The organism is Pleionea sp. CnH1-48, from assembly GCF_024124665.1.
Classification (GTDB): domain Bacteria; phylum Pseudomonadota; class Gammaproteobacteria; order Enterobacterales; family Kangiellaceae; genus JAMXSB01.
In genome coordinates this window covers 1-57,671 of the sequence record NZ_JAMXSB010000001.1, presented here as the reverse complement: position 1 = coordinate 57,671, position 57,671 = coordinate 1, and the positions used below count along the sequence as shown (strand labels likewise).

Genomic DNA, 57,671 nt, shown 5'->3' with positions numbered 1-57,671 from the left:
ATTACAACTGGCATCGTTACTATGATCCCAAACTAGGTCGCTATATTACAAGTGATCCCATCGGTCTGGCTGGCGGTATTAACACCTATGTGTATGCTCTGAATAATCCAGTTAAGCATGTCGACCCAACAGGACAAGCGGTTCCATTAATTTTATGGGGGCTTGGAAGTGCGGCTTTAAACTTCGGTATCCAAATGGCAAAAAATGACTTCAGAGTTGAATGTGTAAACTGGTGGGAAGTTGGTGTTTATGGTGTTGTTGGTGCTGGGGGCGGTATTATGAGTCAGAGCGCTAGATTTCACGGTGGCCTCTGGAATGCTATCAAAAGGTTCTTTTGGGATAACAGAAGGTTTAGAGCTGTTAGTAGTCGCTACTGGAGAGCTAGAGGTGGAGCAAATGGTAACTCCCTAGATCATTGGGCTATTGGCCATGCGAGGGCAAATTATAATACGAATGGTAACTTACCAGCGGGATTAGTTAATGCGGGTTGGAATCTTGTTCGAATGCCTTTTCGTATGAATTCTTATTTAGGCGGTTTTGGTGTAAGAAATACATTTATGGCGCAGCTAAGACTTCGAATAGCTAGGGTCGCGGCTACGGCCTTCGTCCCTATTAGTGCGGCTAGTGCTGGCGTTGGAGGGTATTATTTAGGTTCTAATGCTTTCAACTATAAAGCAAATTGTGAATGTAATTAAGGAGGGATAATGTTTGGACTTTTCAAGAAAATTGAGCCAGTTGAAATTGATGGTGTTGGAACGTTAGCATTTAAGGATTCTAGCTGGGATGCCAATTTTCAATTAGATGACAGAGAAATTGAAATTTCATTTGATGGTGACGAATCTGGACCTGATGAGTTTGCTATTAGCTATTACTTAAAGATGAAGCCAAAGTTGAGTGATAGTTGGAAGTTGGCGAAGGAATTTACTCTAGTTAAGCTGAATGAGATGAGTGCTCCTTGGGGAGTTAATGATAGTCAGTTTAGCTTGAAAGGCATTGTTTTCCATAGGGAGAACTCATTTGATAAAGGACATTTGTCATTTTGGTTTGATATTATTGAAGACTCAAATGGTTCTTATTATGTGTCTTTTGTTGATGAAAAGCCTAACTATTTGCATCGTGATAGTTGATTAAAGTTGGTGGTAATTAAGGGGGATTTTTCTCCCTTAATCCTTTCGTAACAGTAGAACGGGAAATTTGATCACGGAAATGTCGTAAGAAAGACAACTAAAACTAATGTTTCGCATTTTACTTTTGGTTGAGCTGATTTACTATATTCGAGATATGCTCTGTTGTGAATTATGTCGGAAACTCCATGACTATTATTGTCCAGAAACTTAAATTTAATATCAGCACAGCTAAGTCAATAATTAAGGTTATGGAATGTTCTTTGGCAAGAATTAATGCCACTAACAATATAAGAAGTGAACATGAGCTTTATAAAGTTTAGCAACATTACACCAAATGCAGCTGAAGTAGACCATGATTCAGTTATTTCATGCTGGTTGGAAGTTGAAGAGTATTTTCGATCAAATGATGTCCGGTTTAATAGGGAAACATCGGTTAGTTTACTGATAGATTCGATACAGGTTAGAGAAAAGCTAGATTGGCTTAAGCCTGAGAACTGCGAAGACTTCTTTAAAAGGTATTTTTCAAATAAAGAAGATCTAGACTTAGAAAAAGAACACCCGTTTAGTGCCTCTCTAAAAGTAAATATACTAAAAGAGCCAAATGATAGTTCATGGAATAAGTCAACCTTTTTGAGGTGTTTTATTGAGCAACTTTTTTTAGTTATGAATATATGTACTAGAGGTGGTTGCAACTATGGAAGATTCTCTATCGATATAGATAGCAAAGAGCATTCATTACACTGTGACACTATCGAATCTGGTTGGCATAGGGCAAGTATTGATAATTGGCCTAGTCTAAGAAGCATACCATTTGCAAATGCATGGGGATGGATGGAGAGAAACGGAGGGTTATCATACTTATTGGCTGAGACACCTATTAATAAAGCATTTGCTGTGCTTTTGCATATGTCATATAAATCCGAATTAGAGGCAACGGATGTAGTGCAGTTGTCTCAGGTTTTGGAGAGCTTTTATTTAAGTAAAAGGGAGCCGAAAGTTGGAGGCTTATCTAGGAAAATTCCTGCTGCGCTCGGTAGTTTTCCTGAAAATGAAGAAAGTTGGATAAAGGACTTCTATAAACTCCGTAGTGATATCGTACATGGTGACTTTCCAATATTCAGGCCTAGGTATGATGAAGAAGATTCGGGATTTAAATTTGTAGAGGATCGTTACTGGGAGGTTTCAAGAGAAATAGATAGGGGGGTGTCTATTGTTATTACAACATTGCAAGATTTAATAAATAAAAAGTCTGATTATTATCTTTTTAAAGAAGAGATTACAGTTGAAACTGATAGGTATAGTTAACTAAGCGTTATTGTTAGAAAGTAGATAATAAATCAGACCTATATTGTGAATAAAGTTAACCTCAGATAATTCGGAGGTTAACTTTATGAATTAGAGGGGAGTGGTATGGAGCTACAGAACCATGATAGATATATTCTTTCCATCGGCGATAGAGACCTGGAACTCGATAATTTAAAGGATGTTGAAGAAAAGCTAACTGAAGCACTCAAAAACAATAGCGGTAAGGTTACGTTAGTTGCTGATGCTGGGAGTCGTCCTTGGTGGCAAAGGTTTTTTCTCGGTGCAAAGGTATATGTCCGTATGTATTTTACCTGTGAGTGGTTCGATAATGCTTCTGGTGTTATTTTTTATGATGATGCCGCAAGTGAATATCGAGTTGTGTCTGAATTAAGTTCGATTGATGTGAGTCGAGACGTGCGCGAGAAGATCTCTTTTGATGAACTCCAGCCGCTTGACTTGAAATATTGCTTATCAAAGGAACAATGTATCGAAGCCATATCTAGGTTTTTCGAAGAAGGAGAAAAGCCTAAAGCACTTACTTATGATTTCGTTCGCTAGAGTGTTGACAATATATTGCGTTAACTTTCAAGACAGCTAAAGAAGCGAGGGTTGTTTAGAAATTCCGTAAGCGGTAGGTCTTATAAGAGCATTTTATTATTTGGAGTTAATAGGTATGAATTATATCATTGCCTTTAAAAGCAACAAGTTTGATGTTTCAAAAGAAAATAAAAACCCAATTAACCCTATTTATGGCGAATCGCTACTATCCTGGTTAAAAGTTCAAGTTAAAGACCGTTTTGATATGCCTGACCCTGAGCCTGAAGATTGGGGCTGGTACACATTTGTTGAATGTAATGGCCGAAGTTACTTGGTTGGTTCCTCGGCTACAAAAAACACTAGCGGGTATGAATGGGAGTTACAAATAGACAAGCAAAGAACTTTAAAAGAAAAGTTATTTGGACAACAGAAAATGACAAAAAGTGATGTGTGCTTAAACTATTTGTTAGAAGTAGTAAAAAGTGAAGGTGAATTTACAGATGTAATGTTGTTTTGATATTGAGGCAATTCGGACTGTATTTGATCACTGGATTGATGTAGGTATATCTTATGAAGAAGCTACATTGGACTCTTAAAAAGCTATTAGAAGAATATCCTGATGACGACTACATAGTGCATAAGTATCGTCGAAGTGTTCTACGACAACAAGCTGATAGACTTCTATCTCTAGGGTTTAGGGGGATGCTAGCTAAATCCTTCAAACTCAAACACATTAACGCTTTAGCTACATCTTGGCGAGAAGAGGGATATTCCGAAGCAGAAATATATAATGAGCTTCCTTCATTGAGGTGGTGGGTTATCCATATTCGGAAGAAAAATCTCCTAGCAGAGCTTTCTAAATTGGTCGAAGTCGATAAAATGCGATACCCAGAAAATACAAAATACCCTCAGATTGGAACATGTCTTCATTGTCGAATGGACTGCCGTTTAACTGATGGCTCAGAAGTGTATCCTCATAGACCTGATTTATCCGATTTGTTGTTGTGGGTATGTGATCCTTGTTTCGCTAAAGTCGGGACTCACAAGCCAACAACTAATCCGCTTGGATTTGCTGCCAATCAAGAAACAGCCACTGCTAGAAAGCAGCTGCATAGTGTTTTTGACCCTTTATGGGAAAATGAAGAAAAGAAGTTAATGATGAGAGACTTGGTATATCTTTATCTGGGAACGCACATGGGGCTTTATCCACATGAGAGTCATATTGCCAAGTTTAGCAAGAAACAGTGCGAAGAGGCCGCATTACTATTGAAAAACGAAACGCCTGGCTCTCTAATGAATTGGAAAAAGCAAGGCGCGAAAAAACAAGCAACTTCATAAGCCTGTCTGGTGGCTACACCTTGGATAAGATATAATTAAGCTGAGCCTAAAGAATAAAAAGTTCTACACGAAAATTACCCGATATCTGTTAGAGGCCGCAATATATAAGGCGGTTGGCGTCCGGCCCCGGGCACCATTTCTAGCAAAAGAACCTCTTTTAAATCAAAATCTTAGAAAATCCGATGTGCAAATAATGCGAACGAGTTAATCGTTTGTAGCTTTCGTTGATTATTTCTATCCACTTTCTAAATATCGTATATCTAGGAAGTTACGGTGTTTCTAAATTATCACTTCAATCTTCGCTCCGAATACTCATACAAAGTCTGGCTGACAACACGTGGGGTTTAAAGATAGGGCCTCAGGGAAAATAGCGTATTCACAATTTTTTCACTTTACTCATTCTTTAAGTATGTAAATTTCAAAAAACTCAACATTCAGGCTCGGCAGCTTCCTGCGAACCCATTATGACTTTGCTCAAACTCAAGCAAAGAAAGTGGTTTTGCAAAAAAGTATCCTTGAAAGCTAAAGCAACTCAAATTTTCCAACGTACTCTTTTCTTCAAGGGTTTCAACTCCTTCTGCAATCACATTTAGATCTAAACCTGAGGCTAAATTAACAATGGCTTCCACCAGCTTTTTATTGGTGCTGTTATTGTGCAAGTCTGTTACGAATGAGCGGTCTATTTTTAGTTTGTTTAATGGTAATGTGGCCAAGTATGACAAAGATGAGTATCCCGTACCAAAGTCATCTATCGCTATGGTGACGCCAATTCTTTTGAGTTCTTCCATCGCTTCTACGGCACTCTTTTTATGATCTAGCAGTAAGCTTTCGGTGATTTCTAATTCCAGGTTTCCTGGATTGAGGCTTCGAATTAAAAGTTGTCCTTTTATGTAAAGTGGCAGTTGCTTATTTTCAAATTGACTAGAGCTGACATTGATGGCGAGTTTAAAATTGGGGTTGTTGGCCAATAACGCTGTCCAGTTTTGCAAACTATCCAATGCTTCGCGAATCACCCAGTCACCTATTTCGTGGATCATGCCTGTTTCCTCAGCAATAGGGATAAACTCTACGGGCGAGACTTCGCCGAGCTCTGCACTTTTCCATCTTATCAATGCTTCTGTGCCAATCAGGTTTTGATTGCTATCAAACTGAGGTTGATACATTAAGTAGAATTCGTCTTGAGCGAGGGCATGTTGCAAGCAAGAATACAACTTATGTTGTCGATGAGCAGATATTCTCAGTTCTTCCGTGAAAAATTGATATTTGTTCTGCCCTCCGAGTTTGGCGCTGTACATGGCGAGGTCTGCTTCTGCAAAACTATCTTGTGAGGAGCGACTTGCTTCTAAAATGGTCGCAATACCTACACTCGCACCAATAGTAACTACATGGTTTTTTAGTTTTATTGGCTTGTTTAATGTATTAAGTACATCTTGGGCAATGCTTTCTAAAGAGTCTTCAATATTTGATGCCGTTTCAAAGGTTTTATAGATGCTAAATTCATCTCCACCTAACCTTGCTAATAATGCATTATGTTTATCTGCGACTTCTTGGAAGTTGCTAGCAATCAACTGTAATAGATTATCGCCGACGGAATGGCCCAAAGAATCATTAACTTGCTTAAATCGATCTAGGTCGATAAACAACAAGCCACCAAACTCACATTTACTCTCCAAGATTTGTGTTTGCAAGCAGCGTCTATTGGCTAAACCTGTTAATGGGTCGATCAATGCCTGACGCTCGATCAAATGTCGATATTCAACTTCTTCCGTAATATCTTGGTAGGTGCCTAATATCCCAATGACTTCTCCGCTTGGCGTTTTCATCGGAACTTTATTGGTGCGCAACCATTTGAGCTTTTTGCCTGGAATGGGGAGAGGTTCTTCTATATCAAGCTTTGGCTGGCCCGTGCGCATTACTTCTCTGTCATCATCTCGTTTGGGCTCTGCTTCTTCTGGAGTGTCATAAATGGCGTAGTCTGATTGTCCAATCAAATCATCAAGTTGTTTAAAACCGATATCATCGAGTAACTTTTGATTGGCACCCAGGTAGTTCAGATCGACATCTTTCCAGAAGACGCGCAAAGGAATTGCATCTAATACGATCCGAAGCAATTGCTCAGCAGGTATTTGATCATTTTTCCGTGACATTCTGTCAACTCAACGAGCTATTAAAGAGAATCTATCTTTAAGGGTAGAAAAATTATAGTCCCGATCTTTGTATTACGACAGCAACGGACTTGGACGCAGAATAGACATCATAAAATGGGATATGCCTTCGTATGCCGTGAATCATTTAATAGTGAGATTCGACCAAAGCCTTTAACCTAGATGTTTTCGTAGTTTTGGTAGGTAAGCGATAGAGTTAACAGAAGTCTATGTGGATTCAGCGATGTTTTTTATTAATGAGTTCATTGCATGAAAGTAGAACGAGTTAATCCTATCCGTGGGTTTTGAGAAGAAAGTAAAGGCTAAGTTAAGAAGGTGTTGACTCTGAGGGTATCACCAGTGTTTCGTTATTTGTTCGGGGATATATCGAGCCTTTTGGGATTCCAGTAGCAAGATATCATGAAATGTTCGGCTTATATCTGGTAGAATATTAGATATATATTGATGAATAAAAACAAAAGGTTAGTGCCTTCTCAGGAGGAAGCCGAAAGATTTCGGTTCACTAACTCCTTATACATGTAAAGCTATGAGTCCAATTGAAGAGATTAAAAGCAAACTCAAAAAATACCCTAACGTGAAGTTCGAGGAGAAGGAAAATTACATTTGTGTAATCCCTGATTCAGAAAATGGCTTTGATGTGTGGTTTCGAGAAGATGAGAGAGAATACACAATAGGGTTTAGTAGTTGGCATGAGCATTTTGATAAGAATGAACTCAAAGACGCATTAAACTGTTTCGTTTGGGGGCTATCTGATGCCTGTCGCCTGAAAGTCTACCTTCGGCGTGGCAAAGAGTACAAATGGCAGGTACAGTCACTTGAAGATGGAGTCTGGGTAACATTTTCAACTACTTCGCTTTTCAATTTTTCTTTTTGGAGAAGAAAGACGGTAAAGTATAAAACCAATGCTTTGATAGAGGCGTAATTTGTATAACAAATTAATTAAGCTGGCGTTTAGCGGCACGGCTCATTAAAGCGTTATGAATAAGGAAAATTAAGTGTGACTATTAGTGGTGAATGTTTTTGTGGTGAGATTAAATATGAAATTTCAGGTGCTCTCAAGGATGCTCGTTCATGTCATTGTTCGCGTTGTCGCAAAGCTTTTAGTTCACAGGCGTCAGCTTATGCCATTGTAGAGCGAGATGACTTTAAGTGGATTAAAGGCCAGGAGTTACTTACCTCGTATGTCGGTAAGCATGGTTTTGGTTTACAGTTTTGTAGCAAATGTGGGTCAACTTTGTGTGGCATTCATGATGGTCATGTTCATGGAATCACGTTGGGTTGCTTAAATGACGATCCACGAATAGAAATTGGAAGACACATATTTGTCGATTCCAAAGCTGCGTGGGAAGTTATTCCCGAAGGTGTCCCACAGTATCCAGAAGCAGGACCTGAACATGTATAATAAATGAATCAAGCTGAACCTCAGAGGCATTCTTTAAAGCGTTAGACCATTAGTGATTGTTAAATATATGGATAGAAATGAAATTCTTCTTGAGCACTTGGAGATAAAACCAAAAGAAGTTGATTGGTGCTTTATATCTGATTATTACGATGGCCCAATAGGAGGTTTAGTTTATTATAAAAATAAAATTCTGTTTTGTTGTTGTTTCCCAGAAGATGTTCCCGAACACTATACTTATGTGATACTAAAACTATCAAAAAAAGAAATAGATCAGCTACTCTCTGAGAAAGAGAGGTTTGAGAAAATGGTAGGGACGCAATGGTCATTCGACAAAGAAGGTAATCACCCTCCTAGTAGGGGGGCTACAGCTGAGAGTCTGGAACGTTATTACGCGGAAAAAATAGAACCGCAGAGTTTCTCACCTTGGAATAAGGAAGTAGTGGCTTGGTTTACCCTTGGGTGAGCGTATAATGACATTACATATTAATCATGCTGACCTCTGGCAGATCAGCTCACTAAGGCGTTAGGTAGAAAACATCATGCGGAAATCAGACAAAAAGTTAGAGAAGAGCATAGTTTCAGCTCTCACTGATGCATGTGAGGAAGATCTTAAGACGTATGAGGGCTTTCAATGGCTCACTCACATTGTTAATTTTCATTCGTTTCCGGATAGTTTATCGATAATCTGTGTGTTTGATACTCAAGAAAACTTGATAAAGATAACTGGAAATAACACTGTTAATGAGTTTAAGGCTGCTATTGAAAACAGACTTTTGTCCGGCAATATAAAAGTAAGAGACATAAAAAGGCGTATTGTATTTGATACTGAGGAAGCCTGTGAAAATGAGCACGACGGTAACTGGAATAAAAGGCTTGATGGACTACAAAATGCTCGTCATGCCTAACAAGTTAATCAAGTGGATGCTTAGCTGTGCCATTCTTTAATGGATTAAGTGTTAAGTTATGAATAAGAACTCGATTAGTCAGCTGGCAAAAGATTCAAATAGGATCATTGTAACTCAACAAAAAGCATTAAATATTAAGCGTAAGAAAGGTAATATTGTTATTGCTGATATTCAAGATAACGATGTGGTTAATCGTTTTGCAGAAACTATAGAAATAGATACATCAACTAAAGCTGCTCCCGGTTGGATGATGATGCCGGAAATTTATATCAACTTCATGAATAATAAAACTCTAATATTCAGCTTCGGAATTCTAATTGGCTACTGGATTAGAAGTAACCAATGGGAGGGTGACTATATTGTTCATAACCATAATTGGCTTCATGAATGGCTATTAGAGAATGGGGTATCAAGTTTCCAAAGACGTTCTTAGTATGTGCCAGTGTTTCACTCCTAACAAAAATAATCAGTTCGATGCCTGACAGCCTCCGTCATTTAAACGTTACATTTTCCCATTAAAAACAGCAACAAAAATCTATTTATACTACTCTTTCAATTCAGAAATAGAACGACCGCAGTGAGGACACTTGGTAGAAAGCTTTGATATCATTAGAGTATCATCACTTTTCTTTTTCTATTCTATAAAGTTCGCTACTGCAACAGGATGAGCCGTGATTTTCAAAACTCTATTAAGAATGCAAGCTGCTCCAAGCTGACTCAACTAGATAAGCAGTGTGAGCGACCTACAATCAATATCGCTTTGACGCAGATATAACGTATTTACTTTATCCCGCCGCTCTTTCTCGAAACAATTGCCAGAGCCTTTGACCAACTGGCCCTGCAGTCTCAGATTCTAGACGCGCTATACGAAACTCAACTTCAGACGGTTTGGGTTCTCCTTCTACACGCAGGGGAGCGAGCAGACCTTGATCGAGCTCTTCTTTAATGAGGTGCTCTGGCAAACTTCCCCAGCCCATTCCTTGAACGATCAATTCTTTTTTAGTGAGAAAGTCATTCACTCGCCATTGATCTCCGCCTTCGAGAACGCCGTAGGTGGTTTTTGATGATTTTCGTCCACTGATGACGACTTGCGGATGTCGACGAATCACCTCTTTGGGAACAACTTCGTACTTCGATAGCAAAGGAGATTGTGCCGAAATAACAGACATAAACCGCAAATTCATAAAGTGCATGGACTCCAACGACTCGATGTTTTTGAGCCAGGGAATGATCAACAAAGAGGCTCGGCCTTCTTCTAGGACGTCCAGCGGTCCCATTCCATTTTTAGACACAATCTCCAGTCGCGTGCCTGGGTACTCTGCTTTGCATTGGCGGATGGTTTGTAAGATGGGGGCAACAGGGATGGCGGAGGTAAAAGCGAGGCCTACCTCAAGCTCTTGTCCACTTTTTAGCTGTTTCGCCAGGTTTTCCATTGACAGTGCTTGCCCTAGCACTTGCTTGGCTTTTTCGTAAAGCGCTTTTCCCTGTGGGGTCAATGTATTCCGATATTGTTCCCTGTCGAACAGAGTGACCCCCAGTTCCTGCTCAAGGTTCTTGATGGCCACGCTAATGGTGGGCTGTGTTCGGTGGAGTTGCTGAGCCGCAGCTTTCAGCGAGCCTCCTTCAACGATGGCCTGCAAAGATTTGAGCTGATCCAGGGTCACAATATCACTCCTTAGTGAAAATCTAACTAGTAGATAGATAATTGCAAATTTAAATAGAAAATATCTAATGATATCGTGTTCTCAAGATTGATTGAAACCTATTTTTAGAATCCCACAGGAAACAAGCGACATGAATCATCGGCAGACAGAAGTGTTAATCATTGGCGGAGGCTTTGCAGGCGTGGCGGTAGCCCAGGGACTAGCGAAAGAGGGGGTTGAAGTCACCCTGGTTGATAAGAAAGAGTATTTCGAGGTGACTTTTGCCACCTTGCGTAACGTGACGGCTCCACGGCTGCATGGCAACACGCCTAGAAAGCTTTATAGAGATTTCCTTAAAGGCACTTTCATACAAGCTGGGGTAAGCTCGATGACTCATCATCGCGTTGAACTTGATACTGGAGAAAGCATCGAGTTTCAGCAAGCGATTATCGCAACGGGAAGCCGCTATCCCACATTGCCAGAGGCTAAAACACTCACCAGTTTAACTTATGCCGCGAGAAATCAAGAGATGCAAAATGCTCATCAATCTCTCACATCGGCAGCCTCTGTATTGATTATTGGCGGTGGGAGTGTCGGCGTAGAGTTGGCCGGAGAAATTGCCAGCGCCTTCCCTGATAAAAGCATCACGCTGGCTCATTCCGGTGACCGACTGTTAGAGAGCTCGCCGCCAAAAGCACAGCTAAAAGCATGGGAACAACTCATCGCTAAGGGTATAAAAGTTAAGTTTAATCGACGTTTTAAGAAGCAGGGAGATGCCTATCGCTGCGAAAAAACAGGAGAAACGCTCTCTGTTGATAAGGCTTATGAGTGCGTAGGTATGATGCCCAATACAGAGTTTTTGCAGTCCAACTTATCTGGCGTTCTGGATACGAAAGGTTTGGTAAAAGTTGATGAAATGGCCCGTGTGCAAGGGTATGACAATCTCTATGCGCTAGGGGATTGCTCGACGCTTGATTCTCGTAAGCATGGGTTTCTTGCGAGTGTGCAAGGCGGATTTCTGGCCAAAAATATAGCGAAATCCATCAAAGGGAAAAAAGTTAAAACTTACAAGACTCCGCCTTTAGTCATGGTAACACCCACAGGCACCGACTCAGGTGTTGCGCAATTGCCTTTTGGTGTCACCACTATGAAGTTTGTTATCGGTCTTAAGCAAAAAGACATGGGGATCACCAATATGTATAAGATGTATGGAACCACGCCCGATTTGCGGGCAGAGTAACATCTTTTTATGCCTTCTCGTTGGGCGAGGAGGCATCTTGGACATCGCAGACTTTCTTGTTTATCATTAGCAGTCATAGCTTCACTCATGGAGAGTGATATTTTTATTTAAGGTTGAGCCTGTATTGGAAGAGTGCGGCTCCTTATAGCAAGTGGATGCTATTGTCAGATTTATGACTTTTATTAACGAACTGTTAGAGTTTTGGATAAACACACATTGGTTGATTGCCTTTTTGATGTCCGCGATGACAAACATTCTGGTTTATGTCATAGCTTCATCTTTTCTTTCTTTGGTCATTGGCAAACTGGTAGAAAGAGGTCAAGGGACTCATATTGACCAGCGTCCACTCAAAGAGGAGCAGTTCAGGTGGGAAATTAAGTTTGGCCTTACAACCTGTTTTATTTTCGCTCTAGGCAGCTTAGCCAGCCGTGGGCTTTTTGATGGCTTGTGGCCAACGTCAATCTCTGACTTTGCTTGGCAGTGGGTCAGCTTTGTTGTGTTTTACGAAACCTATTCTTATTTTGTCCATCGCTTACTGCATTTAAAACCTTTTAGTCGATACCATTATGTTCATCATTGGTCGGTACGAGTCACTCCATGGTCGTCTTATAGCGTGCATCCAATCGAAGCCGCATTTATAGGGTTTAGTGCGCCTATTTTTATGACCATGTTTTCTTTGAGCTTGGGGCTGGCGTTACTATTCCATGTTGGTGGCATGGTGTTTACTATCCTTTTGCATTCTAACTTTAAAATCCAATCAAATAATGGGTTGATTCAATGGGTTTTCAAATACTCCCAAGATCATTCTAGCCATCATAGGCTAGGAAAATTTAACTTTGGGTTTGTTAATAGCTTTTGGGATCGAGTTTTGAATACTCGGTATCGAAAAGTTATAGAGTAAATAATGCTTCTTAGGTGAGTTGAAGATGCAATAATAAGTGTGATGAATTTATCGCGAGATATGGCAACGATTCATACAGCGGCAATTTTAATAACAAAAGACGAAGTTTAATCAAAATAATATTAGGTTACTTGTGAGTATGGAAATTAATATTAAGTTAGATAAAGAAGATTGGGTGCAGTATCAAGGGTATCTTGAAAGGGAGCTGCCTAAAACCATTCCGAAGACTTGGTTAGATAATCAACTTGTTCAGTTTGTGGGGTGGCTTGTTATCGCCGTTGTATTTCTGGTGGTTTTCAGACAATACACTGAGTTTCACTGGCCAACGGCAATATCGGTCGCTGTGTTTTTTATTTTGGTAGCTGGAGTATTCATTGTTAATATGCTCAAAATTAAAAAGACATTTGAGCCATCGGACTCCGGTTGTTTTTGCGGTGAGCATCAGTTTAGGTTTGATGATAAAGGGATTCATTCGGAAGGCAATGGGTATCAAAGCTTCCATTCTTGGTCGATTGTAAAGCGAATCGAGCGATCTGATGGGATGATTTTTATCCACCTCGATACGGTGCAAGCTTATATCTTTCCTGAGTCAAAGTTGAGTAACCCCGATAGCTTCTACGAGTTTGTTAACGAACAGTATTCACACAGATAAACAAGAACAAAAAGAATAGGAAACCACCTTGGAGATAAGAAAGCTAAACACACTGAGAGGCATAGCCGCTCTCATCGTCGTGATTACTCATTTTAGTGATGCCACTGATTGGTTGGATGGCAGTCTGGGAGGTCGTGCTGGTCAATACGGAGTGATGCTGTTCTTTTTATTGAGTGGATTTTTAATGTCTTATCTTTATTTTGATAGACATTTTGATAAAGCCAATGTGACTCGTTATGCTCTGGCCAGAGTCGGTCGAGTGATTCCGCTCTACTTGCTCGTTGTATTCTTCTCTTTCGGTACAAGACACGTCGGTCTTGATATCAGTTATGATGTATCTGAAACATCAGATCTGATTTCTCATTTGTTGTTTCTGGATGGCGAGAGCGTTTTATGGACAATTGCTCCCGAAATTCACTTCTATATTCTATTTATAGGATTTTGGTTTTTAGCCAGTTGGCGTCCTGGGATGGTTCATTTGGTAGTCATTGCAGTGCTAATTACGTTATTTCTTGTGAACTTTCCTCGCCCTCATGGTGATGTCGCAGGGTTGCCTTATGATTTCCATCTCTTTAGAAGCCTTCCATACTTTTTGGTGGGTATGTTGTTTGGGATGTATTACAAAACCTACAAAGTTCCAGAATATCTAAAAAGCAGCTGGTTTGTTGGTGTTCTTTTGTTAGTGCCATTCTTGTACCCAGAGTTTTCACCGGTTGCGTCGGATGCCAAAAGACGCATGTGGTTGAGCTATGAAGTATTGTTAGTGATGTCAGCGGTATTTTATTGCATTGTATTTTTGGTGCCCGATGGTAGTCGCCTGCTGTCGAATAGGCTAGGTGATTTTATTGGCAAAATATCTTATTCACTCTATTTGTTGCACATGCCTATTTTATGGCAGGTGAACAAGCTCGAAATGAGTCTGGAGCTTAAGCTTGTTGTATTTGTGCTACTCAGCACATTTGTGGCTTATTTGTCTTTTCGTTTTATCGAAAAGCCATTAGCTAAATGGATTCGGAGTATTATGTCTCGAAACGAGAGGTTGGAAGCTTCTCAAACTGCGCGTTGTTAACCGTTGTTTATTAATGCTCGATAAAGCATTTTAAAAGTTATTGTAGTTTTAAATAGATTAAGGATCTAAAAATGATTAGAGTTTTATTAGTATCAATTCTACTAGCCTTTTCTCAGGTTTCTTTTGCAGAAGACTTAACAGATGAAAAGAAGCGAGTTATTGATGAGTTGCTGGAAATCACAGGCGCTTTAAAAATTGGAGAGATGATGGGCACAGCGGTTGCCGATCAAATCATTGTCGCCATGTCTCAACGAAGCAATCTTGATCCCAAAGCTATTGCTATCGTTCAAGAAGAAGTCAAAGCTTTGATGATTGAGCAGTTTATTGATAACGGCTTTGTTCATAATATGTCTTATGGAATTTATCATAAGTATTTTTCTACCAAGGAGTTAAAAGAGATTGTGGCTTTTTATAAAACTCCGACAGGCAAAAGAATGGCACTGCATCTTCCTCAAATTACTCAAGAGTCAATGATGGCAGGTCAAAAACATGGACAATCTTTGGGGCCAGAAATCGAAAAGCGAATTTTAGAGCGCTTTAAAAAAGAAGGTATCGAGTTGAAGTAGGCCGAACAGTTCTTACTCGAACAGGCCGTTGGATGATGTAATTCAACGGCCTGTTTTATTTTATGCCGAGGATTCTTTTGGTTCTAAATGCCAAACGGAACTGACGCAGTCAACATTGTCTTTGAGTCCGTTCTCTTCTTTAAGACGAAAGACTGAGTGCAACTGATAACTAGATCCGTAATGCACTAGCAAATCAGGCTGCTCAAGAGAAAAGGGCGGACCCTGTAGCAAGTCTTTGTCATATTCATAGGTGATCAACAGTTGGGGTGCTGTCGATGATAAAGCGATTAAATGGCTGGCATATCGACGCCTAATATCCTCGGGCAGCGCGATTAAAGCGGCTCGGTCATAGATAGCGTCAACATGACCCAGGTTTTCGGCATCCAGGTGAAAGATATCTCCAACAAATATGTCCACTCCAGGGCTGCTGAAGCGTATCAGCTCGCCTTCGTAAGTAATCTCTGGAGTAACCTGTAGCTCCGCGAAGAGCTCTTCAATGGCCAATCGGCTCAGTTCAACACCTACCACCTGCAAGCCCTGACTCATGAACCATGCGATGTCTCCGGTTTTACCACAAAGAGGCAAAAATACCCGGTTGCCTTTGCCTAGATTGAGTAAATGAAAATGCTCTTTTAGCAATGGGTTTCCGTCACTCTCGTGAAACGCGATATCACCTGATTGCCATTTATCATGCCAGAACTCTGCCTTCATAGAAGCCTCCTGTAATCGTTGTGCTGAATAGGGATTAGCCTTGAATCCCTTGTCATGTTGGATTAGTCTACAACTTAAAGTTAACTTTAAGTCAAGGGGCTTTGGAGGTTTTTATGGATATTGCGGAAGTCTCCCGTTTGTCGGAGTTGCCGACATCAACACTTAGATATTACGAAGAAAAAGGGCTTATTGAGTCTAATGGGCGTAATGGTTTAAGACGTCAATATCATCAATCGGTGTTACAGCGCTTGGCATTGATTGCGTTGGGTACTCGTGTGGGCTTTTCTTTGGGCGAAATCAAAAGCATGTTTACTGAAGGTGGCGGTGAAATTGATCGCGCCTTGTTGTTATCAAAAGCCGATGAGTTGGACGAGAAGATTAAAGAGCTGACTCGCATGCGCAATGGACTACGTCATGCTGCTGCTTGCCAGGCACCCAGTCATTTTGAATGCCCTAAGTTTTTGCGGATTTTGAAAGTGGCAGGAAAGGGGCGAGTTAAGTCTTCTGTGAAAGTTCGGTGAATTTCTAAGCGCTCTGTAGTTCTGGAAGTTGAGTTACCACTCTGTGAAATATCTCTTATATATGATTGAAAAATTTATTCAAATAAGGGATATTCTTTGTCATTGCGATGCTTGATTTATTAACTTATTGTTACTAAAACTCTGAGACTAATAGCTGACTTTTAACTCTCTATTGCTAAACGATTATTCTAAAGTAAGTGTGTCAAAGGCCGAGCTCTAGTAACAGATATATTCTTTATAAAATAATTAAAGGATTTAAATTGAATAGAAAACAGAACTTCCAGACAATTGCGTGGTTTAATGATATTTATACAAGAAAGCTTTTAGATTTAACACCACCTTATCAAAGGAGAAGCGTATGGAATCAAGAGTTTAAAGATTACTTCGTAGATACTTTGTTACTGAATTATCCTGCTCCAGCAATATTTCTATATGAGGAAATTAATGATGAAGGTTTGGCTACGTATCATGTGGTCGATGGAAAGCAGAGGCTAACAACGATATTTGAGTTCGTTAATAACGAATTTCCAGTGTCAGATAAAGCTCAGATAAGTGATTTTCGTGGAAAGTATTTTAGTGATTTAGAAAGAAATATTAAAAAGAATGTCTGGTCTTATCAGTTTTCGGTTGAATACTTACCAACTGATAATGAGGGCACTATCAATAAAATCTTTGACAGGATAAACAGAAATACTGCAAAGCTATCTAACCAAGAGCTGAGGCATGCGCAGTATGATGGAGCTTTTATAACATCATGTGAGGAGATGACGTCTTGGATGGCTAGAAATCTTCCTGGTGGCTTCCCTAAAATAAGCTCGCAGTCAAAAAAACAAATGAAAGATGTAGAGTTTGTTGCCCACTTGCTTTTATTGCTTGATATAGGCCCCAAAGGTCATTCTACTCAATCACTAGATCAAGCTTTTTCAGAACGAGATTTAGACTGGGAGTCTAAGACGGATGTTGAAGATGTTTTTAAATCTACTATTAAACACATAAAATCTATATATGAGGCAGATTCGGATGGAAGGTTTTTAAAGTCACGCTTCAAGAATCAAGCAGATTTTTACTCTCTCTTTGGAGCAATAGCAGCTCTTGTCAATGAGGATAAGGCAATAGATAAAAATTTATTATTGAGGGTGCTCACAGGATTCGCTGAAGCTATTGATGATGAGTCGAAAAGGACAAGTAATGAGGTATATGAAGAATATTATAAAGCGGCGAGATCTGCGTCGAATGATAGTGGTCCACGTACCACTAGAATTAGAATAATAAAAAATATGATTTCAGAAGGTTGATGGATGATGGCGTATTCATCATTGTTGCTTAGATATTCTGAGAATTTGACCTTTCTCAACCATATACAAAATAGAGTTAAAGGGATAATTAGTCCTTTCTGTGAAGAAAATGGCTTTTTATTCGAAGGAAGAATAAAAAGTCGGAATTCGGTGTCAGAAAAGTTAGAAACAGGGTTGTACTCAAGCTGGGATGATCTGACAGATTTATATGCGTGTACTATCGTTGTGAATCTTCCTGATCAAGAAAGTTTTGTTCGAGAGTTTTTATCTGACTCATTTCAAGTTGACTTTGATAAGTCAAAGTATAAGGGAGAGCAAAATAAGCCTGCCGATGTTTTTCGCTATGACTCTACTCGTGTATATTGTAGAATAAAAAAGCCAGCTCATGTAGATAGTTACGAACCGCTTTATGAAATTTTTTTTGAGATTCAAATAAGAACAATTTTTGAGTATGCATGGTCAAAAACTACTCATGCACTTGCTTATAAATCTCCGGTTGTCGATTGGAAAAGACAGAGGCTAGCAGCACAGCTCAAAGCTGCTACAGAGCAAATCGAAACACTTGTGCTTGCGTTTGATCATGCTAGCGAGCACATTTTGGAAAGTAAAAGTCCCGATGTTGAGGATCAGACAAAAATTCAACTTTTCTTTACCAACCTAATAGAGGAAGGTTTTCTTCCTTCTGAAATGGAACCGTCAGACTGGACCAGATTTTCTAGTAATGTATATAAACTATTCCAGATGAAGAGCAATAAAAAGCCATCGGGAAGATCTTTTTGTAGTATAAAAGAAATAGATGAGTTGTTTGCTACTATCAAAGATCAAGTTGTAAGTATTGGACCAGGTTCGATACCTAGAAGCATTTCTTTATTCCAGTTAGTTGCTTGTATTTTTTTTGAAAGGTTATCTGATAAGTCTGAAAAGAAATTTGGCAGCTATAATATGTTAGTTACTAAAGAAATGAAGGATCTTTTTCCAAATTTATCAATTCCTTGTAGTTCATTTGATATTGAGTAAGAAGCATAAACCAATTTTGGGGAGCTCAATAATGGAACTATAATGTTTCATTTGGTTCTAAGTCGGTGATTAGATAAGTTAATCATTTAGTATTTAGGCTAAGGGAGGTGATAGTAATGAAAACAAGGTATTTTTGTTTTTATAAGTTTATATGTACAGGGGTGGTGACTGCATTGATAACTTCATGTGGCGGCCAGAAGACCTTGGTAAACAGAGATTTCTCAGGTCTGTTTCCTGATAAGGTTCCCACCAACATCTGTTACTTAAGAACCACTCGGTCAGTGTATCTGCTGCTTGGCTCTGAACAGACATTTAATGCAACGGGGACGCTTTTTAGTGGTGAATATCTGATAACGGCAGGGCACAATGTTTATGACTCTTGGAGGAGTAAGCTGGTTGGCGTTGATGTCGTTTGCAAATCTTCCGATGGAAGTGTTGTAACTTCCACCATCACGCCAAAGGATATCGCTCGTACCCGCGAAGTGACTCGTTATGATGATAGCGGCCATGCCTATGCTTATGATTACGCTTTTATAAAGCTGCCAGCAAAAATTGATGTACAAGAGTCTGTGATACTTGGCTCTGGTAAAGAATCTTTGAAAGTTAAGAATATTAAAGTCGCTGGTTATCCCGGTGGCGAACTTCAATATGGTCAAGGGAGTATCAAGAAAAATCGAACGAAAACAAACTTCTCTTACAAAGTGGATACTGCTAAAGGCATGAGTGGTGGGCCTGTTTGGGCAAAATATAATGGAGTTGAGTATTTAGTAGGAGTTCATGTTTCCGAAGGTACAGCTAGAACGGTTGATGAAGATTTGGTTGAAGAGTTCCATGCGTGGAGAAAGCAGTTTAATTGATTCATGTTAAGCTCAATTCTGTGGCGATGAAATCATAAACCCTGCGAACTCTTGGATTGGTTCTTAGTTCTTGATGGCAGACCAACCAAACTGGTAGTTGCATAATGGGAGCCGATTGCTCAAATGCTGGTGCCAGATTGGGATGGTTGTTTCCTAAATCTTCAGGGAAAAAGATAAGGCCCAATCCTTCTTTGCAAAGTTCTAGTTGCAGTGGTTGGAATAGGGTGATTAATGGGATATTTTCTTTCGACAATTGAAATCCCTGAGAGTTAAGCAATTCATAGATCGAACTTGATCGATCAAAACCAATAATTCGTATATCTGAGCTTGGTTCTGATTTAAATTGAGAGACGTATTGAGGTGAACCATATAAGCGAATGGATTCTTCACCCAATTTTTTTGCAATCAGATCTTGTTGAGTGGGTCGAAAGTTACGAATTGCAATGTCAGCTTCTCTTCGTTTTAAGTCACTGGTTTCATTAGTCACAACAACTTCAATTTCGATGCCTGGCTCTTCTTGTCGAAGCTTAGCAATCATTTTGGGCAGCCTAAATACAGCATCCAGTTCACTGACAGAGATGGCAACCGAGCCTTCTAGCTGTTCGGATTGGCCTTTTGCGACCAGAGAAAGCTGATTGGCCGCATCATTCATTGAACGAGCATGACTAAGAAGCCTGCTGCCACTATCGGTTAATATCAGCCGTTGTCCAACTCGTTCAAATAGAGTGAGCCCTAATTCTGATTCAAGAGCGGCAACCTGGCGACTGAGAGTGGGTTGTGTGGTGCCCAGCATGGTTGCTGCCGCTGATAACGTACCTTCTTCGGCGGTGGCCAAAAATGCTCGCAGATGGTTCCAATTAAAGTGACTTGAAGCCAAGTTCATACGTAAATGTATAATTATGATGCCAAAATCAAACTATATACTTTAATTTTGTATAAGTATAGTAACGCTATGTGGGGCAGTTATGAGAGACAGATGTTATGACAACGCTTGTGTTGGGGGCGAGTGGGGCTACGGGGCGGTTATTGGTAGAACAACTGCTTAATCAGGGTGAGACAGTAAGGTGCATTGTGCGGTCTTTAGATAGTTTGCCTGATTCGATTAAAAGTAATGAACGATTGACGATCATCGAAGCCAGTCTGCTAGATATGACGGACACTCAGCTGTTGGAGCAAGTCGAAGGATGCGATGCAGTGGCTTCTTGTCTAGGCCATAATATGACGTGGAAGGGTGTTTATGGGCACCCGAGACGATTAGTTTTTGATGCTGTTCGCCGATTGTGTCTGGCTATCGAGAAGGCTCAACCCAGAAGTAGGGTTAAATTTGTTTTGATGAATACCACAGGAAACCAGAATACGCAGGCAGGAGAGAAAGTCTCACTTGGAGAGTCTGTGGTAATGAGCTTAATTCGTCTTTTATTACCACCTCATATTGATAATGAAAAGGCGGCTGCTTTCTTGCAATCTAACATTGGTTCGACTCACAAGTTTATCGAATGGGTGATAGTCCGCCCTGATAGTTTAATCGATGAATCCAAAGCTTCTGAGTACAGTTTGTTTTCATCACCGATTCGTAGTGCAATTTTTAATGCTGGAAAAACGAGCCGAGTTAATGTTGCTCACTTTATGTCTCGGTTAATCCTCAATGATGAACTTTGGAAGCAATGGAGATTGCAAATGCCTGTTATTTATAATGCAGAGAAGTAATTGAGAATTTATTTTCTAGAGAGTTGAGGTAAATACGAAACAAATGCTAAGTAAAAAGAAATCTAGAGTTATCACAGTGGATGAGTGCCGATATAGATGGGTGATTTCTCCTGCTAGCGGATATGTCGTTTTCGTCGCAGAAAGTGCGAATGACCCTGCCCGAAAAGTTGAGGTTTATATAGGCTCAGGTATCAATCAAATGTGGTTGGAGTTTCCGAGTGTGGATGGATTAAATTTAAAAGTTATTACTCCAAAAGATGCGGCTGCTATTATTCGCCAGGCATTGAAACTAGGATGGATTCCTGACGAAAGAGGAGCTCCTTTTGTGTTTGACTATCATGAAGATGGAAGTATTTCCAGGAGACAGGTTTAGCTACTTAGGGAAGATTTACTATTATTTCATATAAACTAGTAAAGAGACAAATAATGAAGCCATTTCGATGGAACTTAAAGAAAAGAGAACAGCTAGGCAACTTACTAAAATATGATGCAGAGGTACCTTTTTCTGGTTATGTTGAAGAATTAAGTGATTGTGCCGCGAAAGTTGTGGCTCGCTCTTCTGGTAGACGGCTAATCTTTGTCGGTCGTTCACCTGAAAATATCTTTGACTATCTGTCAGGTGTTTTCGATGGGACGAACTATGAAAATAAAGTTGAGTTGCTGAATATTTCTAATCGATTTGGAGAGATAAACGATATTAAAGGGGAGTTACCACATGCCTATGATGCACTAAAAGAGCACTTCATTGAGCTTGAGCTTTCGCCAAACCAAATTATTTCTCAGTCGAATGGTTTATGCTTCTCTGATTTGGTGGCTGGTGGTAACACTTTTCAACGACTGTTTGAGTTCCTTCAGTTGTGGACTTATGAAGAAAAGCAAGACTTCCCAGCTTTGGTTAGAAAACTCAGCTTTGTTGGGATTACTTATATGAAGAAAAACAGTCCTAACACATGGCGCTGGCAGCAGCATGCTGATTGGGTAAAAGAACATAGCCAACTTAAGGTCAAGAATGTTTCAATCCCATGGTGGCTTTGGGACTATCTTGGTAATAGACAATCAAAGGTTGCTTACACTAATCAACCAGAGAGCTGGGCAAGCAAAGACATTTTGATGCCTCCCAGAGATATAAGTAATATCGAAGCGCTTAGGTTAGCTTATCTTATTTATACATTAGGACTCGAGCAGAAGAAAGGTTTCTCAGAGAAGCTTTCATTAACACAGGAAGTTAAAGAATCGTGGCTTCGGAGTCTGGTTAGGGACTTAAGAAAGTCAATAAAAAAGCTCTGAGCTGCTATTTTACTAAAGTAATTCTGTGATTAGTAAGAGCTAAATACTACTGTGTGAATCATCGCTTATTTAGGATTGAAAAATAGTTTTCTATGAGGGATATTATTTCCCGGTATCTTTCTTGTTGAAGAGAGCGTCTTGTTTACTTGAAAGGTAGTGAAGGTGTAGGTAATTAATTGAAAGCACATAAGGAACCTAAGATGAATGAGTTTATAATTAATAAAAATTCACAAAGTAACGGTGACCGTGAAGTTCATAATAAGACTCAGGGGTGTAGATATATGCCTAATATTGAAAATCAAGTTAGTTTAGGGCTTCATTCATCATGTCATGGAGCTGTTAATTTTGCCAAGCAAAACTTGTCTGGAATGAGAGTTAATGGCTGTTATTACTGCTGTAATTTATGCCACACGAGTTAATATACTGAGAAGAGCTACGGTTGAAGGCACTATCCTCTCGTGAATAAAAATTAGATGGATAAAATCGCTTTATATAGAAAGTATGTCAAACTTACGTCTTTTAAACGAATATGAAGAAATTACATTCGATAGGTTGGAAGTGGGAATAGGGCATAGCGCTCATGTATTCCCTAAAGTTCGATTAGCAGATATTTTTCCTATCAGGAATAGTGGAATTAGTAACGAGGAGTATAGTTATTGCTTAAAATCGCATTTTGACTTTCTGATTACTGATAAAAATTATTTGCCTTTGTTTAGTGTTGAATATGATGGCAGTTTTCATCGTCTTGATAAACACCAGATTGAAAATGACAAGATAAAAAATGCTATGTGCGAGAGGTTCTCACATCCAATTCTGAGGATTAACTCTCTTTATATAACTAAAGAATACAAAGGAATTGATCTTCTTACTTACTTTATAGATGTATGGTTTTTTGAAAAGGCTTTTGATGATGCTCAGCGAAGTGGAGTTGTTTCATTTGATGAAGTCTTTGACCCTTGTTTTATTGCATCAGATGGTAAAGATAGGAAATGGCCGTATTGGTTATCTTCTGAAATACAGGTAAAGATACGAAGCTTGCATAGACTTGGTAAAATTGAGCAAGCTGCTCCTTCACACTGGGTAGGCATAGATGACGAGGGAAACTATCGTTGTATTTGTTGGGTTGAGGTTGGAAATGATAAAGTTGTGTTTGTGAAAACAGGTATGAGGAAGCAATATTTCCAAGCTGTACTGGTCAGCGATTTGCTAAGTATGCTAGCAATGTTTGATTTAGATAAAAAGCTGGAAAAGTATTTTCTAGATGAATCAATCGGTGTCACTACAAGCGATTTTCGAAGTATACTAAACGGGTTTTGTTCAGAGCTAGAGCCCCGACAGCTGGCTAAGTCTGGAAGCATTGCCTGTCCTATTTAACTACATAAAGTTGGCGGATAGTATTGCAAAGTCTACTTAACTGAGTTATCCACACTCTAACCTCACTCCAGTTGATGGCCTCTGTCCATTCGATCTAAAATCTCTTCCTTAATTGATGACTATCTAGCTCGATTTTTGAGCAGTTACCGTTTATTTGACTGCTAGGCCGAGAAAAATACTCCATAAACAGCTGATTTTTGCTAGCCAGAGTGTAATAGCTTGGCAATAGAACCACTTATTTCAGCTTATGGGGTACAGCTTAACCGCAAATTGTTGTAGGATTGGCGGCTTGCGGTATTTTCCCCAATTTCAAGGGCTTATACCCCCAGAGAGAAAGGTGCTCTATTATCACTCAGTCAATGTGGCTGATAGCGCCTACAAAGCAGGCTCCACGAGGTTTTCACCCCGATAGTCGTACTTTTGGCAATGCCTGCTATTGTTATTGATATCGCACTGGCTCGTGCAACAAAAGGGTCACAAAGCAATAAAAGCGATACAACAAAGAATTTAATGCCCAGAGCCCCTACAAAAGGGCGACTCTGATGCTTGTTTATTGTACAAAGAGAGCATTTAACCGCTCCACTATGTTCAACAACCTTTTATATGTGTCAGGCAGCATATCCAATTAGGCTCTCCTGACACTATGGCTTACTAGCTAGGAGTATATTAGCTATGCAACAACCGAAAATTGCAATCATCATGGGATCGCAAAGTGACTGGCCTACTTTAAAGCATGCGGCCGATGTTCTTGATTCATTGAAGGTTCCTTACACTGCTCAGGTAGTGTCGGCTCATAGAACGCCTGATCGATTGTACGAATTTGCTAAGAATGCCGAATCCAACGGTTACAGCGCCATTATCGCTGGTGCCGGTGGTGCTGCACACTTACCTGGTATGGCCGCTGCCATGACCGTATTGCCCGTCATTGCTGTACCTGTAAAAAGCAAAACCCTTAACGGTATCGACAGCTTGCTATCCATCGTGCAAATGCCAAAAGGTGTTGCCGTTGCGACTCAAGCCATTGGCGATGCGGGTGCTTATAACGCTGGATTAATGGCAGCTCAAATCGTTGGTGTATCGAATCAAGAAGTACGCGAGCGCTTGCACGAGTTCCGCAACAAGCAAACAGAAAGTGTTGTACCAGAGGTAAAAACATGCGAGTAGCGGTTTTAGGCTCTGGGCAATTAGCAAGAATGTTGGCTCTGGAGGGAATTCCTCTGGGGATCGAATTCAGCTTTCTGGCTGAAGAAAAAGGCGTTACTGACACACGTTGTGTGGATGGTCTGGGTCATATTGCTTACTGGGAAGAAAACATGACCGGTGAGCAACTTTTTGAAGCCCTTAAAAAACCCGATGTAGTGACTTTCGAAAAAGAACAAATCGAAATTGCACCCTACAAAGATCTAGAAAACTACACTCAGATCGCACCCTCATTCTCGGCGCTTGCTTATTGCCAGAATCGCAACGCAGAAAAAACCTTATTGAACAAACTCAACATCCCTAACGCCAGCTTCTTTTTTGCTGACAACTGGGATGACTTTAAAGTCGGTTTCGACAAGCTACAGCTGCCTGTAGTTGTTAAATCTGTTACTGATGGATACGACGGCAAAGCTCAATGGCGTGTTAAAAAACCAGAAGACATTGATGATGTTCCAAAATCAGCCGTCGCTGGCGGTGTGATTGTTGAAGAATTTATTTCTTTCATCAAAGAAGTGTCTGTGGTTGGTGTAAGAGACCGTCAGGGTAATAAAAAATTCTATCCTCTGGCAGAAAACACCCACGATAACGGCATCCTTGTTCGCAGTAGTGTTCCTGCTGAGGCGGTTGACGAAGCCCTCGTTCAAAAAGCCGCGAGTTATATGGAACGCTTGTTGGACGAAATGGAATACGTTGGCGTACTCGCCATGGAATGTTTTGTTACTGAGCAAGATATTCTGGTTAATGAGTTAGCGCCACGGGTACACAACAGTGGCCATTGGACACAAAACGGTGCTGTGACTAGCCAGTTCGAAAATCACCTACGGGCGATTACAGGATTGCCTTTAGGCTCAACCGAAGTTCATGGTTTTGCGGGTATGATTAACCTGCTAGGGCCAACAGAGCCAGCTCATATTTCACTAACCGATCGTTCGACTTTGCACTGGTACAATAAAGTTGTAAAACCTGGGCGTAAGCAAGGACACGTAAACTTTGTTGCCAAGTCTCGTGATGATTTAAATCGTGCTATGGACGATCTTCAGGCACAAATCGAGGCTGCAAAAAAAGGCTAAATTAAGTCTTTGAATGACAATAGGCCGATGCTTAAATAAAGCATCGGCCTATTTTTTTGAATAAAGAAAAGTAAAAGCTAAGCACTTGCTCTAACTATCAAGCCTGCATCATCGGTACTGTCCGCCAGGCCTGATATTACCATTCCCGCATAGCCAGGCTCAGTTTCTTTAGGCTGGCGAACTTCAGAATCCTGCAACAAATGTTGTACCTCTAACACTGTGTATTGTCGTTGATACAGCCACTCTCGATTATCTACTGCCTGCAAATCAGAAGAGGGCGGAGTGTCGGAAGTAAAGGCATAAAAATACAAAGTAAAATTGTAATCTTCTACGGGCTGGATGGATAAAGGAGTCATACCCCAAGACAAACAAGCTTCGTTAACAGGGGCAATATCCGCCGTGCGTAAGGTGAGCAAATTAAAATGTGCACCGCCGCCTAATAATTCGGGATCAATGACATCGTCCTGTCGATTGCCCAGAAACCAATGCTCAATTAACTCAATGGTAAAACCTTCGGGATCACAAAAGTGCGCGAGATAACCAATCTCTTTAAACTGACGAGGTTGGCCAACGTCAATGCCTTTGGCGACCAATTGTTTGTAAGCCAGCTCAATATTGGGAACGGCCAGAGCAATCTTCCAGTACACATCATTGCGCTGAGGCTCATAAACACCATCGGTTTGAATAAAACGAAACTTCGCCTGTTCACCACCATAGCCAACTGAGCCATCATCAAATTCTGTCATACCCAGGTGGTCACAATAAAAACGAACCTGAGCTTGTGGGTCTTTACAACGTAACAACAGAGTCTCGATTTTAGGCATCAAATTTTTCCTTTTATCTGGCAGTTAAAATAGGACATCGGAAGTCCATTAAATATTCGTGTTATAAACGAAAAAGGCAACCTTTTCTGTTGCCTTTTCTTGTGTTTACTTTATTGCGCAATTTCGAAGTGATCTTCACGTAACAAAGCGCGTCCATCGGGCTGAATCACCCAAAGCTCATTGGTGATCACACCGTGGGCGTTGTTCATCTTCCAGTCTGAAGCAATACGTGCTGATTTGTCATCAAGCAGTGTGGTGACCGTGTTTTTATAGACCACATCGTCAAAGCCTTTACTAATAATGTCGGTCCAAAATGCTTGGATCGCTTTGCGACCTTTGTAAGTGCCAAAAGGTTTTACCACCATCACAGCATCTTCTTCATACAATGCAGCGGCTGCGGCAGCATCACCTGCGTTGAAGGCGTCTTTCCAGGCTTTACTGGCTGTTGCTACTGCAACTTGAAGATTCTTGTCGGTCGCTGCTCGAGTAGCGGGATCTGTCGCTTTGGATTCTGCCTGAGCCAGGTTAGAACCCAATAATGCGAATGTGAATAAAGCGGCGGCCAGTGAGAGATGTTGTTGAATACGCATGAGTAAACTCCTTATCTTAAGATTAAGCGGTTAGATTAAAATGTTGTACGTTAGGATCTCGCGCCAGCAGGCTTTGCAGTTTGGCAAAGTCGCCTCTGTCGATGCGCCAGTTCAGGTAAGCTTCGAAATCGGCTTTTGAACGCCATTTTTCGATGAGTAACACCGATGATGCATTGTCTTCGGATACGCCAAAATTTGCGCCTTCGCAGCCTTCATAGGAGAGGGTGCCTGGTAAAATCTCGCTCAAAAAGGCCGATAATGCTTCACCGTTTGCTTCTTTTGCTATTAATTCAAATTGAGTTATAAGAGCCATTGTCTTTCACTCTGTTGATTGGGGATGTAGACACTTTAGAGGATATCTATTGTTTTAAAAACCATGTAATATTGAAATGACTGTTAATTATATGAGAACAATGTGTCATGCTTTCTACTTTACCCCTCAGCTTTGTGACGGTCGTAGAAACGGGCTCCATCACCCAGGCCGCAGATGTCTTGAGTATTGCTAAATCAGCGGTCAGTCAGAATCTGAAGCGGTTGGAAGAGGAGCTAGGGGTTAAGCTCGCTACCCGCACTACACGGAGATTTAGTCTGACCCCAGCCGGAGAGCGCTACTATCGGCGCTGCAAAGAGATATTGGCTTTGTCTCAACGGGCTGCCACCGAAATGGAAGATTTTGGTGCTACACCAGCAGGGAGCATCACCCTGACGGCACCTCACGCAATGATTGCACCCGTGATAGCGCCCGCATTATCGAATGTCATCAACCAGTACCCAAGATTGAAACCCACCATCATCGCGGATGATAAGCGCCTGGATCTGATTGCGTCAGGCATTGATGTAGCCATTACAGTAGGGAAGTTAGCAGACAGTAGCTTGAGGGCCAGAAAAGTCGGAGTGCTAAACGATGTTCTTTGTGCTTCGCCGGAGCTTTTGCAAAATATTAAACTAGGCCACTCTGCCCGAACTATCTCGCAATTAGAGGCACTTCCTTATATTGCTCATTCAAGAGAAGAGGGAATTTGTACCCATCGCCTCAGCAACAAAAAACAATCACTGACGGTTAAGTTTGAGCCTAGCCTGTTTGCCAATACGGTGGCGGCTACTTTGGCACTGACTCGAGCGGGCCTTGGGATCGCTTTGCTGCCAAGTCTGGCAGTGGCCGATGATCTCAGGAGTGGAGCACTGATTGAGTTGTTTCCCAACTTCTCTCTACCGCAAAAAGACATATATGCGGTGCACGCTTACGACACCATGCCGCCTAAATCGGTGACGGAGGTGATTAATGCTGTGCGAAAGGAATTGATGACGGAATATCCCTAATACCGATAACACCGTCAAAAAGTGATTCATTAGCGTCTTAAAGCACATTTTTAGCTCCAAGAGGTATTTAAACAGCAAAGAAAAACTTATAGGGTAGCGTGCATACTTATCTTAGAAAGTCGTTTACTTATATCGCAGATGGAGACGTAGTCTATGGGAAGTTCTATTCGTCCTGGCTTAACCGATGTACCCGAAACCATGCTGGTTACTTTACGTAATCGAGCTGAAGAAGCGCAACGCAGTGATGGTATTCTTGACGATAAAAAAGCCATCGAAATTTATCAATCGATTGATTATGACTTCGATGCCAATTTTGGTAAGCCGGATGTGGTTCACGCGCTGCGAGCCATCACCTTTGATAAAGAGCTTGAAGCATTTTTGCAGCGTTTTCCTGACGGTGTTGTCATTAACCTGGGCGAAGGGTTAGAGACTCAAAGATATCGAATTAATCATCCTGATGTCAGATGGTTAACGGTTGATTTGCCCGAATCTATTAAAGTGCGCGAAAAGTTTATTTCTCCTGATGAGCAGTATCACCATATTGCCTTGTCGGCTCTAGACAGAAGCTGGTTTCAACAAGTGCCTCAAGACAAGCCCGTATTTATTACGGCACAAGGATTGTTAATGTACTTTACCGAAGATGAGGCTCGAAATCTGATTAGTGATATTTTTGATTACTTTCCTCGTTGCTGTCTTTTGTTCGATACGATCCCTAAATGGATGTCCAATTTGACAACATCAAAAAAAGGATGGGCACCCACCAAAAACTACACAGCACCAAAAATGCCCTGGGGAATTGATAAAAGTAACATCATGCCCACCTTCAGGCAGTGGGTTAAGAAAGATGTGAGCATTGCTGATATTGGTTATCCAAGTTACCCTCGATTTGAATTTCAGTGGACCTACGCATTATTTTCGATATCCTTTTTTAAACGATTTGCTCCATCAATTGTTAAACTGAGTTATCTGGATCGGTGATAAACACTGGCAGCTGATTATTTTTTATAAGCAAACTTCGTCTTTTTCTACTGACTTTCGTCTTAGTGGTTATACCCTGAATATAGATGATAGAAAGAGAGGTTTTGAGTGGTTAACTTTGATGAACTGGATACAAGCTCGCAGAATAATTTTATTCGTCATGAGCCAGGAATGCTCACATCAATTTACGGTACTTCAGATATCACCCCTTTTTGGGTGGCTGATATGGATTTTAAGGTGGCAGAGCCGATACAACAGGAGTTGCGGCGTTTGGCTGAGCGAGGTCAGTTCGCTTACGAGTTCGATGATCAGAAGGTTTATGAAGCTCTGGTTGGCTGGTATCAAAGACGCCATAACATTGATCTGAAGCCAGAACAGTTTGCGCAAGTTCCGGGCGTGCTGACGGGGATTGCTCTGTTAATTCGAGAGCTGAGCGAACCTGGAGAGGGCATTCTGATCCAAACTCCGGTCTACCACCAATTTAAGCATCTAATCACCAAAGCCAATAGAAACCTGATCGAAAGCCCCTTAAGAATTGATAATGGCCACTACCGAATGGATTTTGACGATCTCGCAGCAAAGTTTCGGTCTGGCAATGTTAGAGCCATGTTACTTTGCAATCCTCATAATCCTGTCGGGAGAGTGTGGACAAAAGACGAGTTAGAAGCCTTAGTGCAATTGGCCAACCAATATAATGTGATCCTTATCAGTGATGAAATTCATTCTGACATTATTTATAGCAAACATGCGTTCACCAGTATTGCCAGTTATAGTCAACAAGGTCATGTGGCACTGTTAGGATCGCCAGCGAAAACCTTCGGCATGCAAAGCATATCCAATGGATACATTTACACTTTAAACTTGGAGCGTTTGGAGCAAGTCAAAGCTGTGGTGGATGCCATGTATCTGGGACATGGTAATGCGTTTTCTACTTATGCTGCAATTGCCGCTTATACCAAAGGGGATGAGTGGCTTGATGAGTTGTTAACTTATCTTAAAAATACGCTTGGATGGATTCAAACTTTTGTCGAGACAAAGCTGCCTCTGGTCTCTTTATATCCTGTAGAAGGGACTTATCAGGTGTGGATGAATTTCGAAAATCTGGGACTTACAACTGACGAAGTTAAAGAGAAGTTGATTGCAGCAAAAATGGGACTAACACCCGGTGCTTGGTTTGGTGCAGACAGTGACTATTTTTATCGTATGAATATTGCATCGCCTTTGTCGGTTATTCAGGCAAGGTTTAGAGAGTTAGAACGTCAGCTAGATTAACTGGCATGATGGAAAGTGAGAGCTTAATCCTGAGCGCTTAACTGTAGAGAGGAGCTATGACGCAAAACAATCATCTGTCCATCGAGTTGTCTTATCGTGACGAGGCACCTCCTGTCGCATCATTTATTCAGTTCCGAGCCGACTGTGGCTGGGGAACGATCAGTGAGCTTCAGGCTAAGCGAGCACTCGACAATGCACTATTTTCGGTCACGGTATGTGCTGATCAAAAAGTGGTGGGGTTTGGCCGAGTGATTGGCGATGGAGCGCTGAACTACTACATTCAGGATCTGATTGTTGATCCTGCTTTTCGCAATCAGCAGGTTGGTTCAAAAATCTTGTCTCGGTTAATGGCGCAGATTAAGGAATACAAGCTGCCCGGTAGCGCAACCGTAGGATTGATGTCGGCGGCTGGCAAAGAAGCTTTTTACCAACAGTTTGGATTTACTGTACGACCCACAGACGTTTTTGGCGCAGGCATGACAATGGATCTAGACTAAGTCGAGGCGCTAAGAACGAAGTTATAGAGAGGTTGTCATGTCAGATCCACTCGCTCAAAACAAAGAAAATGCGATAGCTTTTTATCAGACGGCTTACTCTGGTCAGCCACGTAAAGCCGTCGAGAAATACGTTGGTGATGAGTATATTCAACACAATCCTCTGGTTGGTGATGGCAAGGAGGCTTTTATTGAGTACTTTGACCAGATGCACCGCGAATATCCCGACAAACACATTCGTTTTGTTCGGGCTGTTGCAGAAGGCGAGTTGGTAGCACTCCATACGCACCAAACCTGGCCCGGTGGCGATGAGTATGTGACTATGGATTTTTTTCGCTTTGATAAGCAAGGGAAGATTGTTGAGCATTGGGATTCGATACAAGAAATCCCTGCAACCAGTGCGAACGGAAATACGCTCTATTAGTCGAACTAAGCTTCCTGGAATGTGAAGGCCAGTGGTATTTAACCTCAAGCGGCGGCATCAATACGAGTTGCCGTTTTGTGACTATACTTCTTTAGCAGGATGTCCAAAATAGTCCTTCTTCTCTGATCCTGAACAGTTGAAATTTGTTGGTATGAGTAAAGTAAGTCTTCTAAACATACCCATGCTTGAATAGATAAGTGTTTGAAAAATAAAAGACAAATAGTTATAGGTGAATGACGATGCTGTCTGCATTGCTACGAGTGTTTATTGCTGTTGTTATTTCGGTTCCGGTGATGGGGGCCAAACTGGTCATTTATCATGATGCAGATTACACCGGACATCTGGAGTCGGCTGAATCGATGGCGATGGGCTTTAACACTGCACTCGCAGAGGCGGGTCATAATGTTCAAGGGTATACCCTTGAGCTGGTCCCTAAAAATCATCAGGGTAACGTAAAACGCAGTTTGCTGAATCTAAAGCGGTTTACCAAGGACCCTGAGGCACTCGCAGTATTAGGAGGGCTACACTCTCCACCTTATATTGTTAATCGCAACTTTATTAACCAAAATCAAATTCTACTCATGGTTCCATGGGCCGCAGGCGGGCCTATTACACGATATTCTGAGGGGCGCAACTGGGTTTTTCGTGTATCAATTGACGATACCAAAGCCGGGTTTCGGATAGCGCAATTTGCGGTAGAAAACAAAGAGTGTCAGTCACCTCACTTATTATTGGAAAATACTGGATGGGGTAAATCTAATGTTAAAACTTTAACCAAAGCTCTTAATGCGAAAAATATTAAAGACTTTGCTGTGACCTGGTTTGAGTGGAATACGCAAAAAAATGTCGCTCGAATTATTTTAAGAGAAATTATCAATACAAAAGCCGATTGTATTTTATTTGTTGGTAATGCCATTGAAGGCTCTGTGTTTGCCAAAGCCATGATATCTTTACCGAAAGAACAACGCCTGCCAATGATAAGTCACTGGGGTATTACCGGGGGGACTTTTCATAATACTTATCGAGACCACTTGCATGGTGATCTGGATTTGTCTTTTATTCAAACCTGTTTTTCCTTTATATCGACGCCTGCTAACAAGTTGTCAAACCAGGTTTTAAAAAGCGCCTACCAACTTTATCCCGGCAAACTAAAAAAACCGGAAGACATAGTCGCACCGACGGGGTTTATTCATGCTTATGATATGGGCAAGATATTGCTTGCTGCTCTCGATCAAATCAAGCTGACGGGAGATGTAAAAAAAGATCGTGTAGCCTTGCAATCTGTGCTTGAACGTATTGAGCGACCCGTTAAGGGGTTAGTAAAAACCTACAAGCCCCCGTTTTTGCCCTGGACTAAGCAGCAGGAGGATGCTCACGAAGCGTTACAACTCAACGACTTTTGCATGGCCTACTATGATGATAAAGGCGTGATTCATGTTTTTCCTAACCATCAATCCACAGCTATGAGTCATTAAACAGAATGACCTCTCGAGTTTTTTATCTGTTTGTGTTTTTCAGTATGGTTGCCGCCATTATCATTAGTATGTATCTCGTGGGTGGACGCACGCAAACATCGGTTTTTAACCTTATGGAGCAAAGCATAGAAGCCAAATCTAAATTGGCTGCTTCTAACTTGCAACAGTTCATCACTACTCGAGTGGCAATACTACAGGATTTGGCCAGCAAACCAACACTCTCCAGTAGTGTGATGGGGTCCGAGTTGTCTCGTGCAAATCTGGCGGATTACCTGGATGACTTTAGAATTTTGGGAACAAAAGAGTCTTTGATTTTGCTCGATGTACTTGGTGAAGTCGTTTACAGCTCTGAGCCAGAAAGCTCAAGACTCAACTCGGTGCAAGGGTCTTGGCTTGACGCTGTTCTTAATCACAACGCCGAAGTGGTTGTTGCGCTTCATGAGGAAGACAATCAGTCTTACTTTGTGATTGCTGTACCGGTTAAATACAACAATCTTGCCGAAGGTGTATTGGTCACATTTTTGTCCGACAGTTTGCAAGCACTATTAACATCAATTATCGAAGGATCATCTAATGCCATTTCTTTGGAAGGTGATTTCTTAACTTATTCAAGCAAAAAGCCCGGTGGAGAGTATTCAAATATACACACCTTTCCTATAAAAGGTGCTGGTTTAAAGCTGAGCTATCTAGTGGATAAGAAGGCAATCGAAGAGAGAAAGTGGGGCTACATGCGAGATACCGCACTGGCGATCATTGCCAGTTTGACCGTCGCTTTTGGCGTCTTGGCTCTTTTTGGTCGTCAATTGATTCTCAATCCTTATCGAAAAATTGAACAGTCTCAACGAGAAATACAAGAAGCATTAGAACAAAATAATTTGTTGGCTCAAGCAATTGAAGCCAGCCCTATTGGCGTTGCAATAGCCGATGCAGAGCAACCGGGTTTTCCTATTTCTTATACCAATAACTCCTTTGGTAAAATGACAGGATATACTCGGCTAGAGGTCTATGGTCAGAAGTTACTTTCTGTACTTAGAGGAAAAGAGACTGATAAAGAAGCTATTGCTGAGATTGAGCAAGCTTTGCAAAAGCGGGCGGAGTTGAATATCGAGCTGATTAACGAGCGCAAAGATGGGCGCTCTTTTTGGAGTAATCTTTATCTTTCTCCTGTTTATCAAAGAGATGGCGAGTTAACTGCATTTGTTGTTATACAAGATGATGTATCTGAACGCAAAGAAAGTGAGAAGGTACTGGCAGAAAGCAATCAGATCATTGCCCAGGCGCTTAGTGATCTTAAAGAACAAAAGTTTGCGCTAGACCAACATGCTATTGTAGCGGTAACTGATATCGAGGGAACCATTACCTTTGCCAACAAAAAATTCTCAGAAATCAGTGGGTATCAGCAAGAGGAATTGATCGGACAAAATCATCGACTGATCAATTCGGGCACTCACAGTCAGTCATTTTTTGAAGAGATGTATCAAACCATATCGAAAGGCAATGTGTGGCATGGTGAGATCTGCAATCGAAAGAAAAGCGGTGAGCTCTATTGGGTTGATACTACTATCGTACCTTTTAAGGACAGCAGCGGTAAACCACAAAGTTACATTGACATTCAAACGGATATCACTGACCGTATTCAATCAGAAGAGTTGCTCAAGCTAGCGCGAGATCAGGCGCAAGCGGCTACCAATGCAAAGAGTGAATTTTTGGCCAATATGAGTCATGAAATTCGAACGCCTATGAATGGTATTCTGGGCATGTTAGGTCTGCTAAAAAGCTCTGACTTAACCAGCGAGCAACTGCATCGAATTGATATTGCGCAAAACAGCGCGAAATCTTTGTTGGTAATTCTCAATGATATTTTGGACTTTTCAAAAATTGAAGCGGGAAAATTGGAATTGGAGCTTCTTTCTTTTGACTTGCCCAAGTTATTGCAAGAGTGTATCGAGGCGATGGGATATTTGATTTCGGGTAATCAAAGTGTTGAGTTGGTGTTAGATATCTCTGATGTTGACCAGCCTATGGTAGAGAGCGATCCTGTTCGCATTCGCCAAATAGTCACTAACCTTATTGGCAACGCGATCAAGTTCACCAAAGAAGGACGCATCACAGTAAGCGCAAGACTAGAAGATATCAGCTCGGATCATTGGCATCTCCATTGTTCTGTGACAGACACGGGTATTGGTATCCCGGATGAGAAGCTCGATAAATTATTCGAAGAATTTAGCCAGCTCGATGCCTCCACCACCCGTAAATACGGCGGAACAGGCTTAGGACTCACCATAGTTAAGAGGCTTTGTTCGATGTTAGGAGGCGAGGTTCGAGTCAGTAGCGAGATAGATAAGGGGAGTTGCTTTGAGTTTGAGCTCCCAGTAGGCAAGTCGAAGAAATCACACTTGAGTATTCCTGATATCGATATATCTGAGCTTAATATTCTGGTCGTGGATGACAGCGTAGTGAATCGGCAAGTGCTGAGAGAGCAGCTTAGCCAGTGGGGGGCTACGGTGACTGAGGCTGATTGTGGCGCTGTTGCGCTGAGTTGTTTTGAGCAACAGAGTGAGCAGGGGAGAGGCTACGATATTGCGATATTGGATTTGCAGATGCCTGATATGGATGGCCGACAACTGGGTGGGTTGTTGCAAAAAGATACTCGATACAAAAATACCCGGCTTATCTTGATGACCTCGATAGCGTTTCGTGGAGATGCTCACGAATTTGCCGATATTGGATTTAGTGCCTATTTTCCTAAGCCTACGACTTCTCGAGATCTGCATGATGCACTGAAAGTGATTATTGAAGACGGCAAGGCGCTCAATCAGGCCGAGCCTTTGGTGACTACGCATTACCTAAATACCTTACAGCGAGAAAGTGCCAAGAATGTGTCACTTCCGGAAGTCCAACATTCTTTGCTACTCGTCGAAGATAACAAGGTAAATCAGATGGTTGCAGAGGGGATGCTTAAAGGCTTGGGCTTTGCTGTCGTCTGTGCAAACAATGGCGTTGAGGCATTAGACATACTTAATCAACAGCCAGCCGATGTGCGTTATGGCTTGATATTAATGGACTGTCAGATGCCGCAAATGGACGGCTATGAAGCCACTCGACAGATCCGTTCTGGCGCTGCCGGGGAGCATTATAAAGACATTATTGTGGTTGCAATGACCGCTAACGCCATGCAGGGGGACCGAGAAAAATGCCTGGCTGCGGGTATGAATGATTACATCACCAAACCCATTGATGAAGCCTTGCTCAAGAAGGTGCTATCTGGCTTGCTACAAAGGGCATCAAAAGTGGAAGTCTAGTGGCGAGGCTCAACTAAGCCAGACAGCAAAACAAATCTGACCACAGGTACATCGACTAGGATTAAATACCTGATTTTTCTTCTTTTATTCCATTCTCATAGACTATAATTTAATTACTTTTTGTCATAACAGAAGTTATTACATTAGTGGTTCTACGTTACCTTTTCATTCTGCTCGTGTTGTCTTTAAGCGCCAAGCTGAGTTGGGCGAACCTGCCTGACCGCTTGATTCTGCACGATCTAAATGCCAAGGAACGTTTAAACCAGAGTACCGTTCAGACGGTTTTTGAAGATTCTACCGGGTTTTTGTGGATAGGGACGCAAAGCGGACTGCATCTTTATAACGGTTATTCCATCACACTGTTTCAAAAGCGCGTTGATAGAAAAGATGGTCTGGTTGATAACTATATTGTTGATATCACCGACGCAAAAGATGGGCGTTTATGGGTCGCAGGGCTCCAGGGCATCAGTTATTTCAACCGTCAGACAATGTCGTTTCACACTTTGCTTAAAGTATCGACCTATCCAGGCATTGGTAGCATTAACCAGATTCTATTTGACGAGAACAAGCAGTCGCTGCTGGCATCTTCGAGCACTGGGTTGTTTCGCATCTATCTAAAAAACAACACCATCACAGAAATAAAAGCCCTGTATCTTTCTGGCAGTGTTCAAATAGCCAAGCGTTGGATGGGTGATTCGTTGCCATTATTACTTACATCCAGTCAATTTGGTTTTTTGCGAGAAAATGACGAGCTGCAGGTGAGCCAACTGTCGTCCTTTAAAGGCAAAAAGTTGGATGTCATTTATGTAAACAAAAATGAGCAGGTTCTACTGGCTGGCAACGGGCAAATCTTTCTTTATCATAAAAATGCCAGGGTAGAGTCTTTATGGCGAGAAGAAGGTTTCGAGTTTTTGAGTTTTAACTCATTACTGGAAGATAAGCTTGGTCGTTTATGGTTTTCTGTTGAAGGTAAAGGGATCGTTGTACTTGACCCAAAAAGTAGAAAGTCTGTTCACTTTAATACTACCAACAGTCGTTTGAAAGACAATCGCGTCGTATCCTTAGCGATTTCGAGTGAAGAAATGCTATGGATAGGTACAGCATCTGCTGGTATTTATTCTCATAAACTGTTTGAGCAAAAGTTTCAGAATTTTTATATCCAACATGGTGTAGAAGAAGCCCTACAGAATCATATAAGGGCGGTGATACCCTTTGAAAAAAGTATTCTGGTGGGCTCCGATGCTGGACTAGCGCGCCTCGATCGTAACACTAAACAGTATGAGATCATTTATCGTAATCGGGAGCTTGGTGAGCCGTTTCCGCGAGTGCTGGATATTGCATCTCACTCAAAAAATACGGCTCTGCTGGGAACGGAGCAAGGGCTCTATACCTTAAATACTGAGGATTTCAGCTATACACAGGTGCTTGATCAAGACGAGCTGCTAAAAGGATTGTTTATCCGCTCTTTGTGCCCTAAAGGAAATCTTTTGTTTATTGGGACTCACTCAAAAGGGCTTTATGTCTACGACTTTGATAGCAATAAAGTGGTTTATCATGTTCGAGCGCAAGATAGCCAAAGCCCGCTAGCGTCAAATATGGTGTTATCCATCTTTGAAGACTCGAGAGAAAGAATATGGTTAGGTACTATCAATGGATTAAGTGTATTGAGCGGAACTCGATTAAAGTATCAGCTGACAAATTTTAATCTGAGTCAGTATCAGCTTAAAAATACTTTGATTCGTGATTTCTATGAAGATAAAGAGGGACGTATATGGGTGGCGTCTCATGCGGGGTTATTTCGTTTTGAAGGAGAGCGTGTAGACAACTTTAAGGAAACTTTATTTGATCGTCGTAATGGACTGTCAGACAACACTATCTATTCTATTTTGCCGGATCAATACAATCGTCTGTGGTTGAGTTCTAACAAAGGTTTGAGTGTTTTTGATAGCACGACACTTGAGGTTATTAACTTTGACCAGATTGAGCAGTTGGGACAGTTAGAGTTTAATGGTCGATCGCGAGCGCGAGACGGTAATAATTTGATTTTTGGTGGTGTTAACGGATTAACTCAATTAACACCAGTGACCAGTCAATTGCGAGACATTAGTAAGCCAACCTGGATTACATCAGTCAAGTATGGGCGAGATTTCAATAGCATTTACGCCTTTCCTGACAAGTTATTGTTGTTTAAACCAGAACATAATGCTTTTCAAATCAGTTTTTCCAGTAGTTATCTTTATAACCCCTGGGACACTCAATATCGCTACCGTCTAAACCAAAGCAAGGAGTGGACAAACCTCCAAGGTCACAACGAGTTGGTGTTTGTTGGCCTAAAACCTGGACGTTATGAGTTAGAGGTACAGTCGAAAAGTCTCGGAGCTGACTGGAAGTTTGCCAAGAGGCCGCTGCTGTTTAAAATAGAAGAGATATTCTGGCTAAGTACTACGGCCAAGTTGCTATACATAACTCTGGTCGTTACTTTTATTTTTACCATCTTTTTGCAGGAATACCGTCGACGAAAACTGCAATATAAAGCGCTTTCAAAAGTTAAAGAAAGTGAAGGCCGAATGAAGGCTGCACTGCAAGCCAGTGGTCAAGGACTATGGGATTGGAGTACAGGAACCAATGCAGTAGTGCGCATTAACATCGAAAAGCTATTTAATATTGATCAGGATGATAGCTATGACGATCTGCATAGTCTGGATAAACTGATTTACGAAGCGGATCTTAATAAAATTGAACTACAACGCAAGTCATTATTTCTGGGAGAAAATGTAGCGGAGGTCCAATATCGAGTAAAAGATCCTGATGGCCAGTGGCGCTGGATCAATGATAAGGGCAGTGTGGTAGAAAGAGATCGAGAAGGTAATGCAAGCCGCATTACCGGAACTTATACCGACATCACCGCACTCAAACGCGCAGAAATGGACCTGAAAATATTTGATGAAATCATACACAGTATGACGGAAGCTGTGGTGGTAATGAATACCGACCGAGAAGCTATTTTTGTTAATCCCGCCTTTGCTCGTATTACCGGCTACGATGCGAACGAAGTTCTGGGTAAAGACTTTCAAGGAATGCGTTCAAGCAAACATTCCTATCAGTTTTACGATTCTATTTGGGATGAGTTTGTGGCCAATACCAAGTGGTATGGAGAAATATGGCTTAGATGCAAAAACCGTAAAGACATTTTATGCGCACTGGAAGCCTTTCAAATTTATGATGTACTAGAAGAGGTGCATCAATCGGTGCTTATATTCAATAACATCACCGAACGTCGTAAAGCCGAAGAAGAGCTGAGTTATCTTGCCCGTTACGATACCTTAACCGGATTGCCCAATCGTAGTTTATTTATGGACCGTCTAGAACACGCACTGGCATTGGCAAAACGTCATAACCACAACATTGCGGTGATGTTTATGGACCTGGATGGATTTAAAAATGTGAACGACTCTTTTGGTCATCAGGTGGGTGACTTTTTGTTGCAACATGCCGCCCAGGCCATATCCGAAATTCTACGAGAAGAAGATACCTTGGCACGTTTAAGTGGCGATGAATTTATATTACTTATCGAAGAGTACGATGAGCCAGAACAGTTGTCGATTATCTGTAAAAAAATTCTGAATGTATTTAATCAACCGATTCATTTGTCGAATCAAGAGATCGTAGTGACGGCCAGTATAGGAGTCAGTCAATATCCCAAAGATGCTGACGATGACACAACATTAATGAAGTATGCTGATACCGCCATGTATTACGCCAAAGAGAATGGCAAAAATCAATTTGCGTACTACGAAACAAAAATGCATGAGCAGGTAATACAACGTTTGTATATGGAAGGCCATCTGCGTCGAGCATTAGAAAACGACGAATTCTACATAGTCTTGCAACCGATTATTGATGTCACACGAAATCATGTGGCTGCGATGGAAGCCTTATTGCGTTGGGATAACCCAGAACTCGGACAAGTGTTTCCTTCTGACTTTATTCCTCTTGCTGAAGAAACCGGGTTGATCATTGATATCGGCAGAGTCGCATTGTTTAAAGTGTGTCAAATGATCAAGAAGTTGAATGCAGCCATTGAACATGAGATTGTTATTGCCGTTAATGTGTCGGTGCGACAATTGATGGATGAAGACTTTATCGAGCACGTAGAGTCAGCGATTCGTTCAGAGGGAATACCAGCCAGACAATTAAAAATAGAAATTACAGAAAGTATGCTAATGGCGAATGCTACCAAAACAGAGAACATTGTACGCCGGTTGAAAAAAATGGGAGTGATTGTTTCTGTCGATGATTTTGGTACTGGATACTCATCCTTAAGTTATCTAAAACGTTTTTCTGTGGATGAGCTTAAAATTGACAAAGAGTTTATTGCAGATATCTCAGAAGCTTCAAGAGACGAAAAGATAGTTAATGCGATTCTGGCGCTAGCCGAAAGTCTGGATATGCAAGTCGTTGCCGAAGGGGTCGAAACACGTCAGCAATACGACTACTTAAAGAAACGCAATTGCCAGTTCATTCAAGGATATTTTATTAGCAAACCGCTAGCAGAGATTCATGTGGAGTCATTTATTAAAGAGTATGGTGGCAGCATAACTTAAATAATTTTCCATTTGGGTTTATGATACCACCATCATCCATTCCATAAAAGACATTGAGTGTGCCATGTTGCCTGATCATCATCATTATCGTATTGCCGTTCATGACGCTGCTGCCCATCTGTTTGAGGTCACCCTGACCATAGCGAAACCATTGGCTTCGCAATCGGTACGTTTGCCTGACTGGATCCCTGGCAGTTATATGATTCGAGATTTTTCCAAGCATATTAATCAACTAACAGCCTATGACCTCGATCACAAGCCTTTGACTTGTCACAAATCGAGCAAATCAACCTGGGTTATCGCTTGTGAAGGCGGGCCTATTAGTGTTCGTTATTATGTGTATGCGTGGGATTTGTCGGTCCGTGGAGCCCATTTAGATCAGACCCATGGTTTTTTTAATGGCACCAGTGTTTTTCTTGAGGTCGTGGGACAGAGTGAGCTACCGTGTTTGTTGAGTATTATTCAACCAGAATTTGCAGAAGCGCAAAATTGGCGTGTAGCGACATCGATGCCACTTGCCAGTAATGAGCATCCTCAAGCTGCGAAACTTTATGGGTTTGGTGACTACTGGAGCCAGGACTACGATGAGTTAATCGATCATCCCGTAGAGATGTGCGACTTTGATTCTATTGTCTTTGAAGTCGCGGGCATCCCTCATGAACTCGTATTTTACGGTCGCCAAAGGGCAGATCTGGATCGAATCGCTCGCGATCTGACAGCAATATGCGAAGCTCAAATTGCTGTGTTTGGTGAATTGCCAGAAATAGAACGCTATGTATTTTTGGTGACGGTATTAGGTGAGGGCTATGGTGGTTTAGAACATCGCTCGTCCACGGCATTGCACTGCGCTCGGGCAGATTTACCTTTAGTCGGTGAAGATAAGTTATCGGATGGTTACAAGACTTTCTTAGGATTGTGCAGTCACGAGTATTTTCATACCTGGAACGTTAAGCGTATTAAACCCGCAGTCTTTTTGCCTTATGACTTAACGCGCGAAACCCACACGCCCTTACTCTGGGCGTTCGAAGGCATCACTTCCTATTATGACGAACTGGCGTTAGTTCGTAGTGGTGTATTGAATGAGCAAGAATACTTGGTCATGTTGGCCAAAACCGTTACTCGGGTTTATCGTGGTTCTGGACGCTTTAAGCAAACGGTGACTGAATCCAGTTACGATGCCTGGACACGCTTTTATCAACAGGACGAAAATGCTCCTAATGCCATTGTTAGTTACTATACAAAAGGTGCGTTATTGGCTTTGTGTTTGGACCTGTTGATCCGTAAGCGATCAGAACAAAAGTATTCTCTTGATCATGTAATGGCTTTGTTATGGCAAGAACATGGCCGTCCTGGCGTGGGAGTCGAAGAGGATACTATTCAAAAGCTGATTAAAGAACGTTTAAATCTTGACCTGTCTGATTTCTTCTCTATGGCGTTAGAGACCACCGATGATCTGCCTTTAGCAGAGCTGTTGGCTGATTATGGTGTTGAGTTATGCTGGCAAGCGGCAAGTCGTTATAGCGATCTGGGTGGCAAGCCATCGGAGCAAGAGGTTTCCGTTAATCTTGGGGCGACAGTACAGCAACATGCTTTGGGAGCCAAGCTTCGGTTTGTTTATCATCAGAGTACGGCTCACCGTGCTGGCTTATCATCGGGCGATATTGTGATCGCGGTTGATCAATTAAAAGTGACCTCTGCGAATATTGAATCCAGAGTGGCCAGCTACCAGGTGGGAGACACCATTCAATTTCATGCATTTCGTCGTGACGAGCTGATGAGCTTTGAGGTAGAGTTACAAGCGGCCGACAATAACACCGCTTACTTTAACTATGATGAGCAAAACTCAGACACAGTGGCTGGTTGGCTTACGCCATCATCGAAGGGTGAGTAAACCGATTACTTAAGTGATTAAGAAAACAATCGCCTGATAAAAGTGAACTGGTTACAATAACGCATACAACAAAAACAAGTGAGCAAGCTTGTTCAAAAATTGAGGAATTTCATGAAAGTCGTTTCATTTAATATTAACAGCCTAAGAGCTCGTATTCACCAGTTAGAAGCGGTGATTGAAGCGCATCAACCGGATGTGATTGGTTTGCAAGAAACCAAAGTGGCTGACGAAGCTTTTCCCCTCGATGATTTGGCGCATTTAGGTTTCCACATCGATTATCATGGTCAGAAAGGCCACTATGGTGTTGCAACTTTATCAAAAGAAAAACCAATCAAAGTTGAGAAGGGATTTGCGACAGACGCTGATGATGCTCAACGTCGAACGATCATTACTTACTATCAGGTCGGTGATAGACAGATCGGTGTATTTAACGGATACTTCCCTCAAGGTGAAAACCGCGAACATGAAACCAAGTTTCCTGCTAAGCAAAAATATTACGCTGATCTGATGGCCTTGGTAAAAGAGCGCCGTGATGAATCATTGATCATTATGGGAGATTTTAATATTTCTCATCAGGATCATGATATTGGCATAGGTCCACAAAATGCCAAGCGTTGGTTGCGCAGTGGTAAATGCAGCTTCTTGCCAGAAGAAAGAGAGTGGTTGAATGAATTGATGGAGCTAGGTAGCCTGGCCGATACCTTCCGCAAACATTATCCCGATGTTGATGATCGTTACAGCTGGTTTGACTATCGTAGCAAAGGCTTTGATGATGATCCCAAACGTGGGCTGCGCATTGATTTGATTGTTGCAACACCGGACCTGTATGAGGCTTGTACCAGTGCTGGGATTGATTATGATATCCGAGGGATGGAAAAACCGTCGGATCATTGTCCTATCTGGAGTGAGTTCTCTTTATAAAACAAAAACGCCGCAATCAATATTGCGGCTTCTTTTATCAGGCTTCAGCAATGGCGCCTTTTTGAACGCCTTCATAGGCTTTTACTTTAAAGTGATTGTTTGGATGTCGTTGCTTTAAACGATTCGCCAAAAACTGTGCAATCAACTCGACCGTTGAATCGGTTTTCATTACATCACATTGACGCGTCGGAACTTGCAATTCAAAGTAGCCTTGATTGGAAGTGTAACTGACGGTTGTGTAGTCAATGCCTTCAAAGTTATCTTCTTGCTTAATGTCTTCTTCGGTAATGAGGTAAATGTCTTCCCATTCTTCTGAAATAATTTGTGCTTGTTCTGCATTGATGACGCCATCTTGCCACACTTCGATTTTTGAGCGGTGGCCATGAGCGATGCGTTGACAGTCACCAAAATGTTTTTTCAGTCCGTGGGAGTAATGGTAGTAGGGGCCATCAATTTTTTCGGTTCGCAGAGCAATCTGAAGATCTTTGACATTATCAGGTAAAATGCGCAGCAAATGCTCTTTTAAAAATGGCGTCACCGATTCGGGCGTAATGCTATCGACCGGGACCAGGGCAACGGCCTGCGTTGGGGATACATGACGAAAACGACGTTGACTTAAATCCTGACATTCAATGATCAATTCATCGTCTTCTTGTTTAATGGTTGCCTGAGCGTAATGTTGCGGAAACACAAATTTGTGATCAATCAATTGATCCACATGCGCTTTTATTTGTTTTTTAACATGAGCAAAATCAAAAACCATCCCGTTATCATCCAGCTCACCTTCTAGCTCTACGTCCAAAATCCAGCTTTCGCCGACGATTCCACGGTGAGGATGAAAAAAAGAAAAATCAATAACGGTTAATTGATCGACAAAGAGTACTGACATAGCTTGAAATTCCGCTAAACAACTTGTTTAATGACGTTCATATATTAGCATACTCGACAGATATCAGCGCTGCCTGAAACAAAATCATCAATAATTCGTTGTGATAAGAATCAACATTGATGAATAAATGAACGAACAGGCAGTGAACACATCATAATGACAGGCAGGCAGATGGCAAAATATCAAATTTATGGGATTGGAAACGCGTTAGTGGATGTAGAGATCGAAGTAACGCCGGAAGAATTAACGCGACTGGAGATAGAAAAAGGGGTGATGACCCTGGTTGAAGAAGAACGCCACGACGAATTGATGTCGGCCTTAACCGGAGCACAACATAAGCGCGCCTGTGGCGGCTCTGCTGCCAATACGGTCATCGGTGCGGCTAAGTTTGGCGCACAGAGTTTTTATTCCTGCAAAGTTGCTGCTGATGAGACTGGCGATTTTTATGCTGCGGATCTGGCTAACGAAGGCGTAACGACCAATCTAACCGAGATGGAACGAGAAGAAGGTAAGACAGGCAAATGCCTGGTGATGGTCACGCCGGATGCCGATCGAACCATGAATACCTTTCTAGGCATTACTGGTGAATTAAGTGCTGCACAAGTCGACGAAGCAGCATTGGCGGATTCTGAATGGCTCTATATCGAAGGTTATCTGGTGAGCTCGCCGAGTGCGCGAGAAGCTGCTATCCAAACTAAAGCGATAGCCGAAAAACATCAGGTGAAAACGGCTTTATCATTGTCGGACCCCAATATGGTTAAGTTTTTTGGCGATGGCTTAAAAGACATGATCGGAAGCGGCGTTGACTTTTTATTTAGCAACGAAGACGAAGCTTTGATGTACACCGGGGCAGAGACTGTAGATGCTGCAGCAGAAGCGCTGAAATCGGTTGCCAAAGGGTTTGCTATCACATTAGGCGCCGAAGGCGCATTAATATGGGATGGCTCCGAGCTACACAGTATTGAACCTCATAAGGTGGAACCAGTCGACTCTAACGGTGCAGGTGATCTTTTCGCCGGTGCTTTCCTGTATGGCATTACTCATGGCCATAGCCACAAAAATGCCGGACGCCTGGCCAGTTTTGCCTCGGCGACTCTGGTTACAGAGTTTGGCCCTCGTTTATCCGCAGCTGGGCTAGAAAAAGTATTGGCGCGTAAAGAAGAGTTATTAAATGGCTAAACAACTTTGGATTATGCGCCACGGCGACGCTGCCTGGGTAGCAGGCAAGGATGCAGAACGTCCGCTCACTGATGCCGGTCGGCATCAGGTGAGAGCAGTGGCTGAGCAGTTGAAATCTCAGCTCAAGGGCACTTGCGATGTCTGGATCAGTCCATACCTAAGAGCTCAACAGAGCGCGCAGGTGCTACTGGATGCTGGCCAGATTGTGCCAGCCAATATGCAAACAGAGCCTATGATTACGCCTTCAGGCGATCCGGCGATGGTGGCCTCGCTCATAGAAGCCAGCGACTTCGAAAACCTGATTATTGTGGCGCACATGCCTCTGGTGGCTCGCCTGACCAGCTATCTGACACGAAATGACAGTGTCGAAGGCTTTTATACCGCTCAAATTGCACAGCTGAAGCAAAAAAGCGAGATGTGGGAGCATCAGCGCGACTGGCGGCCCTAAGTTACTGCAATATTGGTAGGTAATTGTCATTTTGTCGTAGCAATTAAGTGCTAAAGCTTCTAAAATTCGTCGGCTAAGGTAAGTGAGTTAGTGAGTTGTTATTTTGTCGATAGATGCTGTTTCTGGAGTAGCCAAAAAGTCACGTCAGCGTGCAGGCCGTTTGTTGACGGTCCTGATTACCATTGCGACCTGGTTAATTACCATCTGGTATTGCTTTAAAGCCATTATTTTTTCCAGTTTTTCTAAAAACGCCCGCATGCACGTGGATATCATCACCCGTGAGTGGTCCCAATCTCTCGTCAACCTTATTCGTTTGCGTATTCACGTCAGTGGCGATTTTGATGCCCAATATCAGTCTGGTAAGCCCTGTATTGTGATGTGCAATCATTCCAGCGCCTATGATATTCCCGTGAGCTTTTTGGCGATTCCTGGCAGTTTGCGCATGTTGGCCAAAAAAGAACTGTTTCGTATTCCTATTTTTTCTCAGGCGATGCGAGCGAGTGAGTTTTTGTCCATTGATCGCCAAGACAAAGATCAAGCTATACGTGATCTGGCCACCGCTAAAGAAAAAATGGAAGATGGCATCATTTTGTGGGTTGCACCCGAAGGTACTCGATCAAAAGAAGGGGAGTTGTTGCCCTTTAAAAAAGGCGGATTTCATCTGGCTATAGAGACAGGGGCAACCATTGTGCCTGTGGTTATCAAAGATATTCATCAGGTATTACCCACCAAAACGTTTCGCATGAGTATTAGTCAGGATATCGAAGTTCGCATTGGTGATGCGATTGATGCAACAGACTATGATATTAGTGAACGCGGCCAGTTGGTGGACGCTGTTCATCAAAGTATGGACGAGTTGTTAAAACCGGCTTTAAACATTGACTCTCAAAACTGAGGATACTATGTCATCTAATTTTTCTGAACATCTTGCAGAAGCTCAGTCAGAGCTGCATACGATTCGTGACTTTTTGCGCTGGACCTGTTCGCGACTTGATGAGGCGGATGTTTTCTTTGGGCATGGCACGGATAATCCATGGGACGAAGCCGTCGCTTTGATTTTGCCGTTATTGCGCCTGCCTTATGATTGTCCTGACGAGTTAATGGATACCCGCTTAACCACTACCGAAAAGCAACGTTTGGCGCAAGCGATTAAACAGCGTGTTGTGCATCGGGTGCCCGTGGCTTACTTGACTCAGCAAGCTTATTTTTGTGGGTTGCCTTTTTATGTTGATGAGCGTGTATTGGTACCTCGCTCACCGATTGGCGAATTAATTGAGCGCCAGTTTACACCCTGGGTTGATCCACAAAACGTTCATTCAGTTTTAGATCTATGTACGGGCAGTGGCTGTATTGCGATTGCCTGTGCGCAGTATTTTCCAGAGGCCTTTGTTGCGGCCAGTGATATTTCTACCGATGCGTTAGCTGTTGCAGAGTATAACTGCCAGTTGCTGGAATCAGAGCATGTGTGCCTGATGCAAAGTAATTTGTTCGATAAGATCCCAGAGCAGCAATTTGATGTAATTGTTTCGAACCCGCCTTACGTAGATGCCGAAGACATGGCTGATCTTCCTGACGAGTTTCGCTCAGAACCTGAGTTAGGTTTAGCTGCGGGTCACGACGGATTAGATCTTGTGCACATCATGTTGCAGCAAGCTCATCGTTATTTATCGGAGCATGGTATTCTGATTATTGAAGTGGGTAATAGCGCTGGTGCTCTGGAAGCGGCCTATCCAGATTTTGACTTTAACTGGATTGAGTTTGAACGTGGCGGACACGGTGTTTTTGTGATGACAGCAGAAGAAGTGAAACAGTTTGCCAAAGTATAGATGAAGCTTTTTTAATTAAGAGTTCCATAAAAAAAGAGCCGCTAATAAGCGGCTCTTTTTTTTGTTTGTGGCTACAGCTTAACTGCGGCGAACTCTACGTAGAGCGGCCAATAAGGTTAACGCTAAAATTCCGAAGCCCATAGTACCACCACCGCCAGAAGAAGGTGGCTGAACTTTGGTTGTAATACGGAAGGTTTCGGTCGTTGAGTTAATCGTTAACGACGCTGTTTGAGTGGTTTCAAAACTGGTGCTGCTGTTACTACGAACGCAGATAGTTTGATTGTTTTCAATCGTGCCTTCCGTTGATGTGAAGCCATTGGCCGCACAACCGATTGAATATTCACCATTCGCTACTCGAACACTCACTGGCACCTGAATACCTGTTACAGTAATCGTATTAGAGGTGTAGCTTGTGTTGGTTTCTGCACTGGTAACTGCGTTAAACGTAAACGCATCTGGCACACGATCAGGCAGGGTAGTTGAGCTAAACGATGCGTTTGCAGAACCAACCGTCAGCTGTGTGGTTGTGGTAACCATGTGGGCATCCGGTGTCGAGTGTCGCACACAGATTTGCGAACCGTTACGCACTGTTCCTGCATCCGTTGTAAAGCCACTCGCCGCACAGTTAATAGAGTACTCACCATCGGTAATTGATACCGGAACAGCAACATTAATGCCTGTGATGGTGATGGTGTCTGATGTTGCTGTTGCGCCCATCGCCGCTTCATTTTGCGCACTAAAGGCAAAGCTTTCGGGAGTGTCATCGTCAAACAGAGTCGCGCGGAAAATACCACGACCATAAGTTGCTGCAATTAAAGTCGTGTCGTTTTGCCAGATTAACTCATCAACCGACACATTTGCTGGACCGTCGTTTTGCAAGCTCCAGCTAATACCGCCGTTTTCTGAAGAGAACACACCAATTTCAGTACCGACATAAATGCGCTGATTGTTAGTTGGGTGGATAGCGATACCACGGATAGGTGCCGAAGGAATAGACTCCAGACCTGTGCCCGTTACGTCATTCCAGGTTGTGCCGCCGTCTTCTGATTTCCAGAGGTTATCAGGATCAAAGCCACCAAAGCTCGCGTAAACCACATTGGTGTTGTTATTAGCAACGGCTATACGTAAGAGGTTACGACCAGGCATGCTAGCCGTATCAATACGTGTCCAACTTGGTGTTGCCGCTAATGCATTGGTTGATTTGTAAAGTTGGCCATTGTTGTGACCAATGTAAACTACATTCGAGTTACCTGGCTCAACGGTAATGGCACTGATTGCGCTGCTCACAGAAGGTTTAATTGAACGCCAGTTTGGAGACGGATCTTTTACATTGCTCGTCATCCACAATTGCTCAGCACCACCAAACATACGCTGTTCATTATTTGGATCTAGTAGGAAGGGAGCGATAAAGTTCGGGTTATCGTCGGCCATTGCCGCATCATAGATGTAGCTTGCAGAGATTCCGCCATTCGTACTACGGTGGATTTGCAGGTCAACATATTCGCCATACAGATAGTTAGAATCGGTTGGATCGGCACCAGAATAACCACCGTCTCCGCCGAAAGATTCGGTCCAGTTTTCGCTGTCGCCTTTGTAAACCAGAGTTCCATTGTCTTGCGTGCCACCAACGATGGTGCCATCGGGTGCTACTGCAACACTATAAAACTGAGTGACACCCAGCTCATTATTCAGTTCTTGCCAGCCTGTGCTATTGATAACCGTATCGACATCATCCGTACGATAAACACCACCGTCGTTGGTAAAGAATACCTGCTTATTGTTAGTGCCATCAAAGCTTGGATGCTCAACGATATAGTGATGATCCGCGTGGGCAGAATCTGGTGAGCGATACCATAAACTGATCTTGGTAAGTGACTGGCCGCTGTTATTACTACGCCACAAATCAATACCACCCACAATAACCTGTGTAGGATCAGTAGGATTAACCCATAGCGCATTGTCGTACCAGCCCTGACCACCCAGGTAACTCGTACCACTGTTTCTTAGGCTGTAAGACTGGCCGCCGTCTGTTGAGCGCCAAATTTCACCACTGTCTTTATTGATCGAGGCATAGACGGTGTCAGGAGAAGAGTTCGCATATTCGACTTCGGTACGACCGTCATTGGGTGCGCCAGTGGCTTCTTGCCAGGTAACACCGCCATCTTCTGTGTAGTAGATTTTCTCCCAGGTGCCGGCAACCGCTTTGTTGTTGTCGGTGGGGTGGAAGTCGATGTCGTTGGTGCGTTCGCTTAACGTTTCTGTCCAGGTGTTACCACCGTCAGTCGAACGCCAGATACCACCATGAGTGGCTGCTAGTAAGGTATTACCATTGGGCGACATGGCCAAACGGTTTACCCAGCGAAAATCGCTGTTACTGGCCGTCTGACTTAGAGAATTCCAGGTGTTACCACCATCGGTACTTTTAAAGACACCCAGGCCAGTGATGTAGTGAATGTTAAAGACACCTTCACCTGTACCTGCGTAATAAACGTTGGAGTCGCTAGGGTCGACAACCAGGCTAGATACCGCCAGGTTAGACATAAAGTCGTTAATCGGAGCCCAGGTGGTTCCAGCGTCTGTTGTTTGCCATAAACCACCAGAAACTGAACCCGCAATCATGCGATCAGAGTTTGTTGGATCAAAAACCAATGAGCGGATACGTCCGCCGATGTTACCAGGGCCTAGTGCAGTCCACTGCGCTGACGATAAGCCTGCATCATTGCGTACCAGGCTGCGCATTTCCTGTACTTGCTCTTGAGCCTGTAACCAGTTCTGCTTATTGATCTTTCCATCCTCGCTGGACATCTGCTGAGCGCGAAAGTGCGCTGCACGCCCAGGACTGTCTGGCTTAGGGTTGCTCAGCTTAAAGACTGCGCGGTCGAGTTTGGCCTGCGGCATTTGGCAAACGTCTTTTAAACTCAGACTTTTGTAGCGCTCAAGTTGAGGAAGCATGTCGCTTGGAATCCCTCGAAGCTCAGCCACTGAGTGAGGATCGAGATTACCATCACACGCTGAATCTGGTGTGTGGTTAATGTAGATTGCCGCTAAAAAGCTGGTAGCTAATAGCGAAAAACCAAAATGTTTTTTGGCGTTAGATGACATAACTTATTCCTTAGGAAGGATGGTAAAAAAAATAGTTTTAGTTGCTTGGGTAGGCGCTGACTGGGAAGTAGAAGTTTGTCGAAACTCGACAGAAAATTTGCCGCTGGTCAAAAATTTTAAACTGCGGACACGCCCACGCTCATCCAGTACTTTCTCGGCATCAACATTTTTGCCCATAATAGGGCGCCATGTTTCACTGACACTGTCGTTCACAACAAAGGCTTCACGATAGCGAAGTTCAACCTCGTCGTGAGAGTTTAACGAAGACAGCATTTCGGTAGTGCCTTGTTCCTGACTATTGGTGTAAGAACATGCGCTTAACACCATTGCCAGAACACTGGTTAACAAAAATTTTAGTTTAGACAAAATAGTAAAGTCTGCTCAATTAGTCGGAAAAGTATACAATATAATGTTTGGAGATGATTTGATATTAACTATTTCTCACATCTATCTGTAAAATATTTACACTAAGCGTTCGCGCGTTGCTTACGCCGATAGTGGTGCTGGATATGACGAAACTCAGGATTTACGGTGACCGCTTTAAGCAATTTAGCGACTTTTTGCGGCGCTGGAGAAAATTTAGGAAGCTGATACCAGTCACGCCCATATCCTTTATAGGTGGTAATTTCTGCCTCTTTACCGATGAATTTCTGAAAACGACTGGGAATATGACGCAAAGTCACTTCAAAACTTCCATCATCTAATCGGTTAGGGGAAACATTAATAATTTGATCGGGCATTGATAATCCAGAAAACAGCAAGATTTATAACAAAGTGATCATATTATAGCCGAACTGCCCCAACTTAATGAATATCCCTTAGGGTTAGAAAGGGAAAATTTATCTCTAAAATCGAACTTTTTTATTCGAGTTTTCATGATTTTCTCTTAAATAGCCCAGCAAACAAGGCAAGCAGAGCTTATTTTGGGCAAAGCACGTTTTTGGCCGTTGTTGAGCGATTAAGATAAAGAAAGATAGGAAAGTTTACGTGTAAGCGAGTAGTTGGCTTCGAACCAACTGATTGATAGTCGAAGGAGTGATTATTTAAGCCATGGTGGTTTTGAAAATTGAAGCGGGTAGAGCAGAGGATTGAAAACACTCGTGCAATAGACGGCGGGAGTTGAATTTACCTCTACAACAAGGGACTTAAAATCCTCCGCTTTTACCGATATGGCGGTTCGAGTCTGCCCCTGGGCACCACATCAGTGGAGAGCTCGAATCTCTCAGACAGGTCTTATATTTCACCAATCAAAGCCGAGCACTTTTCAAAGTAAGCCGCCATTGGCGATAACTTAACTCCCATTCAAACTTTGGACTGCTATTTAAAAATTCAATTGCCGCATCTGCGCCTTCAGCATGGTAGATCGCTCTACACTCATTTTGCTTATCGGTATATTCAACTTCTTCTCTTAAAGAAGGGTATTTTCGAAGAGGGATAGTGACTTTTTCCATTTGACTTAAAGCCGCCCTGATCTCTTCGGCATAACAATATACGGGATGCTCACTGTCTCTTCCTTTGATATGCTCTAATGCCAAGTTCACGAGCCACTCTTGTTTTTCATGAACATCATCTAGCTTTTCTAGATGGGCTAAAAAATAATCTCGATTGTATGGCGTAATCAGAGCAATCCATGCCCCCCAGATAACTCCTCTCCAATTAAAACTCAGTAAATCTTGCAGCAACAATTCATTAATATTACAGACCGACTTTGAGCAACAATATAGAAACTCAAGCGGTTCACAAGCAATACCAGGATACTTATCGATGTATTTTGAATATCCCTGAATCTTTGCGAGCTCATGCTCCAGAAATCCGATAGCCCTATTTTCGTTCATTAGCTCAAGATAATAAGCGGACGAAAATAACTCTCCAAAATCATAATAATTATAACGATACTCTGACATAGCAAGGCCCCTCAAAACTGTTTACCATTTTATCTTAATACAATGAAAGTTGTTCATTATCCTTGGTCTGTATTGCCTCTTCTTAGATGATTCTACATACCTCAATAACGCCTTTCAAAGCGACTTAAGCCGTTTTGCTTTAAGGGACAAAGCATTCTGTCATCCAATAATATATGCCAGCGTATTCAACAATGGTTCCTATTTTGGTTCTATTTCGTACACCTTCTTACCAGCCCGGTAAACTTTAGAAATGGATTGAGTATTAGAGATATCCTCTAGAGGGTTCTTTTTCAGGAAAACCATACTGGCCACTTTCCCTCGTTCTATAGTGCCTTGAGAATCGGATATACCCAATTGCTTAGCGGCATTTATCGTAGCCATTTTTAAGATCTCGCTATTAGGGATACCTGCATCAGAAAATAATTTCATTTCTTGATGAACACTCAAGCCTGGTATCACCCACGGATTTCCAAGGTCGCTACCAATGGTGAGAGGGACGCCTTCTTTATACAATCTGTATACGAAGCCTAGCACCTTAGGCCAGACTTTCTGTGCGCGATTGAAGTCGTCTTCTTTCCAGCCCAGATTGAAGTTAAAAAAGGTTCTCCAGTTGTTTAACAGCTCAGGATGAACTCTGTTAAGATCTGGGTGTGAAGTAACATCTAAGCTATTTCCATAAAAGCTGTTTTTAAAGACGATTAACGTTGGGTCAACATAAACTTCTTTCTCTCTTAATGTTTGATAAAGCTCACGCATTGATTCGGAATCAAGATCCACTTTTTCATACCATTCAAAGTGAGCAAAGGAGCCTGGCCGAGAGTTTTTTTCAAACTCGTCTCTTGCATCAGCTCTTAGCAAACTCGGCGAAATCGGCATAGCATGAACCAAGCCATCGATATTCCAACTTGCAGCATCCGTCCAACTGATATCTTCAAGATGAGCAATGACGGTCATGCCAAGGTCATGCCCAAGCTTAATGCCGTCTCTAACCTGTTGTTCAGTTAAACCCGAATAGAGCTTTATTATGTCTATGCCAGCGGCGTGTTGCTGTTCAATAGCTTTCTTCAGGGGCATTTTATTGTTGATATCTATGACGAGGCCATCAAAAGCGCCCTGATTAAGTATTTCACCTGCCACTTTAGCACCTGGCCCAACAATACTTCCTTCCTTTACTCCATTCTTGTATCGAAGGTTGTATTCACTGCTCCCTCCAGGATTTCTAATGAAAGTTACTCCCCACCTTAGTAATTCACGTGCGTTCCACAAAGAGACTTCATCACTACTATTGGCACTGAGAAACAACTTTCCTTGCTTTTTCTTAAAGGAGACTTCACCCAATGAAATATGAGCATGGGTATCGATAAATCCAGGAACCACAAACTCCCCTTGAGCATCAACAGTGTTCGCTGCTGAATATTTTTCTGGTAAGTCAGCTCCAACATATTCGATCATACCAGATTGAATAATTAAGTAGTTACCTTGTTGGATACTGCCTTTATTTACATCAACTACATTTATATTTTTAAATATTATGACGTCATCGGTTGCGATAAGTTTGGCTTGTGCTTTTGAAATAAAAATAGAGCTTATTAAAACAACGATTAGTATAAAAATTCTCATGAACGACTCCACTATATTGATTTATTAACTACAGTGATACCGTTGCAATTATCCTTACAGATTAATTTTAAAATTTTTGGCTTCCTATATAAGAATGTTTAGTTCTATTTTTTTTGAAAGGTTAAGCTAATACTTTGTTAAGTGGAATGTTGGCTCGATTTTTTGGAGTGCTTAACAAGGATGAAACAGCTTTAGGGGTAGCCAATAGATAGCCTGTAAATAGCAATAGCACATGAGTGTCGAGGCTATATTGATGAGTAAATACTTTCAGTCTGATTTTGTGTGGGGAGGGGAGCTATTACTTGAGGCGTCGGCCTGCTAAGGGTTTTAACAGGCTGTTTTGACTGAAGCAATGAAGCTAACTTAATACATAGTAGTAATATTAAGTTTAACCTTACTAGAGCTATTTTAAAGTACTCAGAAAGTCATTGTGCTTCTTGATCTTTCTATGATTAATAAACCATGCAAGGATCAACCAGAAAATACCAAAGCAATAATTGAATAATATATCGCTCAGCATTCTTCCAAGAAAAACTAACTCATAGATAAAAGAAACTGCAACTGCCACGCTAAATACAAAGACAATATAATTGGTTAACCTTCCCCTATATAATGCTTCCATGCTCATTTTTTCTTCAAGATCAATCCAATTACTGGTTGAAGTGGCAATCATCTGATAGCTTAAGAAACGGCTTTTTAGCGCTGGAATTAATGCAAAAAAACCAACAAAAAGTCCAAAGAAGATCCATAGCTTGGTATGAATGGCCCATGACTCGACAAATGCAGTAAACAATAACCAGACCATAGCTAAAATCACAAACAGCTCAAGAATGGAGACTGCCAACAAACCTAGCTTCTTTGCAATAAGCTTTCTTTTTAACTGTTTTTTATTAAAGCCATTATCGACGGGCTGAGCTAGCCAACTATTCGACAAGGTCTCAAAATCAAGATCGTCTTTCATTTTTATATGCTCCTGTATGTGCTCGACCTACTCAGCTTTAGTCATAATTTCTTGTAGAGACTTTTTGGCGCGATTGACTCTTACCGCAACATTATTTTCAGTAATTCCCATAATTTCTGCTATATCCTGCTGCTTCAAACCATCAAGAAACAACGTGATGAGCTGTCGTTGTATTAAAGGTAACTGTCTAATAGCCTTCATTAATCGGTCAAGCTGTTGTTCTTTTGAGTAGTCTTGCTCAAGAGAACTCTCTGATGCTACCTCACAGGTATCCTGTGAGGTTTTTACTTGCTTAACTTGTTTTTTAACATGCCCCACAGCAACATTATGAGCAATTTTATAAAAGAATGTTTCTATAGAGCTATCGCCACGAAAGCGGTCTAGTGCCTGCCAGATTGCAAGAGCCATCTCTTGCTGAAGCTCTTGTTGCAAGTGAGGCATCATTTCATAAGCCGAAGCAATTCGTGCAAGCCGTGGCCAAAACTCTTCTAGTTTTTTGTCTTTATCTATTTTCATGTTTGAGTTCTGTTGAGAGATAATTTATCAGTATTTGAATACGCATCATTTGTAAATACTTGCCAGAAAGAACATCTAACTCATCACAAACAAATGCTTAAATACTGCCATTGGCTATGCGACTATCTCCTGAGAAACGAAAACTATGACACCGAAGGCAACGACAAACTCCAATGCAACATAAGCAACTCCTAGCTTAAAGACACGTTGAAACCATTTACTTTGTTTTAAATTAGTCATTAGTTTTTTCAAAATCATACCCGTCCATATTTTTGATTGTTACTCTACTAGTGTTCAACAAGGATGTTTCCTTACATTCTTATTTATATTTTTTCTGTTAACTTCAAGTCAAGAGTTGGAAATCTTGGAAAGTGTTTTAAAAACAATATGTTAAGAGCATTATTTTACCTCAAGAAATTGTTCGATATTCAATCAGAAAAAGGAAACTACCGCTCTGGTTGTGTCGCGATGGAGATTAGGTGGCTTCGGTATTCCAAAGCTTCTAAATAGAGGTAGTTCTTCAGCCAAGGAGTTGCTTACTGATGATAGTGGTGATGAAGATAATGGCGGCTGACATCACCTTTTGGTCACTCCTTAATATAGAAGTTGTCTGAGCCGGGTTCTGATTGGCCTGATGTTGCCACTGCGGGATTTTAAGTTATCTGGTGCAATACTAGGGAGGAATGGTTACTCCCTAATGGTGCCCGGGGCCGGACCCGAACTGGCAGATTGTTATTTCCCTAAGATCTTAAATTATCTGGCGCTAGTAGCATTAGGGGAAATGGTCACTCCCTAAAAAATCATGGTTATCGGGATATGCTGGTAGAGAGGAAGGTGTAAGGGTGACCAAAGGTTTCGGTCCCAAAAAAACAAGAAATGGGACACCCATCTTCCTTAATCTTTGGATACACTTGCTCAAGGCTAGAAAGGGAAGCTTTCACGTTACCTACACAATGTTTATACAGATGTTTTCCATTAACTGCCTTTGTACTGCGAGAGCTTATAGCCAATTCATCTATTTATAAAAGCCCTGAAAAACAAGAGGTTAATCACCTATTTTATCTAGCTTTTATACCTTTTATCTCATACATAGAACTTATTGCTCTAAGAAACCTTAAAAAAAATCCACTTTTCGCTAAACCTTTTTTAAAAAATCTGGATAAGGGATACATAGGCTGGTGATATTTCGCTCTGCGGTTCTTAAGAGCGGAACGCCACAATTGAATATTTCGGTTATCAAAT

The 57,671-nt window shown here is 41.9% G+C and carries 56 protein-coding genes (1 of these 56 running past the window's edge); 40 read left to right on the top strand and 16 right to left on the bottom strand.

The window, feature by feature from the left end:
* The 6 genes from NH399_RS00280 to NH399_RS00255 all read left to right on the top strand — a co-directional run.
* On the top strand, window positions 1-695 hold the 3' end of the coding sequence (locus NH399_RS00280; RefSeq protein WP_253036414.1) for an RHS repeat-associated core domain-containing protein. The gene continues 4,996 nt to the left of window position 1, outside the view; the window shows 695 of its 5,691 coding nt (coding positions 4,997-5,691); its start codon lies beyond the left edge, outside the window; the stop codon is at window positions 693-695.
* Between the two features lie 9 nt (window positions 696-704).
* Window positions 705-1,127: a hypothetical protein gene (locus NH399_RS00275; protein ID WP_253036413.1), complete on the top strand. Its 423-nt coding sequence runs from the start codon at window positions 705-707 to the stop codon at window positions 1,125-1,127.
* A gap of 300 nt (window positions 1,128-1,427) precedes the next feature.
* Window positions 1,428-2,432, top strand: coding sequence for a hypothetical protein (locus NH399_RS00270; RefSeq protein ID WP_253036412.1), 1,005 nt, complete (start codon window positions 1,428-1,430; stop codon window positions 2,430-2,432).
* 105 nt (window positions 2,433-2,537) lie between these two features.
* A complete protein-coding gene (locus NH399_RS00265) occupies window positions 2,538-2,990 on the top strand; it encodes a hypothetical protein (RefSeq protein ID WP_253036411.1) in 453 nt (150 codons plus the stop codon).
* Between the two features lie 115 nt (window positions 2,991-3,105).
* Complete coding sequence (locus NH399_RS00260) at window positions 3,106-3,486, top strand: hypothetical protein (RefSeq protein WP_253036410.1); 381 nt, start codon at window positions 3,106-3,108, stop codon at window positions 3,484-3,486.
* 53 nt (window positions 3,487-3,539) lie between these two features.
* Window positions 3,540-4,307, top strand: coding sequence for a zinc-finger-containing protein (locus NH399_RS00255; RefSeq protein ID WP_253036409.1), 768 nt, complete (start codon window positions 3,540-3,542; stop codon window positions 4,305-4,307).
* A gap of 434 nt (window positions 4,308-4,741) precedes the next feature.
* Here the strand turns inward: NH399_RS00255 and NH399_RS00250 are convergent, their stop codons facing one another.
* A complete protein-coding gene (locus tag NH399_RS00250; RefSeq protein WP_253036408.1) occupies window positions 4,742-6,454 on the bottom strand; it encodes an EAL domain-containing protein in 1,713 nt (570 codons plus the stop codon).
* A 544-nt stretch (window positions 6,455-6,998) separates the two neighbouring features.
* Between NH399_RS00250 and NH399_RS00245 the strand changes: the two genes are divergently transcribed.
* From NH399_RS00245 to NH399_RS00225, 5 genes are all read left to right on the top strand, one after another.
* Window positions 6,999-7,394, top strand: coding sequence for a hypothetical protein (locus NH399_RS00245; protein ID WP_253036407.1), 396 nt, complete (start codon window positions 6,999-7,001; stop codon window positions 7,392-7,394).
* A gap of 75 nt (window positions 7,395-7,469) precedes the next feature.
* Entirely contained in the window at window positions 7,470-7,874 is a 405-nt protein-coding gene (locus NH399_RS00240) for a GFA family protein (protein ID WP_253036406.1), read from the top strand.
* Between the two features lie 67 nt (window positions 7,875-7,941).
* Complete coding sequence (locus NH399_RS00235; RefSeq protein ID WP_253036405.1) at window positions 7,942-8,337, top strand: hypothetical protein; 396 nt, start codon at window positions 7,942-7,944, stop codon at window positions 8,335-8,337.
* A 76-nt stretch (window positions 8,338-8,413) separates the two neighbouring features.
* A complete protein-coding gene (locus NH399_RS00230; RefSeq protein WP_253036404.1) occupies window positions 8,414-8,779 on the top strand; it encodes a Fis family transcriptional regulator in 366 nt (121 codons plus the stop codon).
* A 58-nt stretch (window positions 8,780-8,837) separates the two neighbouring features.
* Window positions 8,838-9,212 (top strand): hypothetical protein, encoded by a 375-nt coding sequence (locus NH399_RS00225; protein ID WP_253036403.1) that lies wholly within the window; start codon window positions 8,838-8,840, stop codon window positions 9,210-9,212.
* A 352-nt stretch (window positions 9,213-9,564) separates the two neighbouring features.
* Here NH399_RS00225 and NH399_RS00220 read toward each other — a convergent pair whose 3' ends face one another.
* Entirely contained in the window at window positions 9,565-10,443 is an 879-nt protein-coding gene (locus NH399_RS00220) for a LysR substrate-binding domain-containing protein (RefSeq protein ID WP_253036402.1), read from the bottom strand.
* A 130-nt stretch (window positions 10,444-10,573) separates the two neighbouring features.
* Here NH399_RS00220 and NH399_RS00215 point away from each other — a divergent pair, with 130 nt between their 5' ends.
* From NH399_RS00215 to NH399_RS00195, 5 genes are all read left to right on the top strand, one after another.
* Window positions 10,574-11,662, top strand: coding sequence for an NAD(P)/FAD-dependent oxidoreductase (locus tag NH399_RS00215; RefSeq protein ID WP_253036401.1), 1,089 nt, complete (start codon window positions 10,574-10,576; stop codon window positions 11,660-11,662).
* 172 nt (window positions 11,663-11,834) lie between these two features.
* Window positions 11,835-12,563: a sterol desaturase family protein gene (locus tag NH399_RS00210; RefSeq protein ID WP_253036400.1), complete on the top strand. Its 729-nt coding sequence runs from the start codon at window positions 11,835-11,837 to the stop codon at window positions 12,561-12,563.
* 139 nt (window positions 12,564-12,702) lie between these two features.
* Entirely contained in the window at window positions 12,703-13,215 is a 513-nt protein-coding gene (locus tag NH399_RS00205; RefSeq protein ID WP_253036399.1) for a YcxB family protein, read from the top strand.
* A 28-nt stretch (window positions 13,216-13,243) separates the two neighbouring features.
* Complete coding sequence (locus NH399_RS00200) at window positions 13,244-14,284, top strand: acyltransferase (protein ID WP_253036398.1); 1,041 nt, start codon at window positions 13,244-13,246, stop codon at window positions 14,282-14,284.
* A gap of 71 nt (window positions 14,285-14,355) precedes the next feature.
* Window positions 14,356-14,850, top strand: coding sequence for a DUF2059 domain-containing protein (locus NH399_RS00195; RefSeq protein ID WP_253036397.1), 495 nt, complete (start codon window positions 14,356-14,358; stop codon window positions 14,848-14,850).
* A gap of 60 nt (window positions 14,851-14,910) precedes the next feature.
* Here NH399_RS00195 and tmpT read toward each other — a convergent pair whose 3' ends face one another.
* A complete protein-coding gene (gene tmpT, locus NH399_RS00190; protein WP_253036396.1) occupies window positions 14,911-15,561 on the bottom strand; it encodes a thiopurine S-methyltransferase in 651 nt (216 codons plus the stop codon).
* A 113-nt stretch (window positions 15,562-15,674) separates the two neighbouring features.
* Here tmpT and NH399_RS00185 point away from each other — a divergent pair, with 113 nt between their 5' ends.
* The 4 genes from NH399_RS00185 (at window position 15,675) to NH399_RS00170 (ending at window position 19,251) form a co-directional block, all read left to right on the top strand.
* On the top strand, window positions 15,675-16,082 hold the full coding sequence (locus NH399_RS00185) for a helix-turn-helix domain-containing protein (RefSeq protein ID WP_253036395.1): 408 nt from the start codon (window positions 15,675-15,677) through the stop codon (window positions 16,080-16,082).
* A 260-nt stretch (window positions 16,083-16,342) separates the two neighbouring features.
* Window positions 16,343-17,377, top strand: a complete 1,035-nt coding sequence (locus NH399_RS00180; protein ID WP_253036394.1) for a DUF262 domain-containing protein — start codon at window positions 16,343-16,345, stop codon at window positions 17,375-17,377.
* A gap of 3 nt (window positions 17,378-17,380) precedes the next feature.
* Complete coding sequence (locus tag NH399_RS00175; protein WP_253036393.1) at window positions 17,381-18,394, top strand: RelA/SpoT domain-containing protein; 1,014 nt, start codon at window positions 17,381-17,383, stop codon at window positions 18,392-18,394.
* Between the two features lie 116 nt (window positions 18,395-18,510).
* On the top strand, window positions 18,511-19,251 hold the full coding sequence (locus NH399_RS00170) for a serine protease (protein WP_253036392.1): 741 nt from the start codon (window positions 18,511-18,513) through the stop codon (window positions 19,249-19,251).
* Between the two features lies 1 nt (window position 19,252).
* On the opposite strand, the gene NH399_RS00165 is transcribed toward NH399_RS00170, so the two are convergent.
* Complete coding sequence (locus tag NH399_RS00165; protein WP_253036391.1) at window positions 19,253-20,134, bottom strand: LysR family transcriptional regulator; 882 nt, start codon at window positions 20,132-20,134, stop codon at window positions 19,253-19,255.
* 98 nt (window positions 20,135-20,232) lie between these two features.
* Here NH399_RS00165 and NH399_RS00160 point away from each other — a divergent pair, with 98 nt between their 5' ends.
* The 6 genes from NH399_RS00160 to NH399_RS00135 all read left to right on the top strand — a co-directional run bounded on the left by NH399_RS00160 (window position 20,233) and on the right by NH399_RS00135 (window position 25,889).
* The gene (locus NH399_RS00160; RefSeq protein ID WP_253036390.1) at window positions 20,233-20,958 is read left to right on the top strand and encodes an NAD(P)-dependent oxidoreductase; all 726 of its coding nucleotides are present in this window, start codon (window positions 20,233-20,235) and stop codon (window positions 20,956-20,958) included.
* Between the two features lie 76 nt (window positions 20,959-21,034).
* Window positions 21,035-21,331, top strand: a complete 297-nt coding sequence (locus NH399_RS00155; protein WP_253036389.1) for a hypothetical protein — start codon at window positions 21,035-21,037, stop codon at window positions 21,329-21,331.
* Window positions 21,332-21,384: 53 nt separating this feature from the next.
* On the top strand, window positions 21,385-22,245 hold the full coding sequence (locus NH399_RS00150) for a hypothetical protein (protein ID WP_253036388.1): 861 nt from the start codon (window positions 21,385-21,387) through the stop codon (window positions 22,243-22,245).
* A 501-nt stretch (window positions 22,246-22,746) separates the two neighbouring features.
* A complete protein-coding gene (locus NH399_RS00145; RefSeq protein ID WP_253036387.1) occupies window positions 22,747-23,619 on the top strand; it encodes a DUF2726 domain-containing protein in 873 nt (290 codons plus the stop codon).
* 672 nt (window positions 23,620-24,291) lie between these two features.
* A complete protein-coding gene (gene purE, locus NH399_RS00140) occupies window positions 24,292-24,783 on the top strand; it encodes a 5-(carboxyamino)imidazole ribonucleotide mutase (RefSeq protein WP_253036386.1) in 492 nt (163 codons plus the stop codon).
* A complete protein-coding gene (locus tag NH399_RS00135) occupies window positions 24,774-25,889 on the top strand; it encodes a 5-(carboxyamino)imidazole ribonucleotide synthase (RefSeq protein WP_253036385.1) in 1,116 nt (371 codons plus the stop codon). Before purE ends, NH399_RS00135 begins: the two co-directional genes overlap by 10 nt.
* Window positions 25,890-25,966: 77 nt before the next feature.
* Here the strand turns inward: NH399_RS00135 and NH399_RS00130 are convergent, their stop codons facing one another.
* The 3 genes from NH399_RS00130 to NH399_RS00120 all read right to left on the bottom strand — a co-directional run bounded on the left by NH399_RS00130 (window position 25,967) and on the right by NH399_RS00120 (window position 27,616).
* Window positions 25,967-26,713, bottom strand: a complete 747-nt coding sequence (locus NH399_RS00130; RefSeq protein ID WP_253036384.1) for a VOC family protein — start codon at window positions 26,711-26,713, stop codon at window positions 25,967-25,969.
* A gap of 110 nt (window positions 26,714-26,823) precedes the next feature.
* Entirely contained in the window at window positions 26,824-27,303 is a 480-nt protein-coding gene (locus NH399_RS00125; protein WP_253036383.1) for an SgcJ/EcaC family oxidoreductase, read from the bottom strand.
* Window positions 27,304-27,325: 22 nt separating this feature from the next.
* Window positions 27,326-27,616 carry a putative quinol monooxygenase gene (locus NH399_RS00120; RefSeq protein ID WP_253036382.1) on the bottom strand — a complete coding sequence of 97 codons (291 nt, stop codon included), beginning with the start codon at window positions 27,614-27,616 and terminating at the stop codon, window positions 27,326-27,328.
* Window positions 27,617-27,723: 107 nt separating this feature from the next.
* Here NH399_RS00120 and NH399_RS00115 point away from each other — a divergent pair, with 107 nt between their 5' ends.
* From NH399_RS00115 to xthA, 10 genes are all read left to right on the top strand, one after another.
* The gene (locus tag NH399_RS00115; protein WP_253036381.1) at window positions 27,724-28,623 is read left to right on the top strand and encodes a LysR family transcriptional regulator; all 900 of its coding nucleotides are present in this window, start codon (window positions 27,724-27,726) and stop codon (window positions 28,621-28,623) included.
* A 153-nt stretch (window positions 28,624-28,776) separates the two neighbouring features.
* The gene (locus NH399_RS00110) at window positions 28,777-29,601 is read left to right on the top strand and encodes a class I SAM-dependent methyltransferase (protein WP_253036380.1); all 825 of its coding nucleotides are present in this window, start codon (window positions 28,777-28,779) and stop codon (window positions 29,599-29,601) included.
* 108 nt (window positions 29,602-29,709) lie between these two features.
* A complete protein-coding gene (locus tag NH399_RS00105; protein WP_253036379.1) occupies window positions 29,710-30,873 on the top strand; it encodes a PatB family C-S lyase in 1,164 nt (387 codons plus the stop codon).
* Between the two features lie 56 nt (window positions 30,874-30,929).
* On the top strand, window positions 30,930-31,370 hold the full coding sequence (locus NH399_RS00100) for a GNAT family N-acetyltransferase (protein ID WP_253036378.1): 441 nt from the start codon (window positions 30,930-30,932) through the stop codon (window positions 31,368-31,370).
* 37 nt (window positions 31,371-31,407) lie between these two features.
* Window positions 31,408-31,791, top strand: coding sequence for a nuclear transport factor 2 family protein (locus NH399_RS00095; protein ID WP_253036377.1), 384 nt, complete (start codon window positions 31,408-31,410; stop codon window positions 31,789-31,791).
* 239 nt (window positions 31,792-32,030) lie between these two features.
* Window positions 32,031-33,266, top strand: coding sequence for an ABC transporter substrate-binding protein (locus tag NH399_RS00090; protein WP_253036376.1), 1,236 nt, complete (start codon window positions 32,031-32,033; stop codon window positions 33,264-33,266).
* A 5-nt stretch (window positions 33,267-33,271) separates the two neighbouring features.
* Window positions 33,272-36,568, top strand: coding sequence for a response regulator (locus NH399_RS00085; RefSeq protein WP_253036375.1), 3,297 nt, complete (start codon window positions 33,272-33,274; stop codon window positions 36,566-36,568).
* Window positions 36,569-36,714: 146 nt separating this feature from the next.
* The gene (locus tag NH399_RS00080; protein WP_253036374.1) at window positions 36,715-41,172 is read left to right on the top strand and encodes an EAL domain-containing protein; all 4,458 of its coding nucleotides are present in this window, start codon (window positions 36,715-36,717) and stop codon (window positions 41,170-41,172) included.
* A gap of 64 nt (window positions 41,173-41,236) precedes the next feature.
* Window positions 41,237-43,063 carry a M61 family metallopeptidase gene (locus NH399_RS00075; protein WP_253036373.1) on the top strand — a complete coding sequence of 609 codons (1,827 nt, stop codon included), beginning with the start codon at window positions 41,237-41,239 and terminating at the stop codon, window positions 43,061-43,063.
* Window positions 43,064-43,174: 111 nt separating this feature from the next.
* Entirely contained in the window at window positions 43,175-43,984 is an 810-nt protein-coding gene (gene xthA, locus NH399_RS00070) for an exodeoxyribonuclease III (protein WP_253036372.1), read from the top strand.
* 37 nt (window positions 43,985-44,021) lie between these two features.
* Here the strand turns inward: xthA and NH399_RS00065 are convergent, their stop codons facing one another.
* Window positions 44,022-44,873, bottom strand: a complete 852-nt coding sequence (locus NH399_RS00065) for a 6-carboxytetrahydropterin synthase (RefSeq protein WP_253036371.1) — start codon at window positions 44,871-44,873, stop codon at window positions 44,022-44,024.
* A 171-nt stretch (window positions 44,874-45,044) separates the two neighbouring features.
* Between NH399_RS00065 and NH399_RS00060 the strand changes: the two genes are divergently transcribed.
* The 4 genes from NH399_RS00060 (at window position 45,045) to prmB (ending at window position 48,326) form a co-directional block, all read left to right on the top strand.
* Complete coding sequence (locus NH399_RS00060; protein WP_253036370.1) at window positions 45,045-46,052, top strand: adenosine kinase; 1,008 nt, start codon at window positions 45,045-45,047, stop codon at window positions 46,050-46,052.
* Window positions 46,045-46,500 (top strand): phosphohistidine phosphatase SixA, encoded by a 456-nt coding sequence (sixA, locus tag NH399_RS00055; protein WP_253036369.1) that lies wholly within the window; start codon window positions 46,045-46,047, stop codon window positions 46,498-46,500. Before NH399_RS00060 ends, sixA begins: the two co-directional genes overlap by 8 nt.
* A 103-nt stretch (window positions 46,501-46,603) precedes the next feature.
* Window positions 46,604-47,395, top strand: a complete 792-nt coding sequence (locus tag NH399_RS00050; protein WP_253036368.1) for a 1-acyl-sn-glycerol-3-phosphate acyltransferase — start codon at window positions 46,604-46,606, stop codon at window positions 47,393-47,395.
* 7 nt (window positions 47,396-47,402) lie between these two features.
* Window positions 47,403-48,326, top strand: a complete 924-nt coding sequence (gene prmB, locus NH399_RS00045; protein ID WP_253036367.1) for a 50S ribosomal protein L3 N(5)-glutamine methyltransferase — start codon at window positions 47,403-47,405, stop codon at window positions 48,324-48,326.
* A 78-nt stretch (window positions 48,327-48,404) separates the two neighbouring features.
* Here prmB and NH399_RS00040 read toward each other — a convergent pair whose 3' ends face one another.
* The 8 genes from NH399_RS00040 to NH399_RS00005 all read right to left on the bottom strand — a co-directional run.
* The gene (locus tag NH399_RS00040; RefSeq protein ID WP_253036366.1) at window positions 48,405-51,428 is read right to left on the bottom strand and encodes a hypothetical protein; all 3,024 of its coding nucleotides are present in this window, start codon (window positions 51,426-51,428) and stop codon (window positions 48,405-48,407) included.
* A 3-nt stretch (window positions 51,429-51,431) separates the two neighbouring features.
* A complete protein-coding gene (locus NH399_RS00035) occupies window positions 51,432-51,794 on the bottom strand; it encodes a hypothetical protein (protein ID WP_253036365.1) in 363 nt (120 codons plus the stop codon).
* Window positions 51,795-51,895: 101 nt separating this feature from the next.
* Window positions 51,896-52,168: a hypothetical protein gene (locus NH399_RS00030; RefSeq protein ID WP_253036364.1), complete on the bottom strand. Its 273-nt coding sequence runs from the start codon at window positions 52,166-52,168 to the stop codon at window positions 51,896-51,898.
* Between the two features lie 507 nt (window positions 52,169-52,675).
* On the bottom strand, window positions 52,676-53,332 hold the full coding sequence (locus tag NH399_RS00025; RefSeq protein WP_253036363.1) for a hypothetical protein: 657 nt from the start codon (window positions 53,330-53,332) through the stop codon (window positions 52,676-52,678).
* 198 nt (window positions 53,333-53,530) lie between these two features.
* Window positions 53,531-54,952: an amidohydrolase family protein gene (locus NH399_RS00020; RefSeq protein WP_253036362.1), complete on the bottom strand. Its 1,422-nt coding sequence runs from the start codon at window positions 54,950-54,952 to the stop codon at window positions 53,531-53,533.
* A gap of 403 nt (window positions 54,953-55,355) precedes the next feature.
* Window positions 55,356-55,913: a hypothetical protein gene (locus NH399_RS00015; RefSeq protein WP_253036361.1), complete on the bottom strand. Its 558-nt coding sequence runs from the start codon at window positions 55,911-55,913 to the stop codon at window positions 55,356-55,358.
* A 27-nt stretch (window positions 55,914-55,940) separates the two neighbouring features.
* Window positions 55,941-56,429, bottom strand: a complete 489-nt coding sequence (locus NH399_RS00010) for an RNA polymerase sigma factor (RefSeq protein ID WP_253036360.1) — start codon at window positions 56,427-56,429, stop codon at window positions 55,941-55,943.
* Between the two features lie 1,058 nt (window positions 56,430-57,487).
* On the bottom strand, window positions 57,488-57,671 hold a 184-nt coding region (locus NH399_RS00005), incomplete at its 5' end, for a hypothetical protein (RefSeq protein WP_253036359.1).

Coding starts and splice junctions, on each gene's coding strand:
- NH399_RS00275 (WP_253036413.1), top strand. CDS start 705: ATGTTTGGACTTTTCAAGAAAATTGAGCCAGTTGAAATTGATGGTGTT.
- NH399_RS00270 (WP_253036412.1), top strand. CDS start 1,428: ATGAGCTTTATAAAGTTTAGCAACATTACACCAAATGCAGCTGAAGTA.
- NH399_RS00265 (WP_253036411.1), top strand. CDS start 2,538: ATGGAGCTACAGAACCATGATAGATATATTCTTTCCATCGGCGATAGA.
- NH399_RS00260 (WP_253036410.1), top strand. CDS start 3,106: ATGAATTATATCATTGCCTTTAAAAGCAACAAGTTTGATGTTTCAAAA.
- NH399_RS00255 (WP_253036409.1), top strand. CDS start 3,540: ATGAAGAAGCTACATTGGACTCTTAAAAAGCTATTAGAAGAATATCCT.
- NH399_RS00250 (WP_253036408.1), bottom strand. CDS start 6,454: ATGTCACGGAAAAATGATCAAATACCTGCTGAGCAATTGCTTCGGATC.
- NH399_RS00245 (WP_253036407.1), top strand. CDS start 6,999: ATGAGTCCAATTGAAGAGATTAAAAGCAAACTCAAAAAATACCCTAAC.
- NH399_RS00235 (WP_253036405.1), top strand. CDS start 7,942: ATGGATAGAAATGAAATTCTTCTTGAGCACTTGGAGATAAAACCAAAA.
- NH399_RS00230 (WP_253036404.1), top strand. CDS start 8,414: ATGCGGAAATCAGACAAAAAGTTAGAGAAGAGCATAGTTTCAGCTCTC.
- NH399_RS00225 (WP_253036403.1), top strand. CDS start 8,838: ATGAATAAGAACTCGATTAGTCAGCTGGCAAAAGATTCAAATAGGATC.
- NH399_RS00215 (WP_253036401.1), top strand. CDS start 10,574: ATGAATCATCGGCAGACAGAAGTGTTAATCATTGGCGGAGGCTTTGCA.
- NH399_RS00210 (WP_253036400.1), top strand. CDS start 11,835: ATGACTTTTATTAACGAACTGTTAGAGTTTTGGATAAACACACATTGG.
- NH399_RS00205 (WP_253036399.1), top strand. CDS start 12,703: ATGGAAATTAATATTAAGTTAGATAAAGAAGATTGGGTGCAGTATCAA.
- NH399_RS00195 (WP_253036397.1), top strand. CDS start 14,356: ATGATTAGAGTTTTATTAGTATCAATTCTACTAGCCTTTTCTCAGGTT.
- tmpT (WP_253036396.1), bottom strand. CDS start 15,561: ATGAAGGCAGAGTTCTGGCATGATAAATGGCAATCAGGTGATATCGCG.
- NH399_RS00185 (WP_253036395.1), top strand. CDS start 15,675: ATGGATATTGCGGAAGTCTCCCGTTTGTCGGAGTTGCCGACATCAACA.
- NH399_RS00175 (WP_253036393.1), top strand. CDS start 17,381: ATGATGGCGTATTCATCATTGTTGCTTAGATATTCTGAGAATTTGACC.
- NH399_RS00170 (WP_253036392.1), top strand. CDS start 18,511: ATGAAAACAAGGTATTTTTGTTTTTATAAGTTTATATGTACAGGGGTG.
- NH399_RS00165 (WP_253036391.1), bottom strand. CDS start 20,134: ATGAACTTGGCTTCAAGTCACTTTAATTGGAACCATCTGCGAGCATTT.
- NH399_RS00160 (WP_253036390.1), top strand. CDS start 20,233: ATGACAACGCTTGTGTTGGGGGCGAGTGGGGCTACGGGGCGGTTATTG.
- NH399_RS00150 (WP_253036388.1), top strand. CDS start 21,385: ATGAAGCCATTTCGATGGAACTTAAAGAAAAGAGAACAGCTAGGCAAC.
- NH399_RS00145 (WP_253036387.1), top strand. CDS start 22,747: ATGTCAAACTTACGTCTTTTAAACGAATATGAAGAAATTACATTCGAT.
- purE (WP_253036386.1), top strand. CDS start 24,292: ATGCAACAACCGAAAATTGCAATCATCATGGGATCGCAAAGTGACTGG.
- NH399_RS00135 (WP_253036385.1), top strand. CDS start 24,774: ATGCGAGTAGCGGTTTTAGGCTCTGGGCAATTAGCAAGAATGTTGGCT.
- NH399_RS00130 (WP_253036384.1), bottom strand. CDS start 26,713: ATGCCTAAAATCGAGACTCTGTTGTTACGTTGTAAAGACCCACAAGCT.
- NH399_RS00125 (WP_253036383.1), bottom strand. CDS start 27,303: ATGCGTATTCAACAACATCTCTCACTGGCCGCCGCTTTATTCACATTC.
- NH399_RS00120 (WP_253036382.1), bottom strand. CDS start 27,616: ATGGCTCTTATAACTCAATTTGAATTAATAGCAAAAGAAGCAAACGGT.
- NH399_RS00115 (WP_253036381.1), top strand. CDS start 27,724: ATGCTTTCTACTTTACCCCTCAGCTTTGTGACGGTCGTAGAAACGGGC.
- NH399_RS00110 (WP_253036380.1), top strand. CDS start 28,777: ATGGGAAGTTCTATTCGTCCTGGCTTAACCGATGTACCCGAAACCATG.
- NH399_RS00100 (WP_253036378.1), top strand. CDS start 30,930: ATGACGCAAAACAATCATCTGTCCATCGAGTTGTCTTATCGTGACGAG.
- NH399_RS00095 (WP_253036377.1), top strand. CDS start 31,408: ATGTCAGATCCACTCGCTCAAAACAAAGAAAATGCGATAGCTTTTTAT.
- NH399_RS00090 (WP_253036376.1), top strand. CDS start 32,031: ATGCTGTCTGCATTGCTACGAGTGTTTATTGCTGTTGTTATTTCGGTT.
- NH399_RS00085 (WP_253036375.1), top strand. CDS start 33,272: ATGACCTCTCGAGTTTTTTATCTGTTTGTGTTTTTCAGTATGGTTGCC.
- NH399_RS00075 (WP_253036373.1), top strand. CDS start 41,237: ATGTTGCCTGATCATCATCATTATCGTATTGCCGTTCATGACGCTGCT.
- xthA (WP_253036372.1), top strand. CDS start 43,175: ATGAAAGTCGTTTCATTTAATATTAACAGCCTAAGAGCTCGTATTCAC.
- NH399_RS00065 (WP_253036371.1), bottom strand. CDS start 44,873: ATGTCAGTACTCTTTGTCGATCAATTAACCGTTATTGATTTTTCTTTT.
- NH399_RS00060 (WP_253036370.1), top strand. CDS start 45,045: ATGGCAAAATATCAAATTTATGGGATTGGAAACGCGTTAGTGGATGTA.
- sixA (WP_253036369.1), top strand. CDS start 46,045: ATGGCTAAACAACTTTGGATTATGCGCCACGGCGACGCTGCCTGGGTA.
- prmB (WP_253036367.1), top strand. CDS start 47,403: ATGTCATCTAATTTTTCTGAACATCTTGCAGAAGCTCAGTCAGAGCTG.
- NH399_RS00040 (WP_253036366.1), bottom strand. CDS start 51,428: ATGTCATCTAACGCCAAAAAACATTTTGGTTTTTCGCTATTAGCTACC.
- NH399_RS00030 (WP_253036364.1), bottom strand. CDS start 52,168: ATGCCCGATCAAATTATTAATGTTTCCCCTAACCGATTAGATGATGGA.
- NH399_RS00025 (WP_253036363.1), bottom strand. CDS start 53,332: ATGTCAGAGTATCGTTATAATTATTATGATTTTGGAGAGTTATTTTCG.
- NH399_RS00020 (WP_253036362.1), bottom strand. CDS start 54,952: ATGAGAATTTTTATACTAATCGTTGTTTTAATAAGCTCTATTTTTATT.
- NH399_RS00015 (WP_253036361.1), bottom strand. CDS start 55,913: ATGAAAGACGATCTTGATTTTGAGACCTTGTCGAATAGTTGGCTAGCT.
- NH399_RS00010 (WP_253036360.1), bottom strand. CDS start 56,429: ATGAAAATAGATAAAGACAAAAAACTAGAAGAGTTTTGGCCACGGCTT.